This is a genomic window from Peribacillus sp. NPDC101481 (assembly GCF_044767165.1).
GTDB lineage: Bacteria > Bacillota > Bacilli > Bacillales > DSM-1321 > Peribacillus.
On the sequence record NZ_JBIWNJ010000001.1, the window covers coordinates 576,715 to 634,385 of the forward strand.

The following is a 57,671-nucleotide window of genomic DNA, read 5'->3' on the forward strand; positions in this document are numbered from 1 at the left end:
TATTCTTCCCCACTTTATAGAAATCCACGATTTTTCAACAAAAAATGCATTCATTTTCTTACGGAATTACACTTATATATCGCACTCCCTTCCATATTAATCCCCATCCTTTAAAGATGGAAAATCTTTTTTTATACTTTTTTCATGAAGAAAGGAACGAAGTGCTTAATTCTTGCTTAACCCAATCTTTCAATCAAATGCACTTCAAAAACCTTATTATTTTCATTATCTGAAAAGGAAAATCCCCTTCATCTAAGATGGAAATAGTGGTTTGCACTAATTCTGTCCAAATGAGGGGATTTATACATTCAAATATGGAAACGTACATGCATCCAGCCGCTAAAAGTCAAAGTAATTACGTTTCAATAGCCTCTTCATGTTCATTAGCTCACTGTACGTCGTTTGTTTTTCAAGCTGTTTAGTATCAATTAAAAATAGTTGATTTTCAATTTCCTTCACTATTTCATCACTTTGAAAAAATGCATCGCAACTCTCACAATGAGATGAAGGGGTCTCCGTAATCTCAACTGCCCTCGTACCATCCGGCAGTTCCCAATACACAGTTCCATTCACTGATGCAAGCTTCCCTTTCTCACACCATGGACACGTCTCCATGCTATTCATCTCCCTTAGGCGTGCTCTTTTTTTGCTGTGCCTGGAATTTCTTTTCTTTTAACAAATCCCGCTTTTCACGCTGGTTTTTCAATGAAGCATGCTCTGGGTTGGTCACGTAATTTTCCCGTCGATTCATTCGCTTCAGTCCCTCAGGCACTAAATTGAATTGCTTGTCGGTCATTAAACCAGATACACCTATATCTGATTGTTTTTCTTCCATATCAGGATATACCCCTTTGAAGTACTCATCTGCAAGTCCTGGTGTATATTGCTCAGGTTCTGGATAAGTGGTTATCACACCTTCAAAATTGCGCAGCACCGTTTTGGTTGGAGATTGTGAAAGGATATAATTCGGCTGAAGCGTGATTTTCCCTCCCCCTCCAGGAGCATCGACGACGAAGGTAGGAACAGCATACCCGGATGTATGGCCTCGGAGCCCCTCGATGATTTCAATGCCTTTTGAAATGGGAGCCCTGAAGTGACCGATGCCTTCCGACAGATCGCACTGATAAATATAGTAAGGGCGGACACGAATCTTAACAAGGTCATGCATCAGCTTTTTCATGATTGCGACACTGTCATTGATCCCCGCTAAAATAACTGCCTGGTTGCCCACAGGTACACCTGCATCGGCAAGCATCTCACATGCCTTCTTTGACTCCTCGGTAATTTCTATCGAGGTATTGAAATGAGTATTCAGCCAAACCGGATGATATTTTTTTAAAATGGCACATAAATTTTCAGTGATTCTTTGAGGAAAAACAACAGGAGCGCGCGTACCTATCCTGATTATCTCAACATGAGGAATTTCCCTTAAGTTTTTGAGGATATATTCAAGGATCGTATCATTGATCAATAATCCGTCCCCGCCTGAAATAAGGACATCCCGAACTGCCGGTGTGTCACGTATATAACCGATTGCAGCGTCCAATTGTTTTTTGGGCACGCCCATGCCAATTTGTCCTGAAAAGCGTCTCCTCGTACAATAACGGCAGTACATGGAGCATTGATTCGTCACCAAAAAAAGAACGCGGTCCGGATATCTATGGGTCAGTCCCGGCACTGGGGAGTCCTCATCCTCATGAAGGGGGTCTTCCATGTCATATTTGGTTTTATGCATTTCTTCCGAGATTGGGACCGATTGCATTCTGATTGGACACCTTGGGTCATCTTTATTCATTAACGAAGCATAGTATGGGGTGATATTCAATGGAATGGTTTTTGTGGAAATCCTCACACCTTCCTCTTCATTCGGAGTCAGGTTTATCACTTTCTTCAAATCATCAACAGTCCGGATCGTATTCGTAAGCTGCCACAGCCAGTTGTTCCATTGTTCTTCGGTTACATCTTTCCATAGCTCTATATCTTTCCAATTGCGATCTGGCTTATATAAGTCAAATAACATGGTTATACCTCCTGAGTTATGATAGTAGTATTAAATGCAAGAAGGGTGCCAAAATGACCCAATAATTCGCAGGCCCATAAAAAAAACCGGATTGCAGGCATCCGGATTTTTTCCATTCAAATATGCTTTTTAATTTTATATTGCAAGGTCTGCCTTGGAATTTGCAATAGCTTCGATGCCTGAAAAACGTTACCGTTCGTTTGAAGAAGGGCCTCGGTAATCAACTTTGTTTCCATTTCAAGCATGGCCTCACGAAGCGGAAGTATTTTTTCAGACGGGTTGCGCTTTTTTAAAGACTGGGGCAAATCTGCAAGGTTCAAAACATCATTCTCCGTATGGTTCATCATGAATTCTACGGTATGTTTAAGCTCCCTTACATTTCCAGGCCAATGATATTCCCGAAAAAAAACCTTTGTCTGCTCATCCATGCCTTTTATTGTTAATTCTAATTTACTGTTAAATATTGATATGAAATGTTCAGTAAGAAGCTCTATATCATCAATCCGCTCCCTTAGCGGAGGCAGCTCGTAGCTCAATACGTTCAATCGGTAAAATAAATCGGGCCTTAACCTGTTATCCGATACCGCCTTTTTCGGATCTATATTCATCGCTGCCATGATCCTCACATCCACCTGTACACTCTTTGTACCTCCTATCCTTCTTATGAACCCATCTTCGAGCACACGCAGAAGCTTTGCCTGCAAGTCAATCGGCATCGATTGCAATTCATCCAAAAACAAGGTTCCGCCATTGGCCAATTCAAACAGTCCCTGGCGTTCCACAGCACCAGTGTAGCTTCCTTTAGCCGTACCGAATAGAAGCGATTCCAATAAATTTTCTGGTAAGGCCGCACAATTTTGCGCGATGAATGGTTCTTTACTGCGGCTCGAACCCTGGTGTATGCTTTGAACAAAAAGCTCTTTTCCTACACCGCTTTCCCCATAAACCAACACCGATGAGGAGGAGCGGGCAGCCTTTTTCCCTTGTGAGATCAGACCTTTAAATCCAGCATCAATAGTCAGGATTTCAGTGAAAGAATATAATCCATCGGTCCCGGGCGTTTTCCTTTCAGGGCTTTTGATCGTCTTGAGCGAGCTTTCCAGGTCTGCTAGCCTTTCAGATAATTGCTTCAAGCTTGAATAATCCTTGGCAATCTCGATAGCACCTATCATAAACCCTTCTACATATATGGGGAGCGTCGTGTTTAACGTCTCAATGATTCGCCCATGTGCATTTACATACGATTGGCTATAGTTGTAGATTGGTTTTTCAGATTTAATGACTCTCAGCAATGTCGATGATTTGTGATTCAAAGAAGGGAAGGCTTCAAGCAAAGGTTTCCCAAGCACCTCACTTCTTTTCATCCCATCATGATTGGCCGCCACTTCGTTATAAAAGATGGTCTGTCCTTTTGGATCTATCACATGAATGCCTTCATCAATGGTTTCTAATATTGCTTCCAATACTTCACTTGTATTAAAAAATTCACTTGGCAAGATATCCCTCCTCAAGACCTTCTTGCTAGATGTATATGAGGAAATGCCAAAAACTTGTCATGTACCGCCTAAAATTGAGCATTCAAGTGAAATTTTTCACCCAAAGGTTCATGTCTTCCAGTTTATCGAAGATGTAACAGTTATTGGCCAAACGTCCGCGGTACGAGTATCCATGCTGATGCAATGCAGCATTCATGCCGAATGAGAGCGACCTGGCAATCGAATAAATACAATAAATTTCATGAGAGATAAGATATTCTTCAAGCGCGGAAATCAAGTGTTTCATCAAGCCGTACTGCCGGTGTTCCGGCAATGTCGCACAATCGGTGATTTCTGCGTTATGGTAAAAGGAATCAATTTCTGCTGAAGCAGCACTGACAATCCTGTCTTCATGGACATAAATATAAAAAACCGTTCCCTTTTCCATACACTTTTTCACATATACCGGATCATTCATCGGTGTAGGATACACTTCAAAAACCTCCCCATACAATTGGGCCAGCTGAGGTGCGTCGGTAACTTCCGCTTTACGGCGTTGATAGGCTGATGGCGGATTATCTAAACCGGATTTTATCGGCAGCCTCTGAACATCGGTAAGGATTTGATCTTCCTTTACCCATTCTGCACTGTTGCGCCTTGCATTCCGGTTATATTTAACAAGGAAGAAACAATCGCTTCCCAAAAAGAATTTGTCGATGCTTCCTTCATATAGAAAGCCCTGAGCAAGCAATGCCAAAACGTTTTCCTTGCGTGACTTGAAGATGATTTTTTCTGCTGAAATGTCTTTAGCCACCCTTAAAGATTCCTCCACGCATTCTTGAAAATGACCTAAATAATCATCAATCCTGATTCGCTTATTAAAATGGTCAATCGTAATATGTATGGTGCACCTTGGCTTTTGAATCCTTTTTTCAGTGATTCCAGCCTCCATTTGTCCCGCTCCCTTCAAAACTTCGAAATTGTTGCGAAAGGCCTGACCCTTCCTGGAATCAGACCTCCGGAAAAATGATTATTCCTGGTCCACCCCACACCATTCAATCATGGTCAATGCAATGATTTCCGCAACCTCCATCATTTTATCCACCACTATATATTCATTCGAATCATGGGCCATCTTCGTTTCCCCTGGTCCAAACACAACTACGGGGGTAGAGCCAACCGATGAAAGATACCCTCCGTCCGTCGCCCAAGGGGACGCTTCGACAAGCGGTTCCTCCCCTACCACTTTTTCATAATAAGTGCCAATTGTCTTCATGAGCGGATGTTCTATTTCGAGATTGCCAGGCAGCCATCTGGCCCCAAACCATTCTAATTCAATCGGTTTTTCTTTAAACCATGCATCACTCTCATTTAAAGCATCTATTCGCTCCATCAGCGATTTTTGTGCTTCTTCCATGGTTTCTGTCGGGGCGATGCCGAATCTACCTTCCAGAACGGCTGTATCCGGCACGGAGGAAGGCCAATTCCCGCTTTGAATGCTACCTATGTTGATTGGAATGGGGATAGGGACATTTTTATAGAGTGAATGACGAAGTGACTCATTCCGTTCTTTTTCGAGCATCTTGATTTCTTTCATTACACTAACCGCTTTATCTATTGCACTGACTCCTTCATACCTAGTGCCCCCATGTGCAGACTTGCCTTTTATTTTCAGTCGAAACCACATCGAACCTTGCTGTAATGGGAATAGCTTCATATTTGTAGGCTCCGGAATGATTGCACCATCAGCTTTATACCCGCGTAAGACTGCCGCAAGTGTGCCGGCACCACCGCTTTCCTCTTCAATCACACTCTGAAATATTAAATCTCCCTTCAATTGGATTCCAGATTCGACGATCGCTTCAATGGCCAGCAATAAAGATACATTTCCGCCTTTCATATCCGTCGTTCCCCGCCCGAAGACTTTCCCGTCCATTAACTTGCCGCTATAGGGTTCATCGTGCCATGCTGCAAGATCTCCTTCAGGAACTACATCAATATGTCCGTTTAAAATAAGGGATTTCCCCTGGCCCGTTCCTCTTTTAATAGCCACAAGATTCGGATTTCCTTTAAAGTCCCGGCGGTCGCAATAAAAATGGGGATGTTTTCTTAATTGTTCATCCCCGATTTCCCAAAGATCTATTTCTAGACCAAGTTGTCTGCACTTCTCGACCACTATGGCTTGTGCACTTCCTTCTTGCCCCCTTTTGCTCGGTTCCTGAACCAGTTTTTGCAAAAGCTGAACTCCATTCATCCGATGTTCATTCAACCATGTTTTTATTTTTTCCTCATACATATCCATTCTCCTCTCTCATTCTTTTAAAATATGGATGTTTTCAGAGACGGTAAACGAGGCTTCGGTCCGATTCCTGATTTCCTGAATGCTGGACGTATCAAATACATCAGTTAAAAGGAGGCCCCCCGAAGTTATGGAAAACACGCCTAATTCGGTGATGATCATATGTACGCATTTCTTGGCAGTTAACGGTAACGTACATTTTTTGACTAATTTAGACATGCCCGCTTTATCGTTATGTTCCATCAAGACAATGACCTTTTTGGCCTTTGCCGCCAGCTCCATGGCACCGCCCATGCCTGGCACCCGCTTTCCCGGGACAATCCAATTAGCGAGATCCCCCGCTTGACTTACTTGAAGGGCTCCTAGAATCGTGATATCCACCCTGCCACGCCGTATCATCCCAAATGCAACAGTACTGTCGCAGTAGGAAGCCCCGGCTCTAATGGTAATCGGCAGTCCGCCTGCATTGCAAAGATGCGCATCTTCCTTCCCCGTTTCAGGAGTACTGCCAATTCCCACAAGGCCATTTTCCGCATGAAACATAACTTTATGGTCATTCAAAAGATGATTCGGTACAAGTGATGGAATGCCAATTCCCAAATTGACCAGCATCCCATCGCTTATTTCTGCTGCTGCCCGTTTCGCTATTCTATTTCTATCTTCTGTTCCCAAACCCATTTCCAATCGACTCCTTTTGATGGAATGATATAATCCACAAAGGCACCCGGAACAATGATGTCCTCTGGATCCAAAGAGCCAAGCGGAACGATTTGCATGGCTTCGACTATAGTGATTTGTCCAGCTGCAGCAACGATTGGATTCGTGTTCCGGGCGCTTTTATCAAATATAAGATTTCCATAAGGATCTGCCATTTCTGCGTAAACAATGGCGATATCTGCAGTTAATGCCGGTTCCACCAGATAATTTTTCTTACCTAGCTTTACGGTTTGCTTGCCGTCCCGGACGATATCGGCCTCAATTCCAATATCGGTCAATATACCGCCTAGCCCCATCCCTCCGGCCCGTATACGTTCGACAAGTGTCCCTTGCGGAGAGAACTCCACTTCGAGTTCTCCATTGTTCATTAATAGTCCTGCATTTGGATTGGAACCGATATGGGAAACGATGATCTTTTTCGCTCGGCGTTGCGTGACCAGTTTTCCGATTCCGATATCAGGGAAACCTGTATCGTTACCAATCAAGGTTAAATCCTTAATGCCTGATTCCAAAATCAGATTGATCAATCCAGGAGGCGACCCTATGCCACCGAATCCCCCATACATGATGGACTGATTATCTTTAAAGTGATGGCGCACATCCTCCAAACTACAAATCTTCCTGAATGTATTTTCCACCACTATGACTCACTTCCTTGTTGTGATGAACGTTTACCTATCGATTCATTGAATTGTCTAAAAGTTATATCGACCCTCATTAACAATTCAGCACACTCCTCTTCCGATATCGTTAACGGAGGGGAGATGATGATGGCTGCCCCGGTTACACCATCAAGACCTGCTGCGGCGGGATAAAGAAGTATTCCATTTCTCATCCCCAATTCAATGATTTCATTTGTCACGTCTGCCTCCTTCGGAAATGGGGCCGATGTTGCTTTATCCTGGACAAATTCGATGCCAATCAATAAACCTTTCCCGCGTATATCACCGATAAAGGAATACTTCCCTGCCAAATTTTTCAGGCCCCTAATCAGGTAATTCCCTCTGTCGGCCGATTTTTCGACAAGATCATTCCTTTCGACATATTCCAAAACGGCCAAAGATACCGCACACGATAACGGATTAGCACTAAGCGTATGGCCTCCTATAATTGATTTCGAGCCTTTCATTATGGGCTCCATCACGTTTTTGGTCATTACTGCGGCTGCTATCGGGGTATACCCTCCACTCATACCTTTACCAAATGTTACGATATCAGGTTCCACATCCCAATATTCGGAAGCAAGCATCTTACCGGTACGTCCAAAGCCGGTCATTACTTCATCCGCAATGAATAAAATATCATTCTCTTCGCATATTTTCTTGAGTTTTCGATAATAACCATCAGGAGGAACGATGGCCCCTCCTGCAGCGCCGATAACAGGTTCAGCAATGAATGCAGCTATATTTTCACTGCCAATACGCCGGATTGATGCTTCCAATTCCGAAGCACAGGCCATTCCGCACGAATGCGAATCAAGTTGAAGTGGACATCGGTAACAATATGGAGGAGATACAGAAGGATATGATTCAAGCAAAGGAGTAAATCGTTCCCGGCGAATCGGATGTCCGGACATTGAAAGAGCTCCCATCGTGATGCCATGGTAGCTCATCCATCTCGATATGATTTTTTGTTTCTTAGGCTTCCCTTTTTCCTGCCAATGCTGAATGGCAATTTTCAATGCCGTTTCAGTCGCTTCGGAGCCGCTGTTTACAAAAAAGCTGTATGTCAGTTCCCCTTTGGTCAATTCTGCAATTTTTCCGGCAAGTTTCTCTGCAGCATCGCTGGTGAATTGGGAACGATACACGAATGAAACCTGCTTAGCCTGTTTGACCATCGCCTCAATGACTTCCTGGACTCCATGGCCAATATTGGCTGTAACAGCACCGGAAGAAGCATCTAGGTAATCCTTTCCATCTTTATCGTACAAAAAAACTCCCTGACCATGACTGATAGTCGGGTAGGCTCCTCCCAGGACCGGTTTTATCAATGAAGACTGCTCCATAAACCTGCACACTCCTTCTCTTTAAAAACAAATGCAATATAATAAAGTGTATGTCCAGGTGAAGGCAATCTTGCTAAAGAAATTGCCCTAGGCATGTAATCGGATAAGTTTCTTGGTTTCATGGGAGATCGTAAAAAAAGGCGACAAAAAAAGTGTATCCGCAAAAGATACACTTTTTTCTTACAATACGCTATTTAGTTTTTCTTCACGAATTGACTCCAAAAAGCTTTCATCCTTTAAAACAGCCAGCACATTTTTATAAAAAGCAGCTTTATCGATAACTGAAGTATGTACATATTCATACTCTTTTAAAGACGGATGACGCAAAACATTTTTCATGCAGGAATGACAAACTTTTTTAGTTCCTAACTTATAGTAGTTTAAGTTACTTGCATCCCCATTAGAAGTGTCTTCGTTACATACGAAACATGTATGGCTCACACGGCCTTTTTTATTATACTCGGCCAAAGCCCCTTCTAAACGAATGGATGCTGGAATTGTTAATAACACATAATCACCTTTTCTATTTTAAATCTCTTAGTATTATATCAGAAAAATAAAGAATTTGAACTATTAGACTCATATTCCCTAATAATGCTTGTAAAATAGGACAATTTCCAGGGCTTACAAGAGGAAAGACTCCTAAAATACACCAGAATGCAAAATATATTCATACATATCCCGAACAGATTAAGACACCGTCCACTTTTTGAACGGCGTCTACATAATGTGTCAGGAAAGGATCTGGATCGTCGCTTTTCCATTCTTCACCTTCATTACAGCTTTTGAACCAACCGGCACCGTTACAAATGGATGGACATGACCGAAGTTGGCATTTGCGATCACAGGTATGCCATTTATCTCCTTTTTGGAAGTGATGATTTCCTGCAAGGCATATTCAGTCATTCCGGAATCCTTTTGGAAACGGCCGATGACGATTCCTTTAATCCCACTTGCACCCGGCTGATGGAGCAAGGATTGTAAATCCCGGTCAAAACTGAATGGATGGCTTTCTTCGTCATCTTCTATGAAAAGGATGCTGTCCTTTAAAGATGGCATGAACTCTGTCCCTTGCAATAGATTGAGTGTACAAAGATTACCTCCAATGATTGTTCCAGCCGCTTCACCCTCCTGAATGACCATATATCCACCATTCGGGTGGAAAGTTCGGTCATCCTGTTCTAAATGCCAGGAATCATCACTCCACGTTTCACTTGGCTCAAGATAAAAGCCTTCACTTTCAATTACAGCCTTTTTAAAATATTCCATCGTATATTCCAGACCAGCCTTCATCCCGAACGTCGAGAAATGAGGACCTGAATATGTAGTTAAACCTGTTTTATTATAAATGGCCAATAAAATTGCGGTTATATCACTATAACCCATCAACACTTTTGGATTTTCCTTAATCAAATCATAGTCGATATATCGTAACAATTGGTTAGCGTTATACCCCCCGATGCTTGTAAAAATCCCCTTCACATTTGGATCCCTGATCGCCTCATGCAAATCCTCAATCCGGTCTTCGATCGAATTCGAGAAAAAGTCATCATGGAACAAAGCCGTTTCACCATATGTCACTTTAAAACCAAGTTCAGTTAACCTTTCTTCTGCCAATCTGCGTTGTTCCCCTTTGACAATCGCCAAACTTCTTGAAGGAGCAATTACGCGAATTTCATCCCCTGCTTGTAAACGGGAAGGTTTCATATCTTTATCCCCCTAAATTAATTACATTCTGTCGTTATTTTAGCAGAAATGGTGAACAAAGAAAAACCCAGAACCTTCATGGTATTCTTTCACACAAGCTATTTTGATGCAGATTGGCCATGCCGTATCTGGAATGGAAATAGGATTGGTTATGTATCGCCTGTCCACCTTGGATTTAACCTGCCTTTTCAGTCAACAACCATGGAACCTAAAAAGGTCCACCCACATTCCTAACATAAAGAAAAAACCAGCTTTATCAGCTGGTCTTTAGGTTATCGTATTAGCAGCAGAATGAAGCGCCGATGATAATCAATAGAATGAACAAGACAACGATTAATGCGAAGCCTGATCCAAATCCGCAGCAACCGCCGCCGCCGTATCCACCGCCACCATAGCCAAATCCTGGTCCTGCAACATTTCCACCATATCCGTACATTAAGTTTCACTCCTTTTAGAATTCTTATTTCTCTTTACACCTTACCATATGTCAATACGCCCGCCTTGGTCTGTGCATTTGCCTATTTTTCTGGATTTAAGAAAAAACTTCAAGCAACACCATCTTCACCTGTAATCATTCAATGGCTGAATTACCGCGACTAACCATGAAAAATGTCAAAAAAACGTTTCATACTTATTGTGTTACGTTAAAATTGGGATATAATAAGGAAAAAAGAATTCTTAGCCTCTTTAAGCTATCTCATTCCTACATGGATACATAAAAGGCAATACGGGGGAACATAATTGAAAACGAACGCAAAATCCTTCATCCCTTTCGCTGCAATCGCCACGATCCTTCTAATCAGCTATATCCTTCAAAAAGTCCCTAAAACATATGGATCAGATGATTCGATAAATGTTTATCAAAAATTCCAATCAGGCCAGCCCATTCAATATCTCGTCATTGGTGACAGTATCGGAAGAGGGTCGGGAGCTGAAAAGCCTAATCTAACATGGTTCAAACAGTTAGAAAATAAGATGAATGAAACCAATGATATTTCTTTACACGGTGACTACGTGGTCCAAAGCGGAGCCACAGCTTTTGAAGGCCTATTCAAACTTTCCCAAAAAAGGGAGCATGATCACAAAGATCTGATTTTCTTCGTTTTTGGTGAGAATGATCGCAAATATATGAACGTCGATGATTTTACCATGACATATGAAGCGTTAATGAGAAAGGCGAAACGTCTCCACCCTAATGCTGAATTATTCACAATAACAGAGAGTTCCTTGAAATATGAGGAATTTGCGTCAGCCATCGGACTTTTATCCAAACATTACGGTGCAACCAATGTGGATATGCGACCCATATTCAAAGATTCAGGATATACGGAAAAACAGCTGACAAGAGATTTGATTCATCCAAATGGGCTGGGTTATAAATTATATGCTGATGCAATTTATGAACGGTTCCTGGATAACTTCAAACGGGAAAAGGCTGTAGCAGGCCTTCCATCTAAACTGCATGCCCGTTCTGAATTTGAATTATCGGAAATTGACCACTATGGAAAAATGAGCGGTTTCCGTCCAAGGGGTGGCTATTACACTAGCAGTGAAAAGGGCAGTGTGATTGAATATACCTTCAATGGAAGTATGCTTGGTGTTAAACTGCTTAGAAGTCCTGATGGCGGGGAAGTGAATGTATGGATCGACGGAAATGAAATCACGACTTTGAATACGTGGTGGCCATTTGCCCGTGAAAGATATTTATTTATCACAAATGGGCTCCGTCCCGGTTCACATACTGTCCGTTTTGAGGTGACTGGCAGGACTAAAGCAATGGAACTTACCACCATTCCATATGTCCGGATCGCATCAATTATCACAGATTGAATACTACCCAATAAATAACCCCCTATCATTAGCTGATAGGGGGTTTTGCATTCAATCAAACAGCTTTTTGTATTCTCCGTATCCTTCTTTTTCAAGATCTTGGAGCGGGATGAACCTTAATGATGCAGAATTGATGCAATAGCGTAATCCCGACGGTCCCGGCCCATCATTGAAAACATGACCAAGATGAGAATCGGCAGTTTTTGAGCGGACTTCTATCCTTCTCATACCATAACTCGTATCGAGGTTTTCCACTACTTCCTCTTCTTTAAGCGGTTTAGTGAAACTTGGCCAACCACAGCCTGAATCGAACTTTTCCTTTGAAGTGAAAAGAGGATTTCCTGAAACGATATCCACATATAATCCTTCCTCCTTCAAGTTCCAATATTCATTGTTAAAGGCTGGTTCCGTTCCATTATTTTGTGTGACTTCATATTGAATCGGAGTGAGTTTCTGTTTTAATTCTTCTTTACTTTTCATTTTTTCCCCCCAGTGATGTTGTATAAATGCTTTCCGTCCTGAACCAATCGAATATCTTTCATAATGCTCAGGTTGCTTTTTATAATAATGCTGATGGTAAGTCTCGGCTGGATAAAACGTTTTGGCTGGTATAATCGGCGTTACGATCGGTCCTGAAAATTTCCCGCTTGCCTGCAGCTTAGCCTTGGATGCTTCTGCTATTGCACGTTGGTTTTCGTCATGATAAAAAATGGCAGTTTGATAAGAACTTCCCCGGTCATAAAATTGCCCTCCAGCATCTGTCGGATCAATTTGCTGCCAGAATAACTCGATTATCTCCTCATATGGATATACGCTTGGATCAAAGGTGATTTGAACTGCTTCATAATGGCCCGTCGTTTCGGAGCAAACTTCTTTGTACGTAGGGTTTTCCGTAGTCCCGCCCGTATAGCCAGAGATAACGGATTCGATGCCAGGCTGTTCATCGAATGGTTTCACCATGCACCAGAAACATCCGCCTGCGAATGTTGCCTTCTCTAATTGCTTTGTCAAATGAAAATCCTCCTTTTTTACAAACAATCCATTGAATGAATTTTAACGCTTTTATATGACCCTGTAAACTAATATGCCGATCGACCTTTTCACGAAAAATCGTCCCTACTCTTTTTAAACGGGAGACACACGCCCAAGCATGACAACATATGATATGAACATACTGGAAAAATGAGAGGTGTTGGAAATGAGCGATAAACAATCATATTCACAAAAATCGGTAACATATGATTTACTATCGTCTTATTACAAAAACAGCGATCCGCAATTACATGATTATTATTTCCATAAGCATTTGAAAAGTCTCGAAAAATCAACACAACAATTGAGATATGAACAAATGAGTATACTACCGCCTGCACAAGTACGCTTTTTACATGCTGCCCCAACAGCTCCCTCATTTGATGTTTATGTAAATGAAATGCCTATCCTTAAAAATTTCTCATATAAAGAGAACAATGGTTATTTACCACTCCCCGCTGGCAAGTACCCATTGGAAATATACCGCAGGGGACAAAGCGCCTTACCTCTTTTAAGCTGTAAAGTGACACTTGAAAGCGGGACTTTCTATACCATTGCTGTTGCATCTGCCCTGGCTAATGAATCATTGAACATGTTAACTTTCGAAGATAATCCATTTGTTCCTCCAAATGAAGCAAAGGTACGATTCATCCACCTTTCACATGATTTACTCTCGGTGGATATTGCCGTCAAAGATGGAGATGTCGTTTTTGATCAACTTCATTTCAGGAAAGCAAGCGAATATCTTAATATACATCCCATGATAGTAGACTTCGAAGTGAGGATAGCTGGGACAAAAGAGATCGCACTCCCTTTGCCAAACAAAGCCTTCCAAGTCAATACTCCTACAACCATTTATTTAATTGGTTCGAATCGGCAGACATCCTCACTAGAAACCTTAACACTATCTCCATAAATGGATAAAAAACCAGGATGCATCGATCCTGGTTTTTTATCCATCTATTCACTATCACTGTAATGATGATGGGATGGTCAATAAAAATGAAATATCATCATTTTTCAGGTCGAATTCATTCGCCTTAACCCTAATATCGCTTTTCAGTTCCATATCCTGTAATGACACATAAATACTTTCATCATTGGGATTGATGCTAACCCAATCCGGCATATTATAACGCTCATTTATTAAATTCATTACATATGAAACAGGAAGGTTCATTTTACCGACTGCAATTGATTTTTGCTTCAGGATCAAATCCCCATTCTTTTGGGCAATTGGTTCAAAAGTCAATTTCATTTCCACTTCACGGTTGAAAAATGGCATTGTTCCATATAATTCGACTTCATCCGTTAAATACACTTCGTAGTGAATGGATCCCGTCAATCCCTCTTTATCCAGATACTGGTTGATTAATCTTGTCAAATCTTCCCGATTCGTATGAATTTGAAATTGGATATCTTCTTCATGGCTTACTTTGGGTATCAGATCTTTATCTTTAGTCGGCAGATTAACTAAAATCGTTACAAACAGGATGACCAGGATGTTTAGGGCTAATAGGGAAATAAACAAAGTCTTCCATTTGACATTTGTCATTCTTGGTCATCATCTCCTTTGGCACTCGCTTCCAATGTGTCCTTTCCGATAGTGGTAATATCCATATCATTATAGATTCTTGTTGCGATTAATTCATACCCGCGGTCATTTGGGTGAAAATAATCCTGGGCATACAGCAAATCTTCTTCGGAATTCTCGAAAATGTCTGCTATTTCAATAAAATAGGCTGAATCATATTCTTCAATGATCTCTTTTCCGCTTTCATTCCAATCATTCATGATCATATCAAGTTCATAAAAATCTCCGAACCATTTGGAAAATGGATTATAGACGCCTACAAGGTAAATTTGCGCAGATTCATTTTCGGAACGAACCTTATCAAGTATCTGCCTTAATCTTTTTTCATACCCTATTTTTGCCGAATCAAACTGATTCAGTTCCAAGTTGGAGAAATTCTGTTTAAAGACCTTCATGATATCATTTCCACCGATTGTGACGACAATCGAGTCAGCTTGCTTTATGTCTTCTTTAATCCTAGTCTTATCCAGTCTTTTCAATAGTTGGTCGGTCCTATTTCCACGTATGCCATGATTAATCATCTCAACTGAAGTAATCGATGGTTCTTTTTCCAGCTTATTTTGTAAATAAGGCAGATACCCGCCATTATCTTTACTATCACCGACACCTTGAGTCAAGGAGTCGCCAATCGATACGATTTTCACAGGGTCCGGAAAAAAGCTGGCAGGAATGGTTTCCTTTTTACTCAGCTCAACTATGCTTTTCTGCTGAACAGATGGCTGACTTGAGGCTGTTTCACTTTGACTGCAGCCTGAAATCCAAACTAGGCATATGAAAAGACAGGTGATTTTGTATCTCATGACCCTCACCTTCCTACCCATATATTATATCATGCAGAAAACGAAAGATTGCAAACAATATACTTCATTGTACTTCCAGAATTGAGCATTCCTTACTATACAATATGAAAAATGCAGTGAATTAAAGCTAGTCCTATAAAAATTAGCATGTACTGAGCATGTAAAATCATTCTTCACCACTGCTGTTTCTTCATAAAATTATTGCTCATTTTCAGCATCTTTAAAACTACATTGAAATCATAATAAAGATGGATGAAAACAGAAAGAACAGGTCATTTAACCTGTTCAATAATTCTGTAAAATTTTAATATGCTTAATGATTTCATCAAAGGGAATATCCTGCAGGCCTGTATAATCCATGATGATCTTTCCTTCTTGATCAATCAGAAAAAAGCTGGTACCATGAATCACCTGATCTTCTGCTTCTGGCTTTTTGACTATCGTTTTAAAGTTATCCAATGCAAACTGCTCGATTTCTTCCTGCCCATAACCGGTCAGAAAGTGCCAGTTGCCGTAATCCACATTAAATTGGTCACCAAACTTTTTTAAAACATCAGGTTTGTCAATTTCCGGGTCCACGGAAAATGAAACGAACTCTACATCAGTAATACCTTCATCCTTCAATTGCTGATGCAGCTTCGTCATATTCGAAGTCATGGGGAGACAGACCGTCTCACAGCTAGTGAATATAAAATCCGCTACCCAAACCTTTCCTTTGAGATCGCTTTTTGAGAAAGGTTTACCCTCCTGATCGATGTAACTGAAATCTTCAAGATCCCAATTTTTGGCATCAGGTACACCATTGGAACCACATGCTGTCAACAGCAAAAAAATTGATGCTCCCATAGCTGCCATAAGCAATTGCAGCTTTCTCATCCCTACCCCGTCCTTTATGTATAAAATATTCTGTTACTTCATTTATTCTAACAGACCAATCGGAATGAGAACAGCAACTATTTCTACGAATTAAAGACAATTGTAAAAGTGACAAAACCGTCGCCAAACGCAGTTTCACATGGTTTATCCATATCAGTCCCAATAATACATGATTGCCATGGCGCCTTCACCCGTATGCGTACTTACGACGGCAGTCGTTGCTTCTATCTTTATGTCTTGATATCCTGTTAAGTCTGAAATGGCGTCGCGGACTTTATCGGCTATTTCAAGACCATTCGCATGGACAAAACCAATGCCTCTAATTTTTTTGCCTTGAGTATCTTCTTTGAATTTCTTGATGATGAACTTCACGACCTGTGACTGGCTCCTAGCTTTGGATACAGGATTCAGTACACCATCATCAAGAAGTGCAATCGGCTTTATGTGCAGCAATGAACCAATAAAAGCAGAAACTTTGCCAATTCTTCCACCCTTAACTAGGTTATCAAGTGTTTCTATGACAATTATTAAACTTGACTGCTTTTTAATATGTTCCAGTCGATCAATTATTTCAGCTACGGATTTCCCTTCCTTCGCCATCTTCGCTGCCTCGATCACCTGGAATGACATCGCTTTTGAAATGAATTTCGAATCAAGAACGGTAACCTTCGTTTCAGACATGCTTGCTGCGCTTTCCGCTGAGCGAACTGTACCGCTCATGCCACCTGTCATATGTATGGAAATAATCTCGCTTCCGTCTTTTCCTAGTTCATCATATACCTCCACAAAGGTACCTACGGCTGGTTGTGAGCTTTTTGGCAGTTCTTTTGACTGGTTCATTCTTTTCAGGAATTCTTCTTGTTCGATTTCAACCTTATCCAAAAAAGTCTCCCCATCTATAAAAATCGATAAAGGGACCATAGTTATATCATAAAATTCCAGTTCCTCTGGTGTCATATCTACTGTCGAGTCTGTTACTATCTTTACTTTATTCATCATTACACATCCCTAAATTAACATATCTATTGTATTATACCTATTCAAGGTACGCATTCAAACCAAAGGTCTTTTTTTATCAAGTGAAGTGATACTAGTCTTTTGAAATGTTCACACAAAAAAAAGACCGTCCCATGAGCTAACCTGAACACATGCCGATTTATTAGATATTGCATGGCATTCGTGTCATCTCTTTTAACGGAGATGTTAGCTATGGAACAGTCCGCATTAAGCATTATTTAGTAAACTTCCAAAAAAAAGCTTGTTATAAACGGGCCATTTGAGTACGGATGCTAAATAATGCTTAAATGAGTAATTTTCTTTATGATCTTTATTGGCAAAAACCTTCTTTACAAATACTTCCAAACGCACGGTCAACATAAAAAAATTCGGATCACTAGGCAGTAAGACAGGTATTTCTGAAATTGTGACCTTATGTCCAAAACAATCTTTGAATTCCAAGCATTTGAACATCAAAATATCAATCCTCATTTTTCACCGATTGCTTACATTATACACAATAAATCCAAAAGTATAAATATTCAAATGTGTAAAAAAACAGACAAATCAGATTGACTTTCACAAAAAAAAGACCCATAAAGGACAAAATGCCTTTATGGGCCTCTTTTTATAAACCTTCCTCGTAGGTGCCTTCCCGCAAGCTTTCACGTTTCACCCTTCGTTTATAGACGACTTTAGATAAAGAAATACTGATTTCATATAATAACAGCAGCGGAACCATCACCATAAAGTCTGACATAAAGTCGGGCGGCGTAATCGATATCGCTATGACAACCAGTACAAAGTATGCATACTTCCTTAACTTTTGAAGCACATAAGGATTAATTATGCCAAGGGAGGTCAAAAACATGGTAACGACGGGAAGCTCGAATAAAACAGCAAAAGGTATCGTCATATTAAATACGAATGAAAAGTACTTATCCGCTGTAAAACTGGTTATGAACATCCCATCGCCCAATTCAATCAAAAATTGAAGAATGGTCGGGAAGATGACAAAATAACCGAAAGCAAGCCCTCCGATAAAAAGCAGGAAAAGTGCCGGAATGTATGCAAGGGTCGCCCTTACTTCATTTGGCATCAAAGCGGGTTTAACGAATAACCAGATTTGCAGGGCAATTACCGGTATCGTTGCCGCAATGGCTACGACACCTGCAAGCATAAAGTAAATCCAGATAATATCGCTCGGTCCCAATACCATCAGTTCAAAATCGAGATCTTTCACGAACCAATTATAAATCTCCTCAACATAAATAAAACTGGCGATAAAAAAGATGACAAAAGCAACAGCTGTAATGATGAGCCGTTTTCTCAATTCATCGAGATGATCGATGATATTTAATTCTTTATCTTCCAAAGTTGATCACGCCTTCATCTGAAAATCCGTATCTTTGTTCCAGCATAAAGGCGCAAGACGGTTGCATCTTACGCCCAGCATTCAATCATTCATGATTTTTTTGTTGTAGCTTCTTATCTTCTTCATAATCACCTTTTGTTAAATCACTCGTGGACTTTTTAAACTCACGAAGTGTTTGTCCAAATGCGCGTCCAATTTCTGGAAGTTTCTTCGGACCAAAGATAATTAAAGCCAATATTAAGATGAGAATTAGACCAGGTACTCCAATGTTCGACATGGATACATCCCCTTTGGTGTTGTAATTAGACCTACCCCGATTATAATACCATTTCCAACCAATTGAAAGGAAACTGGCAATTCGTCATAGAATGGTAACAATTATCGACAGTATGCCCATATACGACTGGGCCGGCAGAATAAAATGTAAAAACAAAGGTATTATTCTATCCTAATTTAACATTTAATCCATGATTAAATCAATAAGTGAAATAAATTACTGTCTTTATTGACCTCTACGAAAGAGAATCCTTTCTTGTTCATCCTCTGAATGAGCCCTTCATAATCATTTTTATCTTTTAGTTCTACACCAACCAGGGCCGGCCCGCTTTCTTTATTATTTTTCTTCGTATATTCAAAACGGCTTATATCGTCATTCGGTCCTAACACCTCATCAAGGAATTCCCTTAAAGCTCCGGCACGTTGCGGAAAATTCACGATGAAGTAATAAAGCAGCCCTTCATATAATAAGGATTTCTCCTTAATTTCCTGCATACGCCCAATGTCGTTATTCCCTCCGCTGACCATGCATACAACCGTTTTGCCTTTGATTTGTTCTTTGTATAAATCCAACGCGGCTACAGATATAGCCCCTGCCGGTTCAGCTACGATCGCATGCTGATTATATAAATCGAGAATCGTCGTACAGATTTGGCCTGGAGGGACGACAACGATATCTTCCAGGTTTTCCTTACAAAGCTGATATGTCAACTGTCCCACACACTTGACAGCTGCCCCGTCAACGAATGTATCTATGTTTTCAAGCTCAGAAACTTTTCCTTCCTTGAAGGAGTATTCCATCGAAGCAGCACCTTGCGGCTCAACTCCAATGCATTTCGTATTTGGGGAAACCGATTTGAAATAACTCGATACTCCGGCCATTAAACCGCCACCGCCCATAGCGGCAAATACATAGTCGATTCCATCTTCACAATCATTCAGGATTTCTACAGCCGTTGTACCCTGCCCGGCGATTACCTTTTCATCGTCAAATGGATGGATAAAGGAACGCTCTTCTTTTTCACAGCATTCCATCGCCATGGCAAATGCATCATCGAAAGTATCCCCGACAAGGATGATTTCCACATTATCCCTTCCGAATAACTGCACTTGATCGACTTTTTGCCTTGGAGTTGTAGCAGGCATATAAATTTTCCCATGGATACCTATTTGGCTGCAGGAAAAAGCTACTCCCTGTGCATGGTTTCCTGCACTGGCACAAACGACTCCATTCTTCGTCTCTTCAGCGGTCAGGCTTTTCATTTTATAGTAAGCCCCTCTTAATTTAAAGGAACGTACGTGTTGTAGGTCCTCGCGTTTTAAATAAACATTACAATCATATTTTTCAGAGAGCCTCTGATTTTTTTGTAAAGGAGTATGCAAAACGATTTCTTTCAGTTCTCTATAGGCAATTAGAATATCTTCCAATTGAATCCCCCTATTCTTAGATGCAGTCTGATTCATAACAATCCCTCATTTCCTTCCTTAATGAATTCAATCATTATAGCACTTTACTGTTATTAATGTAATTGATTTTTCTAAAAATTCTTGCTTTTGTTCGTTTCATACCAAAAAAATCCGATTATGGTCATTTCCCCATAATCGGATTAGCACTTTATTTTTTTTGTAGAATAATAAAATCATGTGCATAATGATTTTTTTCATCGATGCTGCCTGGTTTTGAGGAGACTTTATCCCATTGATTCTCATCAATCACTGGAAAGAAAGTATCACCCTCAAAGGTTTCATGGATTTCCGTTATATACAGGCGATCGGTAACAGGAAGGATTTCCTTGAAGATTTCGGCTCCGCCAATCACAAAAACTTCCTCATCACGGCTATCTGCAAACGTTTTAATTTGTGCTATATCATGTAAGACTACGCAGCCTTCCGCTTTAAAATCCTGATTGCGGGTAACGATGACATTTTCCCGGCCAGGCAGGACCCTGCCGATCGATTCAAATGTTTTTCGGCCCATGACGATCGGATGACCCATCGTCACTTTTTTAAAATACTGCAAATCGGCCGGTAAATGCCACGGCAGTTTATTGTTATTACCTATCACACGATTTTGATCCATAGCAACTATCAATGAAATCATATGCTAACCTCACCTTTTATATGGGGATGAGCTTCGTAATTTTCCAAAACGAAATCCTCGAAGCTAAAATCAAAGATATTTTTCACATCCGGATTGATTTTCATGATTGGCAATGGTTTGGGATCACGAGTCAACTGCAGTTCCACTTGTTCAAGGTGGTTAGAGTAGATGTGGACATCCCCGAAAGTATGTACAAATTCGCCAACTTCCAAATCACACACTTGGGCGATCATCATCGTTAAGAGCGCATATGAAGCTATGTTAAAAGGAACACCTAAAAAGACGTCCGCTGAACGTTGGTATAGCTGGCATGAAAGCTTACCATCAGCGACATAGAATTGAAAGAAAGCATGGCAAGGCGGCAAGGCCATTTCGTCCAGTTCCCCAACATTCCAAGCACTGACTATCAGCCTTCTTGAATTTGGATTCGTTTTGATTTGTTCGATCAATTCACTGATTTGGTCGATTTGCCTTCCATCAGCCGTTCCCCAAGAACGCCATTGATGACCATAAATCGGACCTAATTCTCCCTTTTCATCAGCCCATTCATTCCAGATGCGCACGCTATTTTCCTGAAGGTAGCCAACGTTCGTATCACCCTTCAAAAACCACAATAGTTCATGGATAATCGCTTTTAAACTAACCTTTTTCGTTGTAAGTACAGGGAATCCATCTTTTAAATTGAATCTCATTTGATATCCAAAGGTACTGATCGTTCCTGTTCCCGTACGATCACCCTTTTGCGTTCCATTTTCGAGTACATGCTTACATAAATCTAAATATTGCTTCATGATAAACCACCTTTTCTACTTTCATTCTCCTTATTTTAACGTATTATTGCCCAATGTTTAATCTAATTGTTTAATAAAATTATAAGTCTTGGGTGCTTTTTGTCTAAGCAATTGATTTTGTTCATCGTTCACATAAAACATGGCAAATGTTTCTGCAAAGTATTCCTCAGGGTAATTGGAAAAATACGTAATCCCGGGAAACAGCCCATCCACTTCCTTACCCCAAATCTTCAAATAATCCATGTCTTCACGGATTCCATCAAACACTATATTATCGATAGAATGCCCCAGCTCATGCAGTTCCAAATTAACGGAGCCATGCCCGTTGCCCTTGTCACTTGCCCCGATTTTAACCAATACCGTATGTGATCCGCCCATACCAGGCACATCATCCCAAGTTGTTTGTTTATTCAAATAACCACGCGGAGTTTTCCCCTTTAATTTTGCTGCGGATTGATTTTCTGTTAAATCACCATCGAATAGTTTGATCCTCACACCACTTTCAGCAGTTTTCTTCAAAAGGGAATGAGGCAGTTTATTAATGGTACCAGCAATTTTAAGTGCTTCCCTTTCATCGTACTCCTCTTCTGGAAATAAAAATATTCGTTGCAATTCTTTATTGCCTTTAAAAAGTTCAGCTTGTCTTAAAAGATTATCTTTGGGTAAATTCCGCCATTTCACCCCTTCATCCTTCGCTAATGAATAGGAGAGCATTGAGAATAAAAAGACAAATAATGCAAGTATGGATAACCATTTCTTTCTTTTCACACGCTTCTCCCCCCTTCTTCATTCCTCATTTATGTTAAGAAAATATATGTTATTTAAAAACTCTAAACCTTCGATACTATTATATTAGTATAACATATTGCCCTAATGTAAAAACTCTATGTTTTTTTGGTAATTTCGGTTGCCATTCATCATGAGAAGAACCATTGATCCGCACTTTTCATATATCAACAGTATATAATCGTAAAAGGTTTAAGGTGATCGCATGGAAACCAATAATAAAAAAGCAATCTTGAAGGAGCACCGAGAACTTGCTGAAGAAGTGCTTGATATTTACAGTTTAAGAGTGTTCATCATTCTCGACCTTTTTCTCTTCTCCATCTTATTTGGCATACTGCTGCATCCGCTACTGTCTTCACTTTGGCTTAACTTTTTATTGCCATTGCTTTTCTTCACAACATTTACAGCCCTTCTTCAAATAATTGATATTTTCCAAAATAAAAGCTGACATCATATTTGATGTCAGCTTCAGACGGGTAGGCAACCTCGATGAAAAATCAAGTTTGCCTACAGTTTTTTTATATGTGCACAATTTAGACGTTGATTTCCGCTCCAGGCACTCGCTTTCCGCGGGCGGTCCGGTAGCCTCATCGGCGCTTTTGCGCCTGTGGGGTCAACCCTTGACTCGCTTTTCTCGCAGGAGTCTCGCACCTTCCGCTCCAATCAACTTTGTTTTAACATTTTGGTTATGTTAAATAATATTGTTGTTTTTTAGTCAAATAAATGAGACCTTCTCTTATCAGGGGTCTCATAATCATTTTAATTTTTAAAATTACTCGTACTTACATAGCTTTGGAACTACAAAATCGGGAAAAGTCTTGATTATTTTTTTATAGGTTGCGAAATTCGATTGACTTGAGATAACCGCAATGTTATCTCCATCATAGCCAATCCAAAAAATACTTGTATCTACTTCTACTTTAACCACTACTGTTCCCGCAATTTTCCCTTCCCAATTTCCTTTCCATTCTCTTTGTTCTACACTAAATACATCTTTGTTTGTGGACCATAAAACTAAATCATTCCCACTACCAAGAGTAATATAGAAAGGGAAAATCCCCTGAAACTGCTTTTCATTCCGGATTTCAGTAACAACGTATCGGTTAGTTAAGTATCTATAACTGATATTGAATTCCTTGCAATTATGTTCAAACTCATCTTTGCAATAAGAAGAAACCTCAGGACAAAAATAAAGTGGAAATGCTTTAATGTTTCTCATCCACAATGGCAGGAAATTTTGATCACATTCTGGTAGATAAAAGCCATCCATTGAGAAAACATATGGTGTAGTGCCTTCTTTTGCAAACGGGAAAAAACCTCCAGCATCAGGATTTGAGTCATAATATCTCTTCGGGAAATAGCCAACTTCTATATTCAATTTTCCGCCCCCGTAGTTCCAATGTATTCATTTATTAAAGGTTGATAATCTTAACTCTTTATAAGTAACATCTGTCTTGAAAAGACAATTTTCTACTATCATACTACTTATTGATATATTATCACTTTGAGAAAATGCCCTCCAAGCATCGGTGCAAAATGTATTGTCCGACGACAATTTATTGCCGATAGCATTTTCTAATTGAGTTTTGACGATTCTTCTTCTACCAAGAACACTTGAATAATGATACCATTCTGAAACTTTTGCGCCAAAAAGCTGCCATTATTTTCGATGGCAGCTTTTTTAAATAGTGCTCAACCATGTTCCTTGAGCTTTTTCCCTTTCTTCAAATGGAATACGATCGTGGTGCCAAAAATCAGCAAAATAAAGGAAAAAAAGATTGTAGGCGGGATTTCTATCCTTGCAACGGCCAATAACATTTTTATAGCAATGAATCCGATAAGGACATATGCGGCAGTTTCCAATTCAGGAACCTTATCTATCAATTTTAGAAATAATCCCGCCACTCCCCGCATCATCAAGACACCAATCATTCCCCCTGTCAAAAGCACCCAGACTTTTTCACTCACCCCGAATGCGGCCAAGACACTATCGACGGAAAATGCTATATCCATCAATTCCACTGCGGCAACCGTTCCCCATAAGGTACCAAACATACGGATCAGTATGCTGTTTTTATTCATTCCCTGAATATCTTCATCAGCTTGTTTTTTTCTTTTATCCCTAAAGTATTTAAATGAGAGCCAACCAAGATAGGCTGCTCCAATTACCTTCACCCACCAAAGCTTAATGAGGAAAACACCTATTCCAATCGCTATAAATCTAAAAGCGTAAGCACCTAATAAACCGTAAAAAAGTGCTTTTTTCCGTTGTTTTTCCGGAAGGTGCCTGACCATTACTGCTAATACCAAAGCGTTGTCGGCTGATAGCAACCCTTCCATTAATACGAGCGTTCCAATCAATCCCCAGCTCACCGGGTCGGATAAAACCTCGACCCACATATGCCAGTCAAAAAACTGTGCATACGTTTGCATGATGTTATTTAACAACTCTGACATGATAAAGACTCCTCTGCTACTATAACCGCAAAATTAGAAAACCTTTTAAAATAACATTGTTCACATTGTTCCCCGTTATGATAAAAACTCTGCTTTTATTTCAACACAAAATAAATACGTTGCATGACAACGTATCATTTCGATGCTATTAGAGATTCACTTCATTTTCATCATACTCTTACACTTACATAAAATCAACGAAACCAACCGCTATGAGATCCTTTGTTTACTCGTCCACTCTGGCGGCGTATTTTTATCCCAATATATTTTCCCTATATTATAATGGGTGGCAAATGAATCATGATGGGTATGATAATGAAAATCGAACCAATACCCTTCCAGTGGAGGATTTTCCTGCCTGACATGGAATCTGATGATATCCTTGCCGCTGTTTGTATCATAAATATGAAATATTTTTTCGGCCCTGCCCGCACTCGGCTGCTCAGTGATGGTTAATTGCTGTAATTTCTCATCTGGAAATTGGGCAGCCATTTCGGTAATGGCTTCTTCCATTTTTGGTAATATGGCCATTTTGAACTCATCACCAATTTTAGGATTGATCTTCTCTCCAAATTTCACAAATGCGTTTTCCTCTGCCTTATTCATTATGCCCGATAAAAATTCTTCCCGGTTGAATTCCTCTTCTAGTTCAGTCGAATTTTGCGAAGGAAGATAGGATAATCCCTCTTCTTCCACTAACCCTTTTTTAGTATCCTTTAACGAATCGGCTTCCGCAAGCCACGCCAGATCTGAAGGAGTGACAAGACCAAACGTCAAAACGGATACTAAAATGACGAGACTTTTCCTGAACCAAACCGCCGCTTTCAAATCACACTCCCCCTCCTTTTTTGTATTGTCTTTATATTTAGTATACTTTTATTTTTTGGTAATTACGAATATATAGTTACCCATGTTTTAAAAATCAAAAAAAAGGATAAATACCTATATAAAGTTTATGAGCTCGAACTTTTTTATTAAATATCAATAAATTTACATTTAAATGAAGGATTTTGACGATTTTTGGAGAACTTAATTAGATTCAAGTCTTTTTAAGGAGGGGTCTTATATGGCTTCGACTGCCATGGTGGCTTTATGTCTTGTAACATTAGCATTTTTCGTATATTTATCATTTGCTGATTAAGAATAAATGAATACCTACGAAAAATCTCCTTGTCATTCTTCTACAATGACAAGGTTTTCTTTTCATTCAAACATAAGCCTTACCTTTTGGCAGATAAAAGGACTGAATAATGGAGGAATTATTTTGGAAAACAACAATGAGATCATTAAAGATAAGGATTATAAAAGGGAAACAGCTACAGGGGGCGCCGGAATGGTCGTAACAGCTCATCCGGTAGCCACTTCCATAGGGGAAAAAATATTACGTGAAGGTGGAAATGCTGTCGATGCGGCGGTCGCCATCCAATTTGCCCTGAATATTGTGGAACCCATGATGACCGGTATCGGCGGAAGTGGTTTCCTAATGGTATATAACGCTAAAAATAAGGAAACGAAAATATACGATGGGCATGTAAGAGCACCTAAAGCCGCACATCGAGACATGTTTCTTGATGAAAAAGGGGAAGTCATCCCATTTAAAGAAAGATCAATCAAAGCCACAGCGGTAGGCATACCCGGAATACTGAAGGCTATGGATGAAGCACTCGCTGAAAATGGCAGTAAGCCATTAGCGGACCTCATCGAGCCATCCATTGAATTTGCAGAAAAGGGAGTTCCCGTCAATTGGGTTCTTTGCGACGCTCTTAAAAATTTTGAATATCGATTGGGCGATGAAGCGCGTAAATTCTTCATGCCAAACGGAAAACCCTATCAGGATGGCGATTTGCTGATTAAAGAAAAGCTGGCGAATACCTATCGGATCTTACAACGTGAAGGAATTTCCGCTTTTTATGAAGGTGAAATCGGAGAAGGCATCATTTCCTGTATACAGGAGCTTGGAGGGTTCATGGAGCTTTCTGATTTAAAGGACTATAAAGCTACAATCGATGTACCAATGTATGGGACTTATAAGGATTATCTAATTGCGTCATCAAATGCCCCAAGTGCTGGCGGATTCACGGTCATCCAAATCCTGAAAATATTGGAGAGCTTCCAAATAGAACAATATGACGTCCGTTCTTGGGAAAAATATTATTTAATAGCAGAAGCGATGCGTCTGGCATTTACAGACAAAAAGGCATTTCTCGCTGATCCCGAATTTGCCGAATTGCCGTTGGCGGGTCTCATGCATGATGATTATATAGCTAAACGCCGCTCCTTCATTAATTTCAAAACAAGAAATAATGCCATTGACTTCGGAAACCCTTGGATTTATGATTCCGTGAAGCAAAGGGAAGTCATACCTCAGCCTAATGAAGAGGATATCAGTGAAACGACACACTTCACTGTCCGTGACAGATGGGGGAATATCGCAGCATGCACTTCTACAGTAGAACATCCATTCGGATCAGGCATCATGGTTTCAGACTATGGTTTCATGCTGAATAACGAACTGACTGATTTTGATTCCATTCCAGGCGGCATGAATGAAGTGCAGCCCAATAAACGCCCAGTCAGCTGTAAAAGCCCGACCATCATCTTTAAAGACGGCGAGCCGATCTTGACGTTAGGGTCACCAGGTGGACCAACCATCATCAGTTCAGTCGTACAAACGATCATTAATGTACTCGATTTAAAAATGGATTTGAAAGCAGCCATCGAAGAACCTAGAATTTTCACTCCGATGGGCCCTCATATTGAATGGGAGCCTGGAATGGATATGACTAGCAAAGGCCACTTGGAAGCAATGGGCTTCGCCTTTAATGAAGTTCCCCACTCAATAGGGAATGTCCAAGCGATTCAAATCAACCCCGATGGCTCAAACTATGGTGCTGCCGATTCAAGCCGGGAAGGCTGTGCCATGGGTCTGGACGAAACAGATTATAAATCGTGATCACTGGATGGAAATGAAGCCAAAATGGAATTTGGATGTTTTTCTTTTTAGTACTTCAAATCCAAATTCCTCAAAGCGGGAGCTGCGGTAATGGTCTTTCAACACGACTCTCTTGCGCGCAACCCGCTTAGCTTCTTTCATTATTTCAACCGATAGATCCTTACCATCCGCAAAATGAGTCAGTCCCCTTATACCATTCGATTCCTGAATCGTTTCTTCAAACATGGGATCGAAATATACGACATCAAAATGATTGTCCGGCAATGTTTTCAATATTTCGTAATGATCACCCTGCCTGACCTCTATTCTTCTCATCGCAGAAATCATTTTTTCTTCTGCATCCTCCCATGTCTTCATCCCATGGTCCACGAGCAAGGCCAAATATTGATTTCCTTCCAATCCGACAACCTGTCCATGTTCACCCACTTTGAAACTTGCGACAATCGCATCAGAGCCCAATCCCAAGGTACAATCAAGCACAGAGTTCCCTTCATTTATACCTCCGGCAATGAGAAATGGATCACTCTCTCCGCGCATTATTCTTTTTATACGAATCATCGCTAGGTTCGGGTGAAAAAAGAATGGTTCTTTTTCCTGGTATCGATATAACTCCATCCGCTTTTTACCAAAAACAAGGCAATCACCTTCATTATGTTCCGCTTGGATATCTCTCACTGATCGTTTTCTTCTTGCTATAAAGGGGATTTGCAATTCTTCAGCTAACCTTTTGGCTAATATCATCGTTTCTTTATCGGCTCTTCCTACTGTTGTGACAAACATGAATCCTACCCCTTCATACTCTTTTAAAATTTGAAAAGAATGCCCTGTTTCCAGGACATTCCGCTTTATCACTTATTTACTTACTGAACGCTGCCAATAAATTTTCCATGATGGCTTCCATTGGCTGTCCTTCTATATCATGGCGCGGAATGAAATGTACGACCTCTTTGCCCTTTAAAAGAGCCATGGATGGTGAAGAAGGTTCTATTCCATCGAAGTATTCGCGCATTTTAGCTGTCGCTTCCTTATCTTGGCCTGCAAATACAGTTACCAAATGATCTGGCTTATTGTCCGCTTGGAGTACGGCTTGAGTAGCAGCTGGACGGGCTAACCCGGCAGCACAGCCGCAAACTGAATTCACGACCACAAGTGTCGTACCTTCTACCGATTCCATAAAGTTTTCAACCGCTTCAGCGGATTCCAACTCATCAAAACCTGCTTGCACCAGTTCCGCGCGCATTGGTTTCACCATTTGTTTCATATATTCATCATATGCCATCGACATAAAAAAACCTCCTTGGTTACAATTCTTCAATTAGTATAATGATACTATATTATTGAGTGCATATGCAAAAATGACGCTTAAAGCTTTGTAAAATTTCATTGTTTCCCACAAAGAAACATGGTGACAGAATCCAGTTTCATTCTGCCACCATGTTTTAGTCTTCCTTTTAACTTAAACTTTCATCACTCCGCCTGAGCTGGCATTCGTCACAAGTTTGGAATAACGTGCTAAATAGCCTGTCCTGACCTTTGACTCGAAGCCTTTCCAATTGGCTTTGCGTTTTTCGAATTCTTCATCGGAAATTTCCAATTGGATTTTACGATTATTCAAATCCAATTCGATGATATCTCCATCTTCAACAAAAGCGATCGGGCCTCCCTCAGCTGCTTCGGGGGATATATGACCAATGCTGATGCCTCGGGATGCTCCTGAAAAGCGGCCATCAGTGATCAAACCGACTTTCGCTCCAAGTCCCCTCCCGACGATTTGGGAAGTGGGTGCCAACATTTCCGGCATTCCCGGCCCACCTTTAGGCCCTTCGTAACGAATGACCACTACATCCCCTTCTTTAACCTTTCCGGTAATGATCCCGGAAAGTGCATCTTCCTGGGAATCGAAACAAATGGCAGGACCCCTGTGATAGCCACCAACTGATGCGTCAACGGCGCCCACTTTTACGATGGAGCCTTGAGGAGCAAGGTTACCGAACAATACAGCAAGCCCGCCACGCTCAGAATGCGGATTATCCAATGGATGGATTACATCCTTGTCCAATATTTCACAACCGGCAACATTTTCGCGGAGCGTTTTACCTGAGACAGAAAGGCAATCTCCATTAAAGGCACCTGGTTTTTTGAGTAACTCATTAATGACGGCACTTACACCACCGGCATTATGTACATCTTCAATATGATAATCGGATGCCGGTGCGATTTTCGCTAGATGCGGTACGCGGTTAGCTATTTCATTTATGCGTTCCATCGGATATTCAAAACCTGCTTCATGTGCCAATGCAAGTGTATGAAGAACGGTGTTGGTCGAACCGCCCATCGCCATATCCAAGGCAAATGCGTTATCAATTGCATCAATCGTTACGATATCACGAGGCTTGATATCCTGTTTGATTATCTCCATCAACTGTTTAGCGGATTTCTTAACGAATTCCTTACGTTCCTCGGCTACCGCCAAAATCGTACCATTTCCCGGAAGTGCAAGTCCCAATCCTTCAGCCAGGCAGTTCATGGAGTTTGCTGTGAACATTCCTGAACAAGAACCGCAAGTAGGACATGCAACCTGCTCGATCTCCTGCAAATCCTCTTCATTGATATTACCTGCTTGATAAGCACCCACCCCTTCAAAAACGGATGTTAATGAAAGTGATTTACCATTTTTATCTTTACCTGCTTTCATGGGTCCGCCGCTTACGAATATTGTAGGAATATTGACACGAAGTGCTCCCATCATCATTCCCGGCGTTATCTTGTCACAGTTTGGAATGCACACCATACCGTCAAACCAATGTGCCGATACAACAGTTTCCACGGAATCTGCGATGATTTCACGGCTTGGCAAAGAATAGCGCATACCAATATGACCCATCGCAATTCCATCGTCTACCCCGATCGTATTAAATTCGAAAGGAACACCGCCCGCTTCGCGAATCGCTTCCTTTACTATTTTTCCGAATTCCTGAAGGTGTACATGACCTGGAACGATATCGATGTATGAATTACAAACCGCGATGAACGGTTTACCGAAATCCTCTTCTTTAACTCCTGCTGCCCGCAACAGACTTCTATGTGGAGCTCGATCGACCCCTTTTGTAATCATGTCACTTCTCATATTTGATGTAGACATTTGTTGTACCCCCAATTTCCGCTAAATGTTTAATGATTCAGAATAATATAATTTTTAGTATACTCTAAAAATTCTAACATATTTATAGACAAATGCAACCATTCAACACTAAATATCTACAAAAATCATTTTACTAAAATAATAGAGATCAATTTATATAATAGAAACTAATGTTTTGGGATTAGACGTGAGGGGAACTTATGTCAAACGACTGGAAACGACCCTCAAAAATAAAAAGGCATGCGGATTAAATCATCCGCATGCCTTTTGCCTGGGTTATTCCAAATCACTTGTCATTCGCTTGTCTTGATTCTGTCATTTGCTTCCAAACCGAACCTTTTGCTTCTTCGCCATTTTCTATACGGTCTATGGCCATCTTGACCTGAAGGGCCACTTCGAATTCAGGATCCTGTTCCGCTTGTTTAAGATAAGGGAGGGTCGTTTCATTTCCCACTTCATATAAAAACATCGCGGCCCGCCATCTAACCAATTTATTTTTATCCGAAAGTGATTGAGACATTTCTCCCATCGCTTCTTCGAAGCCAAGATCTGATAAACAATCACCTGCCGTACGTCTTACGGCCGCGCTTTTATCTTTCAAGGCTTTATACAAGCTCGGAAGCACTTTTCTATCTTCGATCATACCTAAGTATACTACCGCGAGCCTTCGAATGGAGACCTTACTGTCGGAGAGTGCCATATCCAATACTGGAATATCATCAACCGTTGGATCTTCCATTTGTTCTAAAGCCTGATAACGCTTTTCCCAGCTTTCATCATTCAGCATTTCTGCAGTCAGTTTAATTTTTGGACGTTTCAAAATTGCTTCCTTCGTATCGACCATTTCTTTTGCAGTTGCAACTAGCCGATTAATTCGATCTTCCGGATAAGCTGCGATCAGTTCATCCGATACTTCCTTCACGATATCTTCCATATCACCATATCTTACGCCATAATCCTTCCATTTTCGAAGCAGGACTACATTATCATCTTCTTTTTGGGCAGCGGCAATGCCCTTTATGAAATAATCCGGTAAGGCAAAACGTTTTTCGTGTTGACTATCACTTGCTTTAATCTGCATCGGAATGCCCTTGAATTGTTGAATGGCAACAGTTACTTCACCGTAATGTTCATTTAATGCCGCTTGTTGATTTTGTTCTTCGGTTTTTTCACCAAAGACCTGACGGATTTGGACCAAGATATCTTTCCAATCATATTTCGCATTTCGCTCAACGGCTAAGAAGTCCGCAACATGATATACCCCTTTCACTCCCTCGATCGTAAATAAATCCCTTATCAGCTTGGGCGCTTGGTCAGCTTGGTCTTTCTTATAATTATTGCTTTTACCAGCTAATAACTCTTCAGTTAAATTGATTTTCATTGTATTCGGACTTGGTGTAGGTTCTATCGACTTAATTTTCAATGCATTTCTCTCCTTTTACAAGACGTTTCCATGTACTAGATATTATCACATCGGCAACAGATTCTCATGCAATTGAGATTGGCAAAAAAAAGACCGATCCAAGTTTGCTCCCTTGGACCAGTCTCCATACTCATTCCTCTTCCAATTTTTCCGCTAAATACGTCCATCTTTCCATCAAATGCTCTAATTTATCCGTTAGTTCCTTTTCTTCTTCAAGCAGCAGGCGTACTTTTTCAAAATCGCTTCCCGCCGCTGACATTTCTGATGTTATGTCTTTCAGGCGCAGCTCGGCCCGTTCCATGTTCCCTTCGATTCCTTCCCATTCCTTACTTTCCGCATAGGTCAGTTTTTTCTTTTTCTTTTCGGTCCGGTTCATCTGAGGTTCCGGTGCTTTTACCGGCACGGTCTCTTCCGTTTTTTCTTCCAAGAACTCTGAATAATTGCCGTAATAGAAATCAATATCACCTTTATTCTTGAAAACAAGAAGCTGATGGCACGTCTTATCCAGGAAATACCTATCATGTGATACGGTAATGACTACACCTGAAAACGTTTCTAAATAATCCTCCAGAACGGTCAAGGTTTGCGTGTCCAAATCATTCGTCGGTTCATCCAAAAGCAGGACATTAGGTGCCGACATCAATATGTTAAGGAGATATAGACGCCTTTTCTCCCCTCCTGACAGCTTGCGGATTGGCGTTCCATGCGATCCCATTGGAAACAAGAACCTTTCAAGCATCTGCGCAGCCGATATGAAACTGCCATCTTTAAGGGCAATGGAATCCGCCGTTTCACGAATATACTCTATCATGCGCAAATTCTCATCCATATCGACGCTTTCTTGAGTATAGTATCCTATTTTCACGGTTTGCCCTTTTTCCATGTTACCTTCATCTATGGATTCCCGACCGGCCAGGATATTTAACAAGGTTGACTTTCCACTGCCATTATTACCGACGATCCCAATCCGATCACCCGGTTTGAAGAGGAAGGAGAAATGGTTGATGATGGTTCGATCACCGAAGGATTTGGAAACATCCTGCATCTCAAGCACCTTTTTCCCAAGACGGGCACCGCTTAATTCCATTTCCAGGTTCTCGGTTTTCTGCTTATCCTTTACACCAGATTCCAATGTTTCAAAGCGTTGGATCCTGGCCTTTTGTTTCGTTGTCCGGGCCTTTGCTCCTTTACGGATCCAGGCCAGTTCCTTTTTGAATAGACTTTCCTTTTTCGTTCTTTCAGCTGACTCGTTCTCTTCACGAATGGCCTTTGATTCTAAATAATCCGCATAGTTTCCTTTGTATTCGAAAAGCTGCGTTTGGGCAATTTCCCAAATCTTATTGGACACACGATCAAGGAAATATCGATCATGGGTTACAAATAAAACGGACTTTTGATATTTCCCCAAATATTCTTCAAGCCAAGTGATGCTTTCGAAATCGAGATGGTTGGTAGGCTCATCCAAAATCAGTAAATCAGGGGTCTCAATCAAGGTTTTTGCCAGTGCCGCACGTTTTTTTTGGCCACCTGACAGTTCCCCCAATTTTCTTGAGTGATCAGGAAGTCCAAGCTTGGTCAGTATCGTTCTGGCATTGGCACTTGTATCCCAGGCGCCAAGCGTGTCCATATCCTGCTGTTGCTTTAACAAACGGTCCTGTACTGCGCCATTCTGCGGATCTACCTGGAGTTGAACGAGTGTCTTTTCATATTCTTTAATCAACGAAAATACAGGAGTTGAACTTTCATACATATATTCCATGATCGTCAATTCCTCATCGAAATGAGGGTCTTGGGATAGATAGGAAATCGTGTAATCATTCGGGTGATCTTTCTTTCCTAAATCACTGTCTTCCAATCCTGCGATAATATTCAATAATGTAGATTTACCGGTGCCGTTTATTCCAACGATCCCGATTTTCTCCCCTTCGGTTATGGAAAAAGAGACATCTTTAAAAAGCAGCTTTTCCCCTTGGGTTTTCATTACATGTTCCATGCTAAAAACTTTCATAATCGTACATCCCATTCCTTATTAAATTCATCCAAAAATCCAATCATATATTCATGCCTTTCACTTGCAATCTTCTTGGCTGTACAAGTATTAAGCATATCTTGCAAGCGTAATAATTTTTCATGAAAGTGATGAATGGAAGAGCTTTTGCCATTCCTGTATTCCTTCTTGGTCATGTTTTCCCTAATGGGCAATGAAGGATCATACATAAGCTGTCCCTTCTTTCCACCAAATGCAAATGTCCTGGCTATGCCAATGGCACCAATTGCATCCAAGCGGTCCGCATCCTGAACAATTTCAGCCTCTATCGAAGGTAGCCTCAACTGCCCTGCACTAAATGAAATTGTATTGATGATCTGTTTGATGGAATCAACACTATCAATATCCAACTTTATTTCATCAAACCAAGCATCAAGCTTTTTCCAGCCCCCATCGGCTTCCTGATTTAGTTTATCATCAGGGATATCATGAAGCAGAGCCGCCATTTCAATGATGAACTCATTTCCTTCTCGTTCTTCTTTTGCAATATGTAAAGCCAGCTTACGAACACGATCGATATGGAACCAATCATGGCCGCTGGCATCAGAATTCAATTGGTCATATACATACTTCTCCGTTAACTCAATCATCGTTTGTTTCATTTCACCACTCCATGTCCTTTTTATTTTACCATGGTTCTCAATTATGGTGTGCTTTAATCTTCATTGAACCAACTGATTCCAATCGTCTGTTCACCTGTATGCACCCCGATGGCGCTCCCCAGTGGGGATACATGGGTCAACACATGAGGGAATTCTTCGGAAATCATCTTTTTCCATTTTTGTGCCTGCTCCGATACTCCACCATATAATATGGTGCATTCTTTTACTTTTCCCGCTTCGACTGATCTGCGAAAATCAGTGAAGATCTGTTTTTCCGCTTTTTTAAGGTTCCGAGGTTTAGATTTAGTATGGAGCACACCATTTTCGATTGAAATGATGGGTTTAAAGCTCAATAGGCTTCCTAGAATATACTGTGCGTTTGTTAACCTGCCGCTGCGATGCAGCTGATCTAAAGAGCCTATCATTACATAGGTCTCATGGTTATCCGCATACATTCTCGTTTTGACGAATGCTTCATTGATGGAATCGCCATTCTCAATATAATGCATGAGCCGTTTCAAGATTAATAGCATTGGAAAGGAAATAAGTAAAGTATCAAAAACGTCAACGGGGATCGTAACCATTTGTGCAGCTTGCCTGCTCGCGGAAACGGTGCCGCTCAATTCACTTGAAAGGTGTACGGCTATGATTCGATCATAGCGTTTTTCAAGCTCCTTATATAAATCATGGAATCTGCCGACCGACGGCTGTGACGTAGTGGCGGTGATTTTATCCTCACTCATCCGACGGTATAATTCCTCAGGTAATAGGTCGACGCCATCTTCATATTCCTTCCCATCGATGATGACGACCATCGGAACGACGTATACATGTTCATTCAATGATAATTCTTCGTCTAAAGTTCCCGTACTGTCTGTTACCCATGCAATTCGTTCCATGTTTTCCCCCCTCATTTGTGTCTTCTATTATATTCAACATCCCAACCATCTGTCCCCTTTTAAAAACGGATGCATGCATTAAATTTCTAACCTAAAAAAAAGAGCCCAACAGAAGTTTCCGTTGGACTCGAATCATTTCTCATAATAATTTTTTTATATCCTCTTCCATTTCCAGAGGTTTTGTTTTAGGCGCATACCGGCTGACGATATTTCCATCTCGGTCAATCAAGAACTTTGTAAAATTCCATTTTATCGATTTGGATCCCATCACTCCGGGAGCATTTTCAGTCAGATAGCTGAATAAGGGATGGGCTTCCTTTCCATTAACATTCACTTTGGCAAACATCGGGAAAGTTACACCATGATTCAATTTGCAGTATGAATCGATTTCCAGATCATCACCAGGCTCCTGATTCAAAAACTGATTACACGGAAAACCAAGTACGACAATCCCATCCTCTTTATATTGTACATACAGGCTTTGCAAATCATCATACTGTGGCGAAAAACCGCATTTGCTTGCGGTATTCACTATGATCATCACTTTCCCTCTATATTCCTCAAGCGAGATGGTTTCGCCATTAATTTTATTGACTTCAAATTCGTAAATGGACATATATGATCTCTCCCTTTAGTATGATGATTCATTTTACCGTATTTAAAGGTACGTTTACCAACTTTTATCCTTTGCCTATCATCCTGGAATCTTCACTGCTTGGATAGATTGAATCAAATACTCTACCATGTCTTCCAAATCATCCATTTGCTCTTCTTTTACCAGTCTTCCAAATGATACTTTATATATAGATGAAGTAACGGGTTGCATTTTTTTACTGACCGTATCGCTGGTCGTCACTGTAATGATTCTTTGATCTCCCCAAATTTTTTCCAGGTCGTTCAACAATTGTTCAGCATTCACCTCATCAAGCTTTTTGGGAAAAGAAATGAAAATATTGACCGTGCAACCCGTATGCGTATCATCAATATCGGCATCGAGTAACTCCGAACTTAGGTTCTTGAGAGAAGCGTGTAACTCGATGGCACCGCTAATCGAAATGGGCGCCATTGTTTTTTTCAATCCCATCTCAATCTTATATGATCTGGACATGGTCGAGAGATTCACTATATCATCACGGTTTATGACCAATATATCCCCAATGAAGTCACGATCGTAAACCGCTCCTTCCAATACCACTTTCATGTTCTCAAATGCTGTAGGATCAAACAATCTCCAAACACCTCTCCAACTTATAAGTTTATGTATTCATGATCTTCCCATTTTACCATTTCCGGGCCATTTCCTTCGGGATTTACAAGAAATTATTAAAATAGCTTTTCTATTCAATAATTTTCTATATAATTAAAATATTATGATTTTTGAAGAAGGAGGCTAATCATGCCAATCAGAATTCCAGAACAACTGCCAGCAAGAGAAATTTTAGAACAGGAAAATATCTTCGTTATGGATGAGGAAAGAGCTACCAATCAGGAAATCCGTCCATTGAATATATTAATATTAAACCTAATGCCAGAGAAAGAAAAAACGGAGGCCCAGTTACTGCGCTTTCTTGGCAATACTCCCATTCAAGTAAATATATCATTCCTGCGCTTGAGCACACATGAATCAAAAAACACAAGTAAATTTCATTTAGATCAATTTTACAAATCATTTAATGAAATTCGCACGAAGAAATATGACGGCTTGATCATTACAGGTGCTCCAGTAGAAAAGCTGGAATTTTCAGACGTCAATTATTGGGAAGAACTGCAGAATATCATGAACTGGTCAAGCGAAAATGTCACATCCACCCTACATATCTGTTGGGGGGCACAAGCTGCCCTGTACCATCATTATGGAATAGGCAAATACGAACTTCCAGAGAAATGCTTCGGCGTATACACCCATGAGGTCCTTGAACCGAATGAAAATCTAGTCCGCGGATTCGATGATTATTTTATGGCCCCTCATTCACGCCATACGGATATTGACTATCAAAAATTAGTTAACCATCCTGAATTGAAGGTTCTCGCACAGTCCGATCAAGCTGGTGTATTGATCGCTGCTTCGATTGACGGAAAAAGAATTATGGTTACCGGCCATTTCGAGTATGATGCCGATACCCTAGGTGAAGAATACAGGCGCGATAGAGAGCGTGGGATCAATACGCAACTCCCTGAAAATTACTTTCCTGATAACGATCCGACCAAGGTACCTCTCCACCGCTGGAAGAGCCATTGCAGCTTGATGTTCTCTAATTGGCTGAACTATTATGTCTATCAATCTACCCCTTATGAGTGGGATTGAAAGGGTAAGAAAAAAGAAGCTTTCACTTTTAAGTGAATCGTTTTTTTGGGCAGCCACTTCCGATTATCATGGGGAAACAACCTGAGTTTCTGACTCAGGTTGTTTGTTTCATGATTCCTTATTACCGAAGTATACCTCTTCAAAAGGTTGGACGACCACAAATCCTTGACCTTCGAATTTCATTTGAACGGATTCGCCGCTTCCCCTCCCAAAAAACGACTTCAATGAAACATCCGTTACAAATTCAGGCTGCAATTCCCCTGACCAAGCTACTGTGGCATTCGGGTCCGTATAGACCGGATTCCCAGATTCCACCATTAAAGTAAGCGGCTCATAATGGGAAGTGAATGCGACCATGCCTCTCCCCTCGAGCCTTACGTTGAACAATCCCCCCGCCAATAACCCGGCAATGCGCCGCATCATTTTTATATCCCATGAAATCCCCGGTTCAAATGCAAGTAAATCATTTCCGTTAACACAGATCGATTCACCATTTAACTGTAAAATAGAAATCTTCTTCCCTTGATCGGCGACGTATAGCTTGCCGCTTCCGGTCGCTTTCATCAAGGATGCCCCCTCACCAGTTAAGGCTTTTTTAAAGAGTTTACCAAGACCATGTTCCAAGATGCCTTCCCGCTCGAATTTAATATGGCCGCGATAAGAAACCATCGTCCCCATTTTTGCCCAGATCTGCTTTTCCAAATTAATCTCCAGGATTCGTTCCGTTTCAAGTTCGAATAATCCTTGCCCTTTATCCTGCTGCTTCGTCTTTTCAACGAATTGATCGATTTGATACTTCTCCATCACTGCCCCACCTCTTTTTGCAGGAGAAACAGCCACATGAACGATACAGCTTGCTTTAATTCCTTTGAAAAATGTCTCAGTTTTGCATAGTCCACCCCTCTCTTTGCAACGCCGGTATCAGCTACTGCCTTCCATCCCGTTTCTAAAGCCATTTTTTCAAATTCCCAAGGCTGCATTGTATTCATGATGACTTGGTCTCCTAATAACCGTTGAAAACTGAATTTTTTTCGTGGTTCAGCTGTTGGACCAAGTATTCCAAAACAGACATAACCTCCAGGCTTTATTACCCGTTGGATTTCCTTCATCACCGTTAATGGTTCACCCGTATATTCCAAAGAATTAATGACCATTGCCGCATCCATTTCTTCATCTTTGAATGGAAGATTATAAAAATCTCCTTGCAGGAAAGAAAGTTCTGGTTGTTGAACGGTTTTTCCCTTTGCAAATTCAATCATCACATTGGATAAATCAACTCCGGTTACTTTAAATCCCGCTTCGGCCAATTTCAAGGAACCAACTCCATCTCCACAGCCTATGTCAGCTACCTTCACTCCCGAAGGTACATATTCAGAAAAGAAAGGAATAATGTTTTTCCGGCTCCCCGTTTCCCACATTTCTTGCGAATTCTTCACCCACATAGGTGCAAAAACATCCCATTCCTTTTTCGACTCTTCATGCCATGTATGTAAATTCATCTGAAATTCATCCTCCCATATACCCCCTAATTCCCGACCGGGGCTTCCCTATAGCTATTCTGCTCTTAATTCAAAAATCCTCCTTTAAAACGTCACCCCTAGTGATTTTCAAATACATAAAAAAAAACTGCCAGCGGCAGCTTATTTTGAATTTTCTTCATTTCTTTTTTGTATCTTACGTAAATCCTCGACACGGTCAGGAGATTCTTCAAAGAATTCAACCAGGTCTCCAATCCTATCGATGGCATTCCAACTAAGGTGGTGTTCAATCCCCTCTACATCTTGATAAATATTTTCTTCCTTGACCCCAATCAACCTTAGCATCTGTTCTAAAAGTTCATGACGGTATACGAGCCTTTTACCAACTTTTTTCCCATTTGCGGTTAAAACGAGACCCCGGTACTTTTCATATATCAAATATTTTTCCTGATCCAGTTTTTGTACCATTTTTGTAACAGAAGATGGGTGGACGGAAAGATTTTCGGCAATATCAGAAACTCTTGCATATCCTTTTTCTTCAATAAGTAAATAAATTTGTTCTATGTAATCCTCCATGCTCGGTGTAGGCATTCGGAATCCTCCCATTCAAACGCATATCTAAAAATTTTACTATATAAACGGCCCCGAAACAAGAAGATATAAGTCTCAGGGCGCCTTTAATGATGCTTCTTCTCAAGTTTGCTTGATGTTTTGTTCTGTTGGGAATGTAAAACTGATCTTCTTTTCAGCATCGGACCACGATAGAATGGCATCAAAGGTTTTTTCCCCTTTTTTAAAACCGCTTATCAGATCCGTTTCACCGCTCGCCAACAGCTTTTTTATATTTGCTTGACTGATTTTCTTATTAAGGATTTTTTTGGAGATGGTGAAGTTACACTTTGTTTTTTGATAACTTACACATCCATAGAATTCCCCTTTATCGACAATCTTAGAACCGCATAGTTTACAGCTGCCCACAGATGCCGAGCTTCTTTTTTTAGAGCCGCTCCGTTGAATCGACTCGGTATCCAGCCCTTGAAAATCCCAGTTTTCCGATGATTCTACGGCATCACTGATGATTTTTGCTGACATCTTTTTAACAGCTTCCATAAATCCGCCGGCTGAAGCCTTTCCTTCACCGATTTCCCTCAAACGCTGTTCCCATTTGGCTGTCATTTCAGGTGAAGCCAGGATTTTCTCCCCGATGGCAGTAATCAGCACTTTCCCTTTATCTGTCGCAAAAACCTGATTTTTTTTGACATTGATGTATTTACGGTCTTTGAGCATGGTAATGATGCCAGCCCGAGTTGCTTCGGTTCCGAGACCCTCGGTTTTCATCAGAACTTTTTCTAACTCTTCATTATCCAGATGCTTTCCGGCTGTTTTCATCAAAGTGATCAGCTGACCTTCTGTATAGCGCTTAGGAGGTTGGGTTTTTCCTTCTTTCACCTTTATATTGGCGACCTTTCCAGTATCCCCTTTGGAAACGGACGGCAAAATGATATCATCATCCTTGTCATCTTGGAAAATCACTTTGCGCCATCCCTCTTGAATCTGCTGTTTGCCTTTAGAAATGAATTCCGCACGCTTATCGACAAGCGTTTTAATGGTGGTGTAATCGAAAATCGCTTTTTCATAATGAGCCGCAATCAACCGGCGTACCACCAAGTCATAAATATTCCGTTCTTCGGCGGAAAGCCGCTTCGGGTCGGTTACCTGCTCTGTCGGGATAATTGCATAGTGATCAGTCACTTTTTTTTCATTTACAAACCTTTTATTATTCATGATGTTCGGTTGTGGCAAAGGAAACAGGGATTCATATTCTGAAAATCCGCTTAGTTTTTGCAAGATATCGGGAAATGTTTCGGCTTCCCCTTCCGTTACATAATTGGAATCTGAACGTGGATAAGAAACGATCCCTTTTTGATATAAACTTTGTACTATATCAAGCGTCTGTTTCGGTGAATATTTATAAATCTTGTTCACTGTAGCTTGCAATGACGATAGATTAAATAACAAAGGCGGCTGAAATTCTTTCCTTTCAGTATCCATTTCAGCTATTTCAGCTTCCTTACCCTTGCAAAAGGCGGCAATTTTATCAGCCATTTCTTTTGTCTTTATTCTCGGATCATTGTTCTGCTGCCATTTTCCCTGATATTTTTTTCCATCCATCTTGAAGTCAGCGAACACTTCCCAGAACGGCTCAGACTTGAATTGCTCAATTTCCATTTCCCGCTTCACTATCAAAGCAAGAGTTGGTGTCTGAACCCTTCCAGCTGAAAACACATCCGAAACGCCCCTTTGTTTCAATAAAATACTATACGCTCTCGACGCATTCATTCCCACAACCCAGTCAGCACAAGCTCTCGTATACGCTTCATAATAGAGCGGCCTGGTTTTTTCCTCGCTCTTCAAATTTTGGAATCCCTCATAAATCGCCTTTGGGGTCAAAGAGGAAATCCATAAACGTTTCATCGGTTTATTGACATTGCATAGATTAACGATATTGCGTACAATCAACTCTCCTTCACGCCCGGCATCACCTGCATGAATGATTTCATCGACTTCCGGTTTCCTAAGTAAGGTCTTCACAACATTGAATTGCTTTGCCTTTTGTCGGGTCACTTCATATTGAAATTTCTCAGGAATCATCGGCAACGTTTCCATCGACCATTTTTTCCATTTTGAATGATAGGTTTCCGGTGAAACAAGTTGACATAAATGCCCGACAGCCCAAGTTACATAAGCTCCATCAGGAAAAAGTTCATTCGGCATGATTTCTATATAGCCTTGCTGTTTCTTCGTTTTAAATTGAGCTGCTAGCGTTGAACCTTGATCTGGTTTCTCCGCAATGATTAGCTTCATGATCATCTTCACCTAATCCGTTACAAAATATCTTTCCCCTATCATTATACCTTAATTATCACAATCGGCTAGATATGACTTCGTTTTTACTGAACTGATAGTAGAAAGCATGAAATGATTGCTTATCTTCGGTGAAGAGTGAGGATTTCAGGGAGATGAAAAAGTCCTCCTGAATATTGGAAGGTTAATAGGTAAAAACTTCGAATTTGGGTGAATCGGAGTATATACAAAAGAAACTAGTGCGATTTTAAATGTGCCCTTCCAAGCTTTTCACTGTTTAGATGAAGATGAAGAAATTAAATTTTTTGATATTATTAATACAAAAGCTAAAGGTATAGGTACTTCGTTAAGTAGATTTTTAAAAAGAGAAAGTGATAATCTTAGTTGGATTGCAACACAGCTAATTATTGACCCTAACAGCCCCTTGTATAATAAAGGAACGTTAATTGGCAAAAGAACTAAAGAAAAGCATATTACTTTACAAAATGTATATAACTTTCTTTTGTTATTAATTAAAAATACAAAGATAGCCGAATTACCTAAGGAAAAAATACTTAATATAACTCTTACTTATTTTAATTGTATAAAAGAGTTGTTACCTGTAACTCATATAGTCTGTTTAAATGCTTTTGCTATAGCCGGCAATATAATTATTCCTTCAAATTATAATTTTGTATCCAACCAGTTAAACATTAAAGAAGTAAATATAAGAATGAGCAGTATAAAGATATTTGATTGGTCTAGTGAAGGAGCATTGAAATATCTAAAAGGTGCTAGTGGTTCTAAACTCTTAGCTGAAGACATCATTGCATCTGTAAAAAAATAATTCTTGAATTCCCCTGTTTCAAATATTAAAATGGCCGAAAAATCAAATTGATTTTCGGCCATTCTTATTCCTTATTCTTAGGGGGGAACTTACCAGTTCAGTTCATGTATGTATTGTGTTAAAGCATCTGTTAAAAAAAGCATCAACTGTAGCTTTGAAATAAAGATTGTTCAAAAGGTCCTCCTGAACCCTCATATTCGTAAATAAATACAATCCATTTTGAAAAGAGATTGATCAATAAGGGTTCATTTCTAGTGATTTAGTATAAAATTTTTATAAAATAGATTGATTATTTTTTAGTGATCATTATAGAACTAACGGACCCGTTAGTTTAAGTAGATTTCTTCACAAACTTTTTAGTATTCCAGTTATTACAGGAATGCTGCCCCTTTAGTGCCATAAGAAAAGGAGCTGCTGATCAGCTCCTGATAAAGAAGTAAAGAACCTGTTAGCTTAATAAAAATTATTTATCTAGTTGTTCATTATAAATACTAATTGAATGTACCCTCTCTTTTAATAAGTTATCTATTATTTGCTTTAGTACCCTTGGTTCACGTAGTTCTTCATTATCAAATTTCACAAGGTCATTTACCTTAATCCATCTACTGTCTAAAATTTCATCTTCTTCAAGATTTAATGAACCACCATTAACCTCACCAGTAAAATGAAATAGAATAACTTGATTGTTTGTACTACTGATAAAATTATATACACCCGTTGTACCATTAAGTTTTACATCAAATCCAGTTTCCTCTTTTACCTCCCTACGAGCTGAATAGAGAATGTCTTCACCATATTCAATGCGTCCACTCGGAAAGTTCCACTTATCAATAGCAGTTGGTTTATTTTCTCTAATTATTAAGATTTCATCATCTCTGAATATTGATACACTAACTACTAAAACTATCCCATTATGAGCCATCCTTTTCGCCTCAGTTATTTAATTTTATATTTATTGCTACCTTTTTCTCTACTTAACACCTGATTACCTTCTTCTACCACTAACCTGCCCCTATAGTTGCATTAAAGAAAAAGCTGCAAGACAGCTCCAATCTTCAGCTAACGCACCGTTCATTGGGGATAAAATCTCATTCTCCTGTTAAAACCTCTATAAAAATAAAGGTAAAAACAAAAGCTAACAAAGAAAGTAAAACTCTATTAAATAAATGAATAGGCATTAGACGTTCTTAAGCTTAACGTATCCATTTAACACGACGATTATTATAGCAAAATGAATAATTATTGCTATTAAATCATGTAAGTAAATGGCGTGAAACACAATGAGAAATTGAGAAGGAGCTTATGCAGTTTGAATATTATTAAATATTTTGGAATCCAATTTATTCTTTTTACTGTAATAATCCTAACAGGGTTTTACTCAGATAGTTACACCATTATTGTAGCTGTAAGAAAATAACTTTGGGAAACAAAAAAGGCTGCCATCAGCAACCTCCCTTATTGAAGTAAAGCACCCGTTAGTGAAAAAAATTAACAATATTGTTCTCTGAAAATCATATGGAATCTAGGCTTTAAAGTTATTTCGATAATATTTACATATCTTTCCGAATCACCGTGAAACAAACGAATTTTTGAATGCTCCTTTTTGTCTTCCACAATCTCAATTTTATTAACAGAAAGTAATTCAATATATGACAATACATTATTTGTTTTCTTTTCCCTAACACTTAAACTAAATTCGTGATAAAAAGGAGAAAGGATAATCTCATATTTTTCTTTTTCATTTTCTAAAACAAAAGTTGATGTGTCGTAATAAAAAGCATCTGTCTCATCTTTCCTCTTAGGAATAGTTCCAAATACAGAAATTAGGTCTAATTCTTCTGGAATATCCAATATTCTCTCTCCTATTGAGTTATACAAAGTTTTTATAATAAGTAATTCACTATAATCTTAAGATAATCCTTCTTGAACTAAACTGCCCCTAAGAAAAGGAGCTGCTAATCAGCTCCTTATAATGAAGTAAAGCACCCGTTAGTAAAATAACAAAATCAATTTCTACTAAAGAATTGGACATACTAATGATAGGATTCTCTTTTATTAGTCTAATTGCGGTTTTATTTATTTTATAAATATTACAATTTTCCAAATTAATGTGAGGGAGTATCTTACTTGCTATAAATTGCGAATCATTTCCTTTATTTCATCACGTTTTTGAATCGTTGTATCGTTTTTATTTGGGAAAATCGCTGTGGCACCACCGTCATTTTCAATATCAACTAGTAAATCGAAAAAATTCAAAAGTGGTATATTGAACGCTTCGTATGACTTATCTATATTGGCAGACTCCATTTCAGCAAAACTTCGACTTGGCCAAACAGGTAGTAAAAATGGATAGTCTCCATCATCATCATCCAAAAGTAATAAGTCGCCATTTTCGTCGCGTAGTAACCACACCTGTTCATCTGTTGCAACCATTCCATAAAAATATGCAAGTCGCTTTTCAGCAGGACGGTTTAAAATAAATCGTTTAATTAATTTCATATATGTCATTCCTTTACGATAATTATTAAAAAATACCAAGTAAAATAGAAAGTTATTATATTTTTAAGGATAATTATACCATTACTTCTTCAAATAAACTGCCCCTTTAGTCCCATAAGAAAAAGCTGTCTTAAAGACAGCTCCGATCTTCAGCTAACGCACCGTTTAGTTGAACAACTCCAGGGCTTATTTAAACTGTTCATAATTTCCTTTGGATTAGAGATACCGTTCTCAATAAAAATAGTTGCCTATCCTTAAACAATTTCATATAAGCTTCTTCAAACATATTTGAATTTAGGTGGGCTACTAGGCATACATCCAATCCAAGCTTTGACCCTGAACATAAACTTGGATATAAGTCTAATTTCAATAAGGAGTGAACCTCGAATTATGGTATATACACGACAAATGCCATCTGCCCTGAGTCCCTGGGGTCTTCAAAATTGTTTGTATCGTTTTACGTACTTGTGGCTTAGAAACGGAGACAATTTCTGGTTTTATTTGACGACTGTCGGGGAATCAAGAGTTTATGGATATAGGTTTTTCGGCGGAAGATGGAATAATTATTCGGTTGCTTTAAGAGATATTGTTAACTTCCATTGTTCTCCTCCGACTCCAACTCTATATTAAAACACTGTGACTGACCCTCGTAATCGTATCGTTCAGTCTTACTTTAAAAGCGTCTGTGCTTTCGCATAATCAGAGATCGTTTTTTTGAATCGAATACTGTGATTACCAGATATCCGCCACCTGCATGTTCTCATCCATCATGTATAGAACATTAATCATTTCGGTTAGCGTTCTTTATACTGAGATTAGACTAAAATCCAAAACGAACATAAGTTTAATCCTGAGGCTGCGTTAAACTGCACTTTAGTGGATAAGAAAAAAACCGCCGCAGTGACAATCATCTTGTTCCCAAGCACCCGTTAGCCTACATTAAAAATTCAATTTGTTATTTATTCTAGGGTTGGTTAAAGTACTCCTTCTTCAACAAACCTGCCCCGATAGTTGCATAAAGAAAGAGCTGCCTTAAAGACAGCTCTGATCTTCAGCTAAAGCACCGTTAGCTCTATTCTGACTAACCACTTCACCAAATGTTCTTTATTAAGCGAATCATCATTCTTGGTATAAACATTAAGATGTTCCAAGCCACTTCAAAAAAGATTGAATCCCTAAGCTCAATTAGGATTTCTTTAAAAAAGCCGTTTTGCTTTTCTTTTTTTCTTTTTTTATTTTTCATCTGTCTAACTCCCAATCACTCAATTCTTGTTGCAATAAATAGTTTGACACTCCTTTACTTCATATATTAATCCATCAGCAAGGTCTCAATCTTTGTTTAACTATTCTGCCCTGATAATTCCATAACAAAAAGAGCTGCCAAAGCAACTCTCTTATTGAAGTAAAGCACCCGTTAGTTTAAGTACAATATTTCACAATCTTTTCTTATGGAAAAAGAAAAAAGGCGACCATTCTTTTTGTTGCATCCGTTGTTCAAGAAGAAATCAACTAATTGTTTTAGATGGTACCTTTTTCCCAACTAAAAAATAAACCAAATAACCAATCAGATTGAATAAAGCAAAAGCAATAACCCAACCAGCATTCAATCGTCTATGATGATAAGCGTTAATGATTGCCCAAATTGCAAACAGTACCCAAAAAATACATACACTTAGAAACAATGCAGTATATGCTGTTTCTACATAACCTTTTGATTCAACCATGACATCCCAATTTTCGTTACCTGTACCATCAGCACGATAAGTTATAAAGTGGTTAAATATTGGTTTTTCTCTAAAACTATATTCTGGTTCTTCGCTTACAGTAGTATAAAATGTCTCATTACCATAATTGGTAACTTCAACAGCACTAATGGTTACTCCTGTAATGTTTTCATTTTCTTGTACAATTTTTTGAATATCCGTTTTAGCTTGCTCGGTTATTGTATTACCTAAACTATCAAGGACTTGTGAACTAAATTGATAACTCTCATTTTGTTGATTCCTTTCAAGTGGAATAAGAATACCATATCCGATAAAACTAATTAAAAGGAATGTTAATGCTGTATAAAGTACCCATTTTGCAAATGTTCTTTGTGCTTTAAACAACTGACCAACAATAGAACGCATTTCTTTCTCTCCGCCAAATCGTTCAATTGCAATTTCAATTGCTTCTTGTTCAGTCTTTCCTTCTGCTTTTAATTCGTGAACAGCCTCTATCAAATGACTTTTCATTTCTGCTTTTAGTTCTTGAATTTCTTTTTTATTTCCACCAATATTGTGGTAAAGCGCATCTACAAATACTTCAATTTGTTTCATATTTTTTCTCCCCCTTCCAAAAACGAATCAATAATTTTTTTTACAAATTGCCATTCCGATCTCTTTTCTTTGAAACCATCTTCACCTAATGGTGTAAGTTTATAATATTTCCGCCTTCCTCCTGGTCCTTGTTCATCGCCCCAGTAAGATTCAATCCATTTATTTTTCTCAAGTCTTTTTAAAGACAAATAAAGCGTACCTTCTTTAAGTTCAAATTGACTTTCACTTTTTTCTCGCACGAATTTTGCCAATTCATAACCATACATATCCCTGCTATGTATTAACGATAGAATTAGTGTATCTATATGACCTTTCAAAACCTCTTTATTAACTTCCATAATTTCTCACCTCCTATTATTAATAGTAAATTGAAATACTATATAATACAAGGTACTTATTAAAAAAAAATTCCAGTTTCTTTCTTCAACTAAACTGCCCCGTTAGTGCCATAAGAAAAAGGCTGCCGCAGCAACCCCTGTTATTGAAGTAAAGCACCCGTTAGTTTAAGTGTTATACTTCACAAATTATTAAAAAATATTTAATTCTAGAAATTCATCAGTTTCCATAAAACCAAACTTCTTATACACTGGTCTACCCATTTTTGAAGCCCCAAGCCATATTTGTGAAATACCTGAAATCTTAACTTCATCAACTAATTTAGTTAACAGCTTTGTTGCGATTCCTTGCCCACGATAATTTTCATTAGTATACATATTTGTGATATAAGCCTTTTTTCCAGTCTTATTGGTGTAACAAGGTGGAAATTCATAAAAAATTACTGCACCACAAGCTATAATTTCTTCATTATCCTCCACTAGCCATTGAATTAAAGTACCATCACTTAGTTTATTTTTAAAGAAAACATATAGTTCTCTATCAATATCTATATTAGGTTCTATCCCCTCATCAACTAATTGCTTTTTTCTTAACTCGACCAATTTATCAATATCATCGATATTTGCTTTACGATATTTCAACTTCTCACAACTCCTTTATAAAATTACAACTGACCAGCCCCATAGCATAATTAATTCTCATCATTTTACCATTGATTCTTATTAAACTAAACAAAAAAGGTAAAAGTTCCCTTTACTTATTTATTTTACCATAAAAGACCATTTCCCTTATAGAACTAACCTGCCCCGTTAGTGCCATAAGAAAAAGGCTGCCTCAGCAACCTTCCTTATTGAAGTAAGCACCCGTTAGCCATCCATGAATCGCAAAAATCGGCGATCCACCACAAAGAATGAAAATGGTTGGGAAGTGTCCATACTGATACTGACCTTAATCCAGTCAACCTTAATCCATAGACTAATTAACGCTCTCCTCTTTTTTTAAACGATTGAGCAGGGTCTTCTTAAGTATTGTCATTTTTCATTATTATAGTAACTTATTTTCATGGTAGTTCAACAACAAAATTTATTATTATCCTATTACTTCTCCCAAAGCTCTATACGTCTTCCCTCTGGATCTTCAATCCAAATAAACTTTCCAAATTCATTAATCGTCTTTTCCATAACAAGGGGAATACCCATTTTTTCTATATGTTTGATACTGTCATCCAAATTTTCAACTTGAAAGTTTAACATCACTTGTTGTTCTGTTGGAAAATAGCGGTCATTTTCAGAAAAGAAGGAAAAGATAGTTTCATTGCCTGATTGTGGTGTAATAATGGTACCATTCCAATTTTCAATTTCAATTTTTAGGACTTTACTGTACCATTTTTTTATATCCTCTAGATTTTTAGTCCTCCAAAAGATTCCTCCAAAACCCTTTATTATCATAAGAATCTCCTTCCTATCCCATTAGTTATTAATTTAAATTCTAGTTTTGAAAGCGAATTCCTCTTTCACTAACCTGCCAGTTAGAACAATTTAAAAAAGGCTGCTTCGGTTATATGTAATTCCATATAAATGTTATTTTATAGGGGGTTTTATATAGTATTTAATAAGATGTTGATCATTAAAACAAGTAGAAACAAAAGGGATAGAAATCTATCCCTTTTTATTTATGCTGACCTCAAAATGACCTCATTTACCACAACAACTCAAAGAATGTAATTGTAAAATTTCCAATTTTAAATTTTGGCTCTGTTAAAGTAAATTGTTGATTTTTGAGCAAAAAAAAGACCACAATTTTTGTGGTCTTTGCTTTTCCTTATTCAATTAACGCACCCGTTACTTTGTGACCGTATCGCTAAGATTGAGGGCAGTAAGAATGAGTTTAAACGATTCCAAGCCCCAGTATTAACACTGAATAAGGAAGAGGAGGAGGATATCTTTGATAAGCTTATTCATCTGTTTGACGGGGTTGTTGTGGAGGGTGAAATTCAAGAGGTCAAAGAAGAAGAACCAATTGACCAGCTGAAACGCTGGATCGCAAACACTGGTGAGCTCCGAGTAAATGAGTTAGCAAGATTGATAGGTTTAGGGAATAATAAGGTTCATGCCATGATGGTGGAATTAGTAAATGAAGGGTATTTGAAGAAGGAAGGCAGAAGTTATGCCATTAACGTGAATGATGAAGAATTGGATAAATGGAGGGATAAGGAATGATACCTTTTACGACTGCATTGATAATCCCTGTTGTAACCTTCTACGCAATGATCAAAGGAATCGATTATATGTATAGTGAAATGACTGGAAAAGAAAAACCGATTACGTCCATTAACTTTCGCCAATGGAAGGACGGATGGGGATGAATAAAAAATTAGTAAAATGTAAGTCTGCGTTGATAGAATAATTGAACATAAGCAGAAGGGTTCGAGAATCTTTAAAAGATCTCGAACCCTTCTGTTTTAATATGTGAGTGTTCAGTCTAGTTTACGGGATGCGTGAAAAAAAAAAAACGAGTGAAAATATAATTTCTGGTAATCAAAGTTTAAGAGATTTTTACGAATAAAAAAAGTGAAGAAGGAAAACCCTTTAGAGTGGCTAATATGAGTTAGCAACAAACCTACATTGACATGTCATTGCGCTTGTTTTTATGAGAGATATATTTTTTCGGTATCGCAACATTATACGGCACATTGCTATGTCCGTAGCTACGATGAATCATCATATACAGTAAACCAATACCTACAACTATGACTCCTGAAACGAGCACGATATAGTTATCATACCAAGGTGCATCTGGCGTTCTTGGCCAACACATGTTGATCATTGCGATGATTCCGTAGACAAGCGCACCAATATTGACGGGCAGTCCCCACTTGCCCAATTGATACTTACCACTTGGCTTCCATCCTTTTAGTCTAGCTCGAAGTGCAGCAAAGACAACCATTTGGAATCCAAGATAAATGCCAAATGCCGCAAAACTGATTACCTTTGTGAGCGCATCTGTAGACACTTTTGATCCAAGCACAATGAGGGCTGGGACAATTGCGGCAAGAAGCAGCGCATAAGGTGGAATGTGACGAGCAGCCGAAAATTTCTTTAACAATCGGCTTCCTACAATCATGTCATCACGGCCATACGAATAGGCAAGTCTGCTTGCTGCCGCTTGTAAACTCATTACACATGAAAGGAAAGAAATCAACACAATACCCAGTACAATCTTCGCGCCAACAGCACCAAATGCATCGTTTAGTAAGGTATCAACAGGCGTTACGTCCTTACCAGCGATAACTGCTGGGATATCAGCAACTGATAGTACTAAAGCAAGGCAAACAAAAGTTGCTGCAGCACCGCCAATGTAAATGGTCCGACGCATTGCCTTTGGGATAAGAACACCTGGATTCGGTACTTCTTCAGCAACATCACCACAGGCTTCGAACCCATAATATTGAAAAATTCCAATTAATCCAGCTGCTGCAAATGCATACATGTAGCTATGACTACCTTGAGCACCAAAAGAATCAAAGAGCACATCAAGACCGTGCACCCTTTGTGTGATAAGCAACCAAAATCCAACTACAAGCGCACCGATAAGTTCAGCAGCAAAACCAATAACTGCTGCAGCCGCGAGAACCTTTGTGCCAAGAAAATTGATGATAGTCGATAGTGCAAGAAGGACTACCGCACAAAGAATCGCAGAGTCCACCGATACTTCAAAACCCAAAACTTGTGCTAGATAAGGTCCAGCTCCGTACGCGACACTGGCAATCGTCACAAGCAAGGCCATTAAGTAAACCCAGCCAGTCATCCACGCCCACTTGCGCCCCCATAGTCTTCGTGCCCAAGGATAAACTCCTCCTGCAACAGGGTATTGCGCAACAATCTCACTGAAGACAAGTGCGACTAGTAATTGTCCGAGTCCAACGATGAAAAAACTCCAAATCATAGGTGGGCCACCTTGCGCAAGTGCGTATGCAAATAGTGAGTACACACCTACTACAGGTGAAAGATAAGTGAACCCTAGCGAAAAGTTTGCCCACGGACTCATGTCGCGGCGAAATTCAGATTCATATCCAAGCGATGCCAGTTGTGCAGCATCACTATCATAATGTTCTGACGCAGAACCTCCAATATTTTTATTCAGATTTTCTTGCATATTTGAGCCTCCTTAAAATGGTAGATATATTCTTATATGCAATTGTTGTGCCAATATAAAAAATAATATAAATATTCAGTTAATTTACTTTGATAGAGGTAAATTTTACAATTAAATTTCAATTTTGATATTTTGTATTCAACTCTGAAATAATTTTAAGATGGGGGATAGGGATTTTATGCCAAATAACTTCCATCTGTTATTACTTTTTAATCATTAATGCATAATTTATTCATAACTTCATAGGAACGTGGAATTGTTGGGCAGAACCCTAGCTTTTTAGTAAGTAGTTCAGATAACGTGGAGAAAAAGCCAAATAACAAAGTAAATAACATACGAATTGGCAAGTTAAATAGCAGATTAAATAACAATATAATTAGCATAAAAAACACTTGAGTACCCAAGTGTTTTTGGTCTTTAATGTGTAATTCTTGTTCAACTAACGCACCCGTTTGTTGAGGAGGAACTTCTAACTTTTAGTACCTTTTTCTAATTCTTCACGTTTTTTTATCTCTTCTGTTTGGTCTAAGATATTAATATTCACTTTTCTTAGCTCGTGAGAATAAAGGTCTCTCCCACCATGATTCAGGGAGTTTTTTTATTACTTTCACAAAAACATCTACTGTATAATTTTCTTCAATCGTAGTAGGATAGTGTACAATATCAACTACTTCGCACAATTTTGAACCTAGCTCAACTTTTTCACCAATTCGCACATATAGATTGTTATAAGAATAACTATTTATATTTTCTTTAATTTCTCCTAATTCACCTTCAATATATTTAACTAACATTTTATAGCCCCCTTCTCTTTTTACTCATCTTATTTTCAGTATTGATTTTCCTCTTCTAAAGCCACTTTCCTTCACACCTTTTTTGAAAATTACTCCATTTATTCTAAAATAAACTTATCTTTCTATTGAATTATTCTGCTCCGTTAGTTCCATAAGAAAAAGAGCTGCGGAAGCAACTCCCCTATTGAAGTAAAGCACCCATTAGTTCGATTCACTTATTTCTAGTATATTCTGGAGTATCACAGAGTGGACATTCCTCATATTGCTTTTCCTTTGCTAGAAATAAAGTAAATCCCAAGAATAAAAGTAATTATTAAAATGACACAAATTAACCAATGCATCAAAGGATATTGATATAGTACTGTTGAATTCATATCGGTTGTTGTTATTTTATTCTCAACAGGATCATAAAGCATGTCCACAATTAAGTATGTTAGTAAAGATGAAAGAGTAAGAAATATTCCTATCGCACGTTTCATCATTTTCACCTCCTAAAACCGTTAAACTGTATACAGTTTAACGTAAAAACAAAATCCTTCTTCAACTAAACTGCCCCTTTAGTTCCATAAGAAAAACGGTTAAACTTTTTTCAAATCGGTACGACTAGAATAAAGAAAGCCTACGATCCTTGCTATTTAAGGAAGTAGGCTTTTTTTACTTTTTCTTTTTATGTAGGCTATGATATTGAATATTGTTGATGAGTAACTTCTTGTTCAAAGAAATTACTCTTCTTAATCAAATTAATCTTTAACTTTATTTTTGTGTCTATTTGCTAATTTCATAGCGAAGAACTGAGGAATCAAATTCAAAAAACTAACCAAGATTAATAATTGATATGGAGTTAGTGGCTTAAAATAGCCACCCCATCGTTCGTTCCCTGTCATCTCGTTTATGAAATAAAATGAGATTATTACAGATAATATATTACCAATAATAAGAGAGATTGAGTTATTAAAGAGTTTGCCGAAGAAAGCAAGAAGTGAAGTCACTACAATCATAATCAAATAGCCAAGCATTGAACGGTTAGCAAAATCTTGGTGCATTGAAAAATAAACAAAAGGAAAACAGTATAAACAGACTATTAGAATACCAATTACTATTTTTCTTAGAACAAGCAAAATCTTATTCTTCATATATCCCCATCCCTATACCTTTGTCTATCCCCATAGTCCCCACCGCCTGTAATTCATTTAAACGACTTAAACTCTCTTCTTTATTAAAAGAACTATGCCAACGATAATCATATTGATCCAATATACGGTAATGGTTACTAATCAAATTTTGTTGCAAACGAAAATCCCCTCTATACTCGATTTCGTTCCACCATAACTTACCACCCATTGTTTTTTCTTTAGGCGTCCCACCATTTTTGCTAGTTATTAACTGAACAAAATCAACTGGATTGTCACCAATTGATGATATCAGCAATTGGCTATGATTAAACAAAGCACAAAATGCAACAACGGTGGTCCAATTGGCTTCTGTTCTTCTTTTTTCAATTTGAACTAGTGTTTTTTTGAAATTCCTAAAATTTCAGACATCTTATCTTGAGAAAAACCTTGTTCTGTTCGGACAAGTTTCATTTTTTCTGATATTAAATTGATGAATTCTTCTTTTTCCATATATACTAAATACTCCTTTTTAGTGTAATTTTACACTAAAAGTATTATTTTTCAACAAAAAAACACCTCTTTTGAATAAAAAAAACTTAAAAAACACAAAGAAAAAAGCAAGAAATAACCTTGCTCTAAATAAGTTTGAAATGGAAATATTTCTTAATTAAAGCTTGTTGAACTAAACTGCCCCGTTAGTTGCATAAGAAAATGGAGCTGTTTCCAACCCCATATTTGTTAGTTCAACAAGATAATAACTTTTGTAAGGTAGTTCCATACATACCTGCTTTCATTAGTAAAAGAAAGTGACAACCAGGGATGGGTGCCTTTACAATTTCATAAACACTTTGATTTCGTTTATTAATAGTATTCCTTTATACACACTTGTAATTTCATTCAAATTGATTAACTATCTTTTAAAAAAAATATTGTATTTGTTAGTCTTCTTATTAACAACTTGTCCAAACCAATCAATACTTTCCTCATAGAATGAATACAAGTAATTATACCGAAATGGAGGAAACAGACCAATGAGTGACACAAATTTTTCAAATGATTCTCCAGGCCCAAAAGGAAAATTAATTACTGGCCATTCAAAGGAGTTTATTTCAGATACACTTGGCTTTCTTACCCGTTTAGCAAAAGAATATGGAGAAGTTGCTAAAATTCGTTTTGGACCTTTCCATAATGTTTACCTTATTTCAAATTCAGATTTAATTAAGCAGGTACTTGTAACAAAACAAAAATCCTTCTTGAAATCAAAGGACTTCTCTGCTTTAAAACCAGTACTCGGAGAAGGCCTTCTTACAAGTGAAAAAGAAATTCACATGCGCCAAAGAAGGCTTATTCAACCCTCTTTCAAAAAGTCTCATATTAACAATTATGGTCAGGATATGATTGATATAACAATGGACTATATTTCCACTTGGAAAAACAGAGAAGAAAGGATTATTACGGAGGATATGATGAGCCTTGCACTGGGTATTATCAGCAAGACCATGTTCAGCATGAACCTCAAAGAAGGATATGGCATGCTCGGGGAACCTATAGAAGCCTTCATGAGAATTGCCGTTAAAAGAATGCGAACACTTCAAATGCCACTATGGGTTCCAACTAAAAACAACCGTGAATATAAAATTGCGAAACAGAGACTTGATAAGGTGATTTATAGCTTTATTGAAAAACGTAGAACAGAGGCAGAGAGACATGAGGATATGCTTGGGATTCTAATGGATGCTCGAGATGATGAGGATGGCTTAACTATGACAGACAAGCAGTTACGTGATGAGTTAATGACCATTTTCCTTGCCGGTCACGAAACAACAGCAAATGTGCTTTCCTGGACCTTATACTTGCTTTCCCAACACCCTGATGTGGAAACTAAACTTTTCAATGAAATAGATAGCGTAATCGGCAACCGTAATCTAACAACTGGCGATTTTATGAAATTAACATTCACACAAAATGTTATCTATGAATCAATGCGCATATACCCGCCTGCCTATATCATACAACGGGAAGTGGCGGAGGATGTGGTAATTGGAGGGTATCTTTTTAAAAAAGGCGATATGATCCTGTTGAGTCAGTATGTGATGCACCACAAGCCTGAGTATTTTGATAATCCAGATTCCTTTAAACCTGAGCGATTTGAAAACAACTTTATGAAAACCCTACCTCCGTTCGCTTACTTTCCATTTGGCGGAGGTCCGAGAGTTTGTATCGGTAATCATTTTGCAGTGATGGAAGCTGTGCTTGTCCTAGCATGCATTGCTCAACGATATCGGATAAGGCTGGCGCCTGACCATCATGAAGTAAAGCCACTTCCGTCTATTACACTCAGACCGAAGCGTGGATTGCGCATGGTAGTCGAAGATAGAAATATAGGAGGTTTCCAACCAGAAGCTTCTGAAATTTAAATGAATATAAGTTGTATAATATCCTCCGGGGTCAGACCTTCGTGTTCGTACTTAGTTATTATTCGTTTAAGTATCCCTTGCACCATCCCTTGAAAAATGATGTATATAACAAAATTAAGCTTACTATTATTGTGAATTATTGGTTATCTTGATTTGTAAAAAAATTGCAGCAACATCACCATACCCTCTTACAACTTCCCTTATATTAAGAAGCCAGTTTTTGCCCTGTAATTCAACTAACGCACCCGTTAGTTGAAGAACATTGCTTATGTATTGTGTATTATCTTTGTACTAAAGAAAAAAACAGCTTATTTAATGTCTCTAAGATTTATAGTCCACTATGTCTCCCTCGTCATAAGCTTC

Annotated in this window: 61 protein-coding genes and 2 pseudogenes (1 of these 63 running past the window's edge); 9 read left to right on the plus strand and 54 right to left on the minus strand. The window is 39.0% G+C overall.

The window, feature by feature from the left end; all coding sequences use genetic code 11:
* Positions 1 to 339: 339 nt before the first annotated feature.
* From ACIROD_RS02665 to ACIROD_RS02715, 11 genes are all read right to left on the minus strand, one after another.
* Positions 340 to 615, minus strand: coding sequence for a YokU family protein (locus tag ACIROD_RS02665; RefSeq protein ID WP_101225268.1), 276 nt, complete (start codon positions 613 to 615; stop codon positions 340 to 342).
* Between the two features lies 1 nt (position 616).
* Positions 617 to 2,020, minus strand: a complete 1,404-nt coding sequence (gene kamA, locus ACIROD_RS02670) for a lysine 2,3-aminomutase (protein ID WP_402937699.1) — start codon at positions 2,018 to 2,020, stop codon at positions 617 to 619.
* 116 nt (positions 2,021 to 2,136) lie between these two features.
* Positions 2,137 to 3,516, minus strand: a complete 1,380-nt coding sequence (locus ACIROD_RS02675) for a sigma-54 interaction domain-containing protein (RefSeq protein WP_101225270.1) — start codon at positions 3,514 to 3,516, stop codon at positions 2,137 to 2,139.
* Positions 3,517 to 3,598: 82 nt separating this feature from the next.
* Positions 3,599 to 4,447, minus strand: coding sequence for a putative beta-lysine N-acetyltransferase (ablB, locus tag ACIROD_RS02680; protein ID WP_402937703.1), 849 nt, complete (start codon positions 4,445 to 4,447; stop codon positions 3,599 to 3,601).
* Between the two features lie 78 nt (positions 4,448 to 4,525).
* The gene (locus tag ACIROD_RS02685) at positions 4,526 to 5,797 is read right to left on the minus strand and encodes a peptidase (protein ID WP_260357894.1); all 1,272 of its coding nucleotides are present in this window, start codon (positions 5,795 to 5,797) and stop codon (positions 4,526 to 4,528) included.
* Positions 5,798 to 5,806: 9 nt separating this feature from the next.
* Positions 5,807 to 6,472, minus strand: coding sequence for a 3-oxoacid CoA-transferase subunit B (locus ACIROD_RS02690; protein ID WP_230175681.1), 666 nt, complete (start codon positions 6,470 to 6,472; stop codon positions 5,807 to 5,809).
* Positions 6,439 to 7,077 (minus strand): CoA transferase subunit A, encoded by a 639-nt coding sequence (locus tag ACIROD_RS02695; protein WP_402940074.1) that lies wholly within the window; start codon positions 7,075 to 7,077, stop codon positions 6,439 to 6,441. The genes ACIROD_RS02690 and ACIROD_RS02695 overlap by 34 nt, the downstream gene beginning before the upstream one ends.
* A gap of 74 nt (positions 7,078 to 7,151) precedes the next feature.
* On the minus strand, positions 7,152 to 8,516 hold the full coding sequence (locus tag ACIROD_RS02700) for an aspartate aminotransferase family protein (RefSeq protein WP_101225274.1): 1,365 nt from the start codon (positions 8,514 to 8,516) through the stop codon (positions 7,152 to 7,154).
* 180 nt (positions 8,517 to 8,696) lie between these two features.
* Entirely contained in the window at positions 8,697 to 9,026 is a 330-nt protein-coding gene (locus tag ACIROD_RS02705) for a hypothetical protein (RefSeq protein WP_101225275.1), read from the minus strand.
* A gap of 222 nt (positions 9,027 to 9,248) precedes the next feature.
* Positions 9,249 to 10,223, minus strand: a complete 975-nt coding sequence (locus ACIROD_RS02710; protein ID WP_402937708.1) for a S66 peptidase family protein — start codon at positions 10,221 to 10,223, stop codon at positions 9,249 to 9,251.
* 280 nt (positions 10,224 to 10,503) lie between these two features.
* Positions 10,504 to 10,659, minus strand: coding sequence for a YjcZ family sporulation protein (locus ACIROD_RS02715; protein ID WP_137017678.1), 156 nt, complete (start codon positions 10,657 to 10,659; stop codon positions 10,504 to 10,506).
* A gap of 305 nt (positions 10,660 to 10,964) precedes the next feature.
* On the opposite strand from ACIROD_RS02715, the gene ACIROD_RS02720 reads away from it, so the two are divergent.
* Positions 10,965 to 12,053 carry an SGNH/GDSL hydrolase family protein gene (locus tag ACIROD_RS02720; RefSeq protein WP_402937712.1) on the plus strand — a complete coding sequence of 363 codons (1,089 nt, stop codon included), beginning with the start codon at positions 10,965 to 10,967 and terminating at the stop codon, positions 12,051 to 12,053.
* Positions 12,054 to 12,104: 51 nt separating this feature from the next.
* On the opposite strand, the gene msrB is transcribed toward ACIROD_RS02720, so the two are convergent.
* Positions 12,105 to 13,064, minus strand: a complete 960-nt coding sequence (gene msrB, locus ACIROD_RS02725; RefSeq protein WP_402937715.1) for a peptide-methionine (R)-S-oxide reductase MsrB — start codon at positions 13,062 to 13,064, stop codon at positions 12,105 to 12,107.
* Positions 13,065 to 13,251: 187 nt separating this feature from the next.
* On the opposite strand from msrB, the gene ACIROD_RS02730 reads away from it, so the two are divergent.
* Complete coding sequence (locus ACIROD_RS02730) at positions 13,252 to 14,001, plus strand: DUF4397 domain-containing protein (RefSeq protein WP_402937718.1); 750 nt, start codon at positions 13,252 to 13,254, stop codon at positions 13,999 to 14,001.
* Between the two features lie 54 nt (positions 14,002 to 14,055).
* Here ACIROD_RS02730 and ACIROD_RS02735 read toward each other — a convergent pair whose 3' ends face one another.
* From ACIROD_RS02735 to ACIROD_RS02785, 11 genes are all read right to left on the minus strand, one after another.
* Positions 14,056 to 14,640 carry a YpmS family protein gene (locus ACIROD_RS02735; RefSeq protein WP_402937721.1) on the minus strand — a complete coding sequence of 195 codons (585 nt, stop codon included), beginning with the start codon at positions 14,638 to 14,640 and terminating at the stop codon, positions 14,056 to 14,058.
* A complete protein-coding gene (locus ACIROD_RS02740; protein WP_402937723.1) occupies positions 14,637 to 15,479 on the minus strand; it encodes an SGNH/GDSL hydrolase family protein in 843 nt (280 codons plus the stop codon). The genes ACIROD_RS02735 and ACIROD_RS02740 overlap by 4 nt, the downstream gene beginning before the upstream one ends.
* Positions 15,480 to 15,764: 285 nt before the next feature.
* Positions 15,765 to 16,355: an SCO family protein gene (locus ACIROD_RS02745; RefSeq protein WP_402937725.1), complete on the minus strand. Its 591-nt coding sequence runs from the start codon at positions 16,353 to 16,355 to the stop codon at positions 15,765 to 15,767.
* Positions 16,356 to 16,508: 153 nt separating this feature from the next.
* Positions 16,509 to 17,351 carry a DegV family protein gene (locus ACIROD_RS02750; protein ID WP_402937728.1) on the minus strand — a complete coding sequence of 281 codons (843 nt, stop codon included), beginning with the start codon at positions 17,349 to 17,351 and terminating at the stop codon, positions 16,509 to 16,511.
* A 228-nt stretch (positions 17,352 to 17,579) separates the two neighbouring features.
* Positions 17,580 to 17,843 carry a DUF2535 family protein gene (locus ACIROD_RS02755; RefSeq protein WP_306804680.1) on the minus strand — a complete coding sequence of 88 codons (264 nt, stop codon included), beginning with the start codon at positions 17,841 to 17,843 and terminating at the stop codon, positions 17,580 to 17,582.
* A 136-nt stretch (positions 17,844 to 17,979) separates the two neighbouring features.
* Complete coding sequence (gene tatC / locus ACIROD_RS02760; protein ID WP_101225286.1) at positions 17,980 to 18,726, minus strand: twin-arginine translocase subunit TatC; 747 nt, start codon at positions 18,724 to 18,726, stop codon at positions 17,980 to 17,982.
* An 85-nt stretch (positions 18,727 to 18,811) separates the two neighbouring features.
* Positions 18,812 to 19,003, minus strand: a complete 192-nt coding sequence (gene tatA / locus ACIROD_RS02765) for a twin-arginine translocase TatA/TatE family subunit (RefSeq protein WP_034307557.1) — start codon at positions 19,001 to 19,003, stop codon at positions 18,812 to 18,814.
* A 194-nt stretch (positions 19,004 to 19,197) separates the two neighbouring features.
* Complete coding sequence (ilvA, locus tag ACIROD_RS02770; protein ID WP_402937731.1) at positions 19,198 to 20,466, minus strand: threonine ammonia-lyase IlvA; 1,269 nt, start codon at positions 20,464 to 20,466, stop codon at positions 19,198 to 19,200.
* 151 nt (positions 20,467 to 20,617) lie between these two features.
* Positions 20,618 to 21,103 carry a dihydrofolate reductase gene (locus ACIROD_RS02775; RefSeq protein ID WP_101225288.1) on the minus strand — a complete coding sequence of 162 codons (486 nt, stop codon included), beginning with the start codon at positions 21,101 to 21,103 and terminating at the stop codon, positions 20,618 to 20,620.
* Entirely contained in the window at positions 21,100 to 21,894 is a 795-nt protein-coding gene (locus tag ACIROD_RS02780; RefSeq protein WP_048686772.1) for a thymidylate synthase, read from the minus strand. Before ACIROD_RS02780 ends, ACIROD_RS02775 begins: the two co-directional genes overlap by 4 nt.
* Positions 21,895 to 21,951: 57 nt before the next feature.
* Complete coding sequence (locus ACIROD_RS02785) at positions 21,952 to 22,662, minus strand: anthrax toxin lethal factor-related metalloendopeptidase (RefSeq protein ID WP_402937736.1); 711 nt, start codon at positions 22,660 to 22,662, stop codon at positions 21,952 to 21,954.
* Between the two features lie 223 nt (positions 22,663 to 22,885).
* Here ACIROD_RS02785 and ACIROD_RS02790 point away from each other — a divergent pair, with 223 nt between their 5' ends.
* Positions 22,886 to 23,128, plus strand: coding sequence for a hypothetical protein (locus ACIROD_RS02790; protein ID WP_101225290.1), 243 nt, complete (start codon positions 22,886 to 22,888; stop codon positions 23,126 to 23,128).
* A gap of 324 nt (positions 23,129 to 23,452) precedes the next feature.
* On the opposite strand, the gene ACIROD_RS02795 is transcribed toward ACIROD_RS02790, so the two are convergent.
* From ACIROD_RS02795 to ACIROD_RS02810, 4 genes and pseudogenes are all read right to left on the minus strand, one after another.
* Positions 23,453 to 24,058 carry a hypothetical protein gene (locus ACIROD_RS02795; protein ID WP_402937739.1) on the minus strand — a complete coding sequence of 202 codons (606 nt, stop codon included), beginning with the start codon at positions 24,056 to 24,058 and terminating at the stop codon, positions 23,453 to 23,455.
* Between the two features lie 27 nt (positions 24,059 to 24,085).
* Positions 24,086 to 24,301: pseudogene (locus ACIROD_RS02800) on the minus strand (hypothetical protein); the annotation flags it as partial.
* 71 nt (positions 24,302 to 24,372) lie between these two features.
* Positions 24,373 to 25,137 carry a TerC family protein gene (locus ACIROD_RS02805; protein ID WP_402937742.1) on the minus strand — a complete coding sequence of 255 codons (765 nt, stop codon included), beginning with the start codon at positions 25,135 to 25,137 and terminating at the stop codon, positions 24,373 to 24,375.
* Positions 25,138 to 25,347: 210 nt separating this feature from the next.
* Entirely contained in the window at positions 25,348 to 25,965 is a 618-nt protein-coding gene (locus ACIROD_RS02810) for a YpjP family protein (protein WP_101225293.1), read from the minus strand.
* A 436-nt stretch (positions 25,966 to 26,401) separates the two neighbouring features.
* Here ACIROD_RS02810 and ggt point away from each other — a divergent pair, with 436 nt between their 5' ends.
* A complete protein-coding gene (gene ggt, locus ACIROD_RS02815) occupies positions 26,402 to 28,090 on the plus strand; it encodes a gamma-glutamyltransferase (RefSeq protein ID WP_402937746.1) in 1,689 nt (562 codons plus the stop codon).
* Here ggt and ACIROD_RS02820 read toward each other — a convergent pair whose 3' ends face one another.
* The 9 genes from ACIROD_RS02820 to ACIROD_RS02860 all read right to left on the minus strand — a co-directional run bounded on the left by ACIROD_RS02820 (position 28,091) and on the right by ACIROD_RS02860 (position 37,431).
* Positions 28,091 to 28,870: a class I SAM-dependent methyltransferase gene (locus tag ACIROD_RS02820; protein ID WP_402937749.1), complete on the minus strand. Its 780-nt coding sequence runs from the start codon at positions 28,868 to 28,870 to the stop codon at positions 28,091 to 28,093.
* 76 nt (positions 28,871 to 28,946) lie between these two features.
* Positions 28,947 to 29,375, minus strand: a complete 429-nt coding sequence (locus tag ACIROD_RS02825) for a BrxA/BrxB family bacilliredoxin (protein WP_057277313.1) — start codon at positions 29,373 to 29,375, stop codon at positions 28,947 to 28,949.
* 171 nt (positions 29,376 to 29,546) lie between these two features.
* Positions 29,547 to 31,217 (minus strand): dihydroxy-acid dehydratase, encoded by a 1,671-nt coding sequence (ilvD, locus tag ACIROD_RS02830; RefSeq protein WP_034311212.1) that lies wholly within the window; start codon positions 31,215 to 31,217, stop codon positions 29,547 to 29,549.
* A 301-nt stretch (positions 31,218 to 31,518) separates the two neighbouring features.
* Positions 31,519 to 32,655 (minus strand): conserved virulence factor C family protein, encoded by a 1,137-nt coding sequence (locus tag ACIROD_RS02835; RefSeq protein ID WP_402937753.1) that lies wholly within the window; start codon positions 32,653 to 32,655, stop codon positions 31,519 to 31,521.
* A 130-nt stretch (positions 32,656 to 32,785) separates the two neighbouring features.
* Complete coding sequence (locus ACIROD_RS02840; RefSeq protein WP_402937756.1) at positions 32,786 to 34,663, minus strand: ABC-F family ATP-binding cassette domain-containing protein; 1,878 nt, start codon at positions 34,661 to 34,663, stop codon at positions 32,786 to 32,788.
* Complete coding sequence (locus ACIROD_RS02845; protein WP_402937759.1) at positions 34,660 to 35,304, minus strand: HD domain-containing protein; 645 nt, start codon at positions 35,302 to 35,304, stop codon at positions 34,660 to 34,662. The genes ACIROD_RS02840 and ACIROD_RS02845 overlap by 4 nt, the downstream gene beginning before the upstream one ends.
* Before the next feature lie 53 nt (positions 35,305 to 35,357).
* On the minus strand, positions 35,358 to 36,203 hold the full coding sequence (locus ACIROD_RS02850) for a DegV family protein (RefSeq protein WP_402937762.1): 846 nt from the start codon (positions 36,201 to 36,203) through the stop codon (positions 35,358 to 35,360).
* A 139-nt stretch (positions 36,204 to 36,342) separates the two neighbouring features.
* On the minus strand, positions 36,343 to 36,819 hold the full coding sequence (locus ACIROD_RS02855; protein WP_101225300.1) for a glutathione peroxidase: 477 nt from the start codon (positions 36,817 to 36,819) through the stop codon (positions 36,343 to 36,345).
* 78 nt (positions 36,820 to 36,897) lie between these two features.
* The gene (locus ACIROD_RS02860) at positions 36,898 to 37,431 is read right to left on the minus strand and encodes a hypothetical protein (RefSeq protein WP_101225301.1); all 534 of its coding nucleotides are present in this window, start codon (positions 37,429 to 37,431) and stop codon (positions 36,898 to 36,900) included.
* A 168-nt stretch (positions 37,432 to 37,599) separates the two neighbouring features.
* Between ACIROD_RS02860 and metA the strand changes: the two genes are divergently transcribed.
* A complete protein-coding gene (gene metA / locus ACIROD_RS02865; RefSeq protein ID WP_101225302.1) occupies positions 37,600 to 38,508 on the plus strand; it encodes a homoserine O-acetyltransferase MetA in 909 nt (302 codons plus the stop codon).
* Between the two features lie 108 nt (positions 38,509 to 38,616).
* On the opposite strand, the gene ACIROD_RS02870 is transcribed toward metA, so the two are convergent.
* The 4 genes from ACIROD_RS02870 to ACIROD_RS02885 all read right to left on the minus strand — a co-directional run bounded on the left by ACIROD_RS02870 (position 38,617) and on the right by ACIROD_RS02885 (position 42,851).
* The gene (locus tag ACIROD_RS02870; protein WP_101225303.1) at positions 38,617 to 39,312 is read right to left on the minus strand and encodes an AIM24 family protein; all 696 of its coding nucleotides are present in this window, start codon (positions 39,310 to 39,312) and stop codon (positions 38,617 to 38,619) included.
* Positions 39,312 to 40,007, minus strand: a complete 696-nt coding sequence (locus tag ACIROD_RS02875) for a class I SAM-dependent methyltransferase (RefSeq protein WP_402937768.1) — start codon at positions 40,005 to 40,007, stop codon at positions 39,312 to 39,314. The genes ACIROD_RS02870 and ACIROD_RS02875 overlap by 1 nt, the downstream gene beginning before the upstream one ends.
* Before the next feature lie 141 nt (positions 40,008 to 40,148).
* Positions 40,149 to 40,577, minus strand: coding sequence for a transcriptional regulator MntR (gene mntR / locus ACIROD_RS02880; RefSeq protein WP_048687667.1), 429 nt, complete (start codon positions 40,575 to 40,577; stop codon positions 40,149 to 40,151).
* A gap of 102 nt (positions 40,578 to 40,679) precedes the next feature.
* Positions 40,680 to 42,851, minus strand: coding sequence for a DNA topoisomerase III (locus ACIROD_RS02885; RefSeq protein WP_101225305.1), 2,172 nt, complete (start codon positions 42,849 to 42,851; stop codon positions 40,680 to 40,682).
* Positions 42,852 to 43,104: 253 nt separating this feature from the next.
* On the opposite strand from ACIROD_RS02885, the gene ACIROD_RS02890 reads away from it, so the two are divergent.
* On the plus strand, positions 43,105 to 43,677 hold the full coding sequence (locus ACIROD_RS02890; protein WP_402937771.1) for a ParB N-terminal domain-containing protein: 573 nt from the start codon (positions 43,105 to 43,107) through the stop codon (positions 43,675 to 43,677).
* 463 nt (positions 43,678 to 44,140) lie between these two features.
* Here the strand turns inward: ACIROD_RS02890 and ACIROD_RS02895 are convergent, their stop codons facing one another.
* The 8 genes from ACIROD_RS02895 to ACIROD_RS02930 form a co-directional block, all read right to left on the minus strand.
* Positions 44,141 to 44,599, minus strand: coding sequence for an NUDIX hydrolase (locus tag ACIROD_RS02895; protein ID WP_402937774.1), 459 nt, complete (start codon positions 44,597 to 44,599; stop codon positions 44,141 to 44,143).
* 566 nt (positions 44,600 to 45,165) lie between these two features.
* The gene (locus ACIROD_RS02900; protein ID WP_260358068.1) at positions 45,166 to 45,528 is read right to left on the minus strand and encodes a hypothetical protein; all 363 of its coding nucleotides are present in this window, start codon (positions 45,526 to 45,528) and stop codon (positions 45,166 to 45,168) included.
* A 279-nt stretch (positions 45,529 to 45,807) separates the two neighbouring features.
* On the minus strand, positions 45,808 to 46,176 hold the full coding sequence (locus ACIROD_RS02905; RefSeq protein ID WP_170974058.1) for a DUF2750 domain-containing protein: 369 nt from the start codon (positions 46,174 to 46,176) through the stop codon (positions 45,808 to 45,810).
* 1,090 nt (positions 46,177 to 47,266) lie between these two features.
* A complete protein-coding gene (locus tag ACIROD_RS02910; protein ID WP_164855079.1) occupies positions 47,267 to 47,419 on the minus strand; it encodes a hypothetical protein in 153 nt (50 codons plus the stop codon).
* A 262-nt stretch (positions 47,420 to 47,681) separates the two neighbouring features.
* Positions 47,682 to 48,494: a permease prefix domain 1-containing protein gene (locus tag ACIROD_RS02915; RefSeq protein WP_402937779.1), complete on the minus strand. Its 813-nt coding sequence runs from the start codon at positions 48,492 to 48,494 to the stop codon at positions 47,682 to 47,684.
* Positions 48,491 to 48,832, minus strand: coding sequence for a PadR family transcriptional regulator (locus ACIROD_RS02920; RefSeq protein ID WP_056527747.1), 342 nt, complete (start codon positions 48,830 to 48,832; stop codon positions 48,491 to 48,493). The genes ACIROD_RS02915 and ACIROD_RS02920 overlap by 4 nt, the downstream gene beginning before the upstream one ends.
* A 189-nt stretch (positions 48,833 to 49,021) precedes the next feature.
* Positions 49,022 to 49,471, minus strand: coding sequence for a GNAT family N-acetyltransferase (locus ACIROD_RS02925; protein ID WP_201183769.1), 450 nt, complete (start codon positions 49,469 to 49,471; stop codon positions 49,022 to 49,024).
* 456 nt (positions 49,472 to 49,927) lie between these two features.
* Entirely contained in the window at positions 49,928 to 50,275 is a 348-nt protein-coding gene (locus ACIROD_RS02930) for a VOC family protein (protein ID WP_260358072.1), read from the minus strand.
* A 357-nt stretch (positions 50,276 to 50,632) separates the two neighbouring features.
* Between ACIROD_RS02930 and ACIROD_RS02935 the strand changes: the two genes are divergently transcribed.
* Together ACIROD_RS02935 and ACIROD_RS02940 are read left to right on the plus strand one after the other, a co-directional pair.
* Positions 50,633 to 51,049 (plus strand): helix-turn-helix domain-containing protein, encoded by a 417-nt coding sequence (locus ACIROD_RS02935; RefSeq protein ID WP_056519634.1) that lies wholly within the window; start codon positions 50,633 to 50,635, stop codon positions 51,047 to 51,049.
* A complete protein-coding gene (locus ACIROD_RS02940; RefSeq protein ID WP_214795833.1) occupies positions 51,046 to 51,195 on the plus strand; it encodes a hypothetical protein in 150 nt (49 codons plus the stop codon). The genes ACIROD_RS02935 and ACIROD_RS02940 overlap by 4 nt, the downstream gene beginning before the upstream one ends.
* 254 nt (positions 51,196 to 51,449) lie before the next feature.
* On the opposite strand, the gene ACIROD_RS02945 is transcribed toward ACIROD_RS02940, so the two are convergent.
* From ACIROD_RS02945 to ACIROD_RS02965, 5 genes and pseudogenes are all read right to left on the minus strand, one after another.
* Positions 51,450 to 52,985, minus strand: a complete 1,536-nt coding sequence (locus ACIROD_RS02945; protein WP_260358060.1) for an APC family permease — start codon at positions 52,983 to 52,985, stop codon at positions 51,450 to 51,452.
* A gap of 533 nt (positions 52,986 to 53,518) precedes the next feature.
* Positions 53,519 to 53,779 carry a hypothetical protein gene (locus ACIROD_RS02950; protein WP_260358059.1) on the minus strand — a complete coding sequence of 87 codons (261 nt, stop codon included), beginning with the start codon at positions 53,777 to 53,779 and terminating at the stop codon, positions 53,519 to 53,521.
* A gap of 257 nt (positions 53,780 to 54,036) precedes the next feature.
* A complete protein-coding gene (locus ACIROD_RS02955; RefSeq protein WP_402937786.1) occupies positions 54,037 to 54,258 on the minus strand; it encodes a hypothetical protein in 222 nt (73 codons plus the stop codon).
* A 261-nt stretch (positions 54,259 to 54,519) separates the two neighbouring features.
* Positions 54,520 to 54,912: a hypothetical protein gene (locus ACIROD_RS02960; RefSeq protein WP_260358057.1), complete on the minus strand. Its 393-nt coding sequence runs from the start codon at positions 54,910 to 54,912 to the stop codon at positions 54,520 to 54,522.
* Positions 54,902 to 55,401 (minus strand): annotated as a pseudogene (locus ACIROD_RS02965) (helix-turn-helix domain-containing protein). The gene ACIROD_RS02960 and the pseudogene ACIROD_RS02965 overlap by 11 nt, the downstream one beginning before the upstream one ends.
* 521 nt (positions 55,402 to 55,922) lie before the next feature.
* On the opposite strand from ACIROD_RS02965, the gene ACIROD_RS02970 reads away from it, so the two are divergent.
* Positions 55,923 to 57,308, plus strand: a complete 1,386-nt coding sequence (locus ACIROD_RS02970; RefSeq protein WP_402937789.1) for a cytochrome P450 — start codon at positions 55,923 to 55,925, stop codon at positions 57,306 to 57,308.
* Between the two features lie 321 nt (positions 57,309 to 57,629).
* On the opposite strand, the gene ACIROD_RS02975 is transcribed toward ACIROD_RS02970, so the two are convergent.
* On the minus strand, positions 57,630 to 57,671 hold the end of the coding sequence (locus ACIROD_RS02975; RefSeq protein ID WP_402937792.1) for a DUF421 domain-containing protein. It continues 579 nt past the right edge of the window; the window shows 42 of its 621 coding nt (coding positions 580–621); the start codon falls outside the window, past its right edge — the gene reads right to left on this strand; the stop codon is at positions 57,630 to 57,632.

Bases quoted from the DNA above. Each gene is read 5' to 3' on its own strand.
- ACIROD_RS02665 (WP_101225268.1), bottom strand. From the start codon at position 615: ATGGAGACGTGTCCATGGTGTGAGAAAGGGAAGCTTGCATCAGTGAAT.
- kamA (WP_402937699.1), bottom strand. From the start codon at position 2,020: ATGTTATTTGACTTATATAAGCCAGATCGCAATTGGAAAGATATAGAG.
- ablB (WP_402937703.1), bottom strand. From the start codon at position 4,447: ATGGAGGCTGGAATCACTGAAAAAAGGATTCAAAAGCCAAGGTGCACC.
- ACIROD_RS02685 (WP_260357894.1), bottom strand. From the start codon at position 5,797: ATGGATATGTATGAGGAAAAAATAAAAACATGGTTGAATGAACATCGG.
- ACIROD_RS02690 (WP_230175681.1), bottom strand. From the start codon at position 6,472: ATGGGTTTGGGAACAGAAGATAGAAATAGAATAGCGAAACGGGCAGCA.
- ACIROD_RS02695 (WP_402940074.1), bottom strand. From the start codon at position 7,077: ATGTATGGGGGATTCGGTGGCATAGGGTCGCCTCCTGGATTGATCAAT.
- ACIROD_RS02700 (WP_101225274.1), bottom strand. From the start codon at position 8,516: ATGGAGCAGTCTTCATTGATAAAACCGGTCCTGGGAGGAGCCTACCCG.
- ACIROD_RS02710 (WP_402937708.1), bottom strand. From the start codon at position 10,223: ATGAAACCTTCCCGTTTACAAGCAGGGGATGAAATTCGCGTAATTGCT.
- ACIROD_RS02715 (WP_137017678.1), bottom strand. From the start codon at position 10,659: ATGTACGGATATGGTGGAAATGTTGCAGGACCAGGATTTGGCTATGGT.
- ACIROD_RS02730 (WP_402937718.1), top strand. From the start codon at position 13,252: ATGAGCGATAAACAATCATATTCACAAAAATCGGTAACATATGATTTA.
- ACIROD_RS02735 (WP_402937721.1), bottom strand. From the start codon at position 14,640: ATGACAAATGTCAAATGGAAGACTTTGTTTATTTCCCTATTAGCCCTA.
- ACIROD_RS02740 (WP_402937723.1), bottom strand. From the start codon at position 15,479: ATGAGATACAAAATCACCTGTCTTTTCATATGCCTAGTTTGGATTTCA.
- ACIROD_RS02745 (WP_402937725.1), bottom strand. From the start codon at position 16,355: ATGAGAAAGCTGCAATTGCTTATGGCAGCTATGGGAGCATCAATTTTT.
- ACIROD_RS02750 (WP_402937728.1), bottom strand. From the start codon at position 17,351: ATGAATAAAGTAAAGATAGTAACAGACTCGACAGTAGATATGACACCA.
- ACIROD_RS02755 (WP_306804680.1), bottom strand. From the start codon at position 17,843: ATGAGGATTGATATTTTGATGTTCAAATGCTTGGAATTCAAAGATTGT.
- tatA (WP_034307557.1), bottom strand. From the start codon at position 19,003: ATGTCGAACATTGGAGTACCTGGTCTAATTCTCATCTTAATATTGGCT.
- ilvA (WP_402937731.1), bottom strand. From the start codon at position 20,466: ATGAATCAGACTGCATCTAAGAATAGGGGGATTCAATTGGAAGATATT.
- ACIROD_RS02775 (WP_101225288.1), bottom strand. From the start codon at position 21,103: ATGATTTCATTGATAGTTGCTATGGATCAAAATCGTGTGATAGGTAAT.
- ACIROD_RS02780 (WP_048686772.1), bottom strand. From the start codon at position 21,894: ATGAAGCAATATTTAGATTTATGTAAGCATGTACTCGAAAATGGAACG.
- ACIROD_RS02790 (WP_101225290.1), top strand. From the start codon at position 22,886: ATGGAAACCAATAATAAAAAAGCAATCTTGAAGGAGCACCGAGAACTT.
- ACIROD_RS02805 (WP_402937742.1), bottom strand. From the start codon at position 25,137: ATGTCAGAGTTGTTAAATAACATCATGCAAACGTATGCACAGTTTTTT.
- ACIROD_RS02820 (WP_402937749.1), bottom strand. From the start codon at position 28,870: ATGTTTGTCACAACAGTAGGAAGAGCCGATAAAGAAACGATGATATTA.
- ACIROD_RS02825 (WP_057277313.1), bottom strand. From the start codon at position 29,375: ATGTCGATGGCATATGATGAATATATGAAACAAATGGTGAAACCAATG.
- ilvD (WP_034311212.1), bottom strand. From the start codon at position 31,217: ATGAGAAGTGACATGATTACAAAAGGGGTCGATCGAGCTCCACATAGA.
- ACIROD_RS02840 (WP_402937756.1), bottom strand. From the start codon at position 34,663: ATGAAAGTTTTTAGCATGGAACATGTAATGAAAACCCAAGGGGAAAAG.
- ACIROD_RS02845 (WP_402937759.1), bottom strand. From the start codon at position 35,304: ATGAAACAAACGATGATTGAGTTAACGGAGAAGTATGTATATGACCAA.
- ACIROD_RS02850 (WP_402937762.1), bottom strand. From the start codon at position 36,203: ATGGAACGAATTGCATGGGTAACAGACAGTACGGGAACTTTAGACGAA.
- ACIROD_RS02855 (WP_101225300.1), bottom strand. From the start codon at position 36,819: ATGTCCATTTACGAATTTGAAGTCAATAAAATTAATGGCGAAACCATC.
- metA (WP_101225302.1), top strand. From the start codon at position 37,600: ATGCCAATCAGAATTCCAGAACAACTGCCAGCAAGAGAAATTTTAGAA.
- ACIROD_RS02870 (WP_101225303.1), bottom strand. From the start codon at position 39,312: ATGGAGAAGTATCAAATCGATCAATTCGTTGAAAAGACGAAGCAGCAG.
- ACIROD_RS02875 (WP_402937768.1), bottom strand. From the start codon at position 40,007: ATGAATTTACATACATGGCATGAAGAGTCGAAAAAGGAATGGGATGTT.
- mntR (WP_048687667.1), bottom strand. From the start codon at position 40,577: ATGCCTACACCGAGCATGGAGGATTACATAGAACAAATTTATTTACTT.
- ACIROD_RS02885 (WP_101225305.1), bottom strand. From the start codon at position 42,851: ATGAAGCTAATCATTGCGGAGAAACCAGATCAAGGTTCAACGCTAGCA.
- ACIROD_RS02895 (WP_402937774.1), bottom strand. From the start codon at position 44,599: ATGGCTCATAATGGGATAGTTTTAGTAGTTAGTGTATCAATATTCAGA.
- ACIROD_RS02905 (WP_170974058.1), bottom strand. From the start codon at position 46,176: ATGAAATTAATTAAACGATTTATTTTAAACCGTCCTGCTGAAAAGCGA.
- ACIROD_RS02910 (WP_164855079.1), bottom strand. From the start codon at position 47,419: ATGAAAAATAAAAAAAGAAAAAAAGAAAAGCAAAACGGCTTTTTTAAA.
- ACIROD_RS02915 (WP_402937779.1), bottom strand. From the start codon at position 48,494: ATGAAACAAATTGAAGTATTTGTAGATGCGCTTTACCACAATATTGGT.
- ACIROD_RS02920 (WP_056527747.1), bottom strand. From the start codon at position 48,832: ATGGAAGTTAATAAAGAGGTTTTGAAAGGTCATATAGATACACTAATT.
- ACIROD_RS02940 (WP_214795833.1), top strand. From the start codon at position 51,046: ATGATACCTTTTACGACTGCATTGATAATCCCTGTTGTAACCTTCTAC.
- ACIROD_RS02945 (WP_260358060.1), bottom strand. From the start codon at position 52,985: ATGCAAGAAAATCTGAATAAAAATATTGGAGGTTCTGCGTCAGAACAT.
- ACIROD_RS02950 (WP_260358059.1), bottom strand. From the start codon at position 53,779: ATGTTAGTTAAATATATTGAAGGTGAATTAGGAGAAATTAAAGAAAAT.
- ACIROD_RS02955 (WP_402937786.1), bottom strand. From the start codon at position 54,258: ATGAAACGTGCGATAGGAATATTTCTTACTCTTTCATCTTTACTAACA.
- ACIROD_RS02960 (WP_260358057.1), bottom strand. From the start codon at position 54,912: ATGAAGAATAAGATTTTGCTTGTTCTAAGAAAAATAGTAATTGGTATT.
- ACIROD_RS02970 (WP_402937789.1), top strand. From the start codon at position 55,923: ATGAGTGACACAAATTTTTCAAATGATTCTCCAGGCCCAAAAGGAAAA.